The organism is Pseudooceanicola sp. HF7 (assembly GCF_011806405.1).
Lineage (GTDB): Bacteria > Pseudomonadota > Alphaproteobacteria > Rhodobacterales > Rhodobacteraceae > Pseudooceanicola.
On sequence record NZ_JAATOW010000018.1, the window covers coordinates 1 to 53,189 of the forward strand.

The 53,189-nt window shown below is 66.7% G+C and carries 57 protein-coding genes, 1 tRNA gene and 1 pseudogene (1 of these 59 running past the window's edge); 22 read left to right on the forward strand and 37 right to left on the reverse strand.

The window, feature by feature from the left end:
* Positions 1 to 87: 87 nt before the first annotated feature.
* The 18 genes from argE to phnF form a co-directional block, all read right to left on the reverse strand.
* The gene (argE, locus tag HCZ97_RS11330) at positions 88 to 1,230 is read right to left on the reverse strand and encodes an acetylornithine deacetylase (RefSeq protein ID WP_167688830.1); all 1,143 of its coding nucleotides are present in this window, start codon (positions 1,228 to 1,230) and stop codon (positions 88 to 90) included.
* 92 nt (positions 1,231 to 1,322) lie between these two features.
* Complete coding sequence (locus tag HCZ97_RS11335; RefSeq protein ID WP_167688831.1) at positions 1,323 to 2,315, reverse strand: LysR family transcriptional regulator; 993 nt, start codon at positions 2,313 to 2,315, stop codon at positions 1,323 to 1,325.
* A 118-nt stretch (positions 2,316 to 2,433) separates the two neighbouring features.
* A complete protein-coding gene (locus HCZ97_RS11340) occupies positions 2,434 to 3,108 on the reverse strand; it encodes a DUF1028 domain-containing protein (RefSeq protein WP_167688832.1) in 675 nt (224 codons plus the stop codon).
* Positions 3,109 to 3,112: 4 nt separating this feature from the next.
* Positions 3,113 to 3,550 carry a RidA family protein gene (locus HCZ97_RS11345; RefSeq protein WP_167688833.1) on the reverse strand — a complete coding sequence of 146 codons (438 nt, stop codon included), beginning with the start codon at positions 3,548 to 3,550 and terminating at the stop codon, positions 3,113 to 3,115.
* A gap of 221 nt (positions 3,551 to 3,771) precedes the next feature.
* Positions 3,772 to 5,046, reverse strand: coding sequence for an NAD(P)/FAD-dependent oxidoreductase (locus HCZ97_RS11350; protein ID WP_167688834.1), 1,275 nt, complete (start codon positions 5,044 to 5,046; stop codon positions 3,772 to 3,774).
* 330 nt (positions 5,047 to 5,376) lie between these two features.
* Positions 5,377 to 6,003, reverse strand: coding sequence for a DapH/DapD/GlmU-related protein (locus tag HCZ97_RS11355; RefSeq protein WP_167688835.1), 627 nt, complete (start codon positions 6,001 to 6,003; stop codon positions 5,377 to 5,379).
* Positions 6,004 to 6,052: 49 nt separating this feature from the next.
* Positions 6,053 to 6,964 carry a phosphonate ABC transporter, permease protein PhnE gene (gene phnE / locus HCZ97_RS11360; RefSeq protein ID WP_303048712.1) on the reverse strand — a complete coding sequence of 304 codons (912 nt, stop codon included), beginning with the start codon at positions 6,962 to 6,964 and terminating at the stop codon, positions 6,053 to 6,055.
* Positions 6,965 to 7,026: 62 nt separating this feature from the next.
* Positions 7,027 to 7,995, reverse strand: coding sequence for a phosphonate ABC transporter, permease protein PhnE (gene phnE, locus HCZ97_RS11365; protein ID WP_167688836.1), 969 nt, complete (start codon positions 7,993 to 7,995; stop codon positions 7,027 to 7,029).
* Positions 7,996 to 8,076: 81 nt separating this feature from the next.
* On the reverse strand, positions 8,077 to 8,997 hold the full coding sequence (phnD, locus tag HCZ97_RS11370; RefSeq protein ID WP_167688837.1) for a phosphate/phosphite/phosphonate ABC transporter substrate-binding protein: 921 nt from the start codon (positions 8,995 to 8,997) through the stop codon (positions 8,077 to 8,079).
* Positions 8,998 to 9,062: 65 nt separating this feature from the next.
* Entirely contained in the window at positions 9,063 to 9,878 is an 816-nt protein-coding gene (phnC, locus tag HCZ97_RS11375; protein ID WP_167688838.1) for a phosphonate ABC transporter ATP-binding protein, read from the reverse strand.
* Positions 9,879 to 10,112: 234 nt separating this feature from the next.
* Entirely contained in the window at positions 10,113 to 11,285 is a 1,173-nt protein-coding gene (locus HCZ97_RS11380) for an alpha-D-ribose 1-methylphosphonate 5-triphosphate diphosphatase (RefSeq protein ID WP_167688839.1), read from the reverse strand.
* Complete coding sequence (locus tag HCZ97_RS11385) at positions 11,272 to 11,991, reverse strand: phosphonate C-P lyase system protein PhnL (RefSeq protein WP_167688840.1); 720 nt, start codon at positions 11,989 to 11,991, stop codon at positions 11,272 to 11,274. The genes HCZ97_RS11380 and HCZ97_RS11385 overlap by 14 nt, the downstream gene beginning before the upstream one ends.
* Positions 11,988 to 12,785, reverse strand: coding sequence for an ATP-binding cassette domain-containing protein (locus HCZ97_RS11390; RefSeq protein WP_167688841.1), 798 nt, complete (start codon positions 12,783 to 12,785; stop codon positions 11,988 to 11,990). The genes HCZ97_RS11385 and HCZ97_RS11390 overlap by 4 nt, the downstream gene beginning before the upstream one ends.
* Positions 12,782 to 13,693, reverse strand: coding sequence for an alpha-D-ribose 1-methylphosphonate 5-phosphate C-P-lyase PhnJ (locus HCZ97_RS11395; protein ID WP_167688842.1), 912 nt, complete (start codon positions 13,691 to 13,693; stop codon positions 12,782 to 12,784). Before HCZ97_RS11395 ends, HCZ97_RS11390 begins: the two co-directional genes overlap by 4 nt.
* Complete coding sequence (locus tag HCZ97_RS11400) at positions 13,690 to 14,760, reverse strand: carbon-phosphorus lyase complex subunit PhnI (RefSeq protein ID WP_167688843.1); 1,071 nt, start codon at positions 14,758 to 14,760, stop codon at positions 13,690 to 13,692. Before HCZ97_RS11400 ends, HCZ97_RS11395 begins: the two co-directional genes overlap by 4 nt.
* Positions 14,760 to 15,332 carry a phosphonate C-P lyase system protein PhnH gene (gene phnH / locus HCZ97_RS11405; RefSeq protein ID WP_167688844.1) on the reverse strand — a complete coding sequence of 191 codons (573 nt, stop codon included), beginning with the start codon at positions 15,330 to 15,332 and terminating at the stop codon, positions 14,760 to 14,762. Before phnH ends, HCZ97_RS11400 begins: the two co-directional genes overlap by 1 nt.
* A complete protein-coding gene (locus HCZ97_RS11410; RefSeq protein ID WP_167688845.1) occupies positions 15,332 to 15,775 on the reverse strand; it encodes a phosphonate C-P lyase system protein PhnG in 444 nt (147 codons plus the stop codon). The genes phnH and HCZ97_RS11410 overlap by 1 nt, the downstream gene beginning before the upstream one ends.
* The gene (phnF, locus tag HCZ97_RS11415) at positions 15,772 to 16,494 is read right to left on the reverse strand and encodes a phosphonate metabolism transcriptional regulator PhnF (RefSeq protein ID WP_167688846.1); all 723 of its coding nucleotides are present in this window, start codon (positions 16,492 to 16,494) and stop codon (positions 15,772 to 15,774) included. Before phnF ends, HCZ97_RS11410 begins: the two co-directional genes overlap by 4 nt.
* Positions 16,495 to 16,726: 232 nt before the next feature.
* On the opposite strand from phnF, the gene HCZ97_RS11420 reads away from it, so the two are divergent.
* Genes HCZ97_RS11420 through HCZ97_RS11445 form a run of 6 tightly spaced genes read left to right on the forward strand, consistent with a single transcriptional unit; the run spans position 16,727 to position 21,969 of the window.
* On the forward strand, positions 16,727 to 17,596 hold the full coding sequence (locus HCZ97_RS11420; protein WP_167688847.1) for a PhnD/SsuA/transferrin family substrate-binding protein: 870 nt from the start codon (positions 16,727 to 16,729) through the stop codon (positions 17,594 to 17,596).
* On the forward strand, positions 17,589 to 18,461 hold the full coding sequence (locus HCZ97_RS11425) for a phosphonate ABC transporter ATP-binding protein (protein ID WP_368484361.1): 873 nt from the start codon (positions 17,589 to 17,591) through the stop codon (positions 18,459 to 18,461). Before HCZ97_RS11420 ends, HCZ97_RS11425 begins: the two co-directional genes overlap by 8 nt.
* On the forward strand, positions 18,454 to 19,260 hold the full coding sequence (gene phnE / locus HCZ97_RS11430; protein ID WP_167688849.1) for a phosphonate ABC transporter, permease protein PhnE: 807 nt from the start codon (positions 18,454 to 18,456) through the stop codon (positions 19,258 to 19,260). Before HCZ97_RS11425 ends, phnE (HCZ97_RS11430) begins: the two co-directional genes overlap by 8 nt.
* Positions 19,257 to 19,904, forward strand: a complete 648-nt coding sequence (locus HCZ97_RS11435) for a class I SAM-dependent methyltransferase (protein WP_167688850.1) — start codon at positions 19,257 to 19,259, stop codon at positions 19,902 to 19,904. The genes phnE (HCZ97_RS11430) and HCZ97_RS11435 overlap by 4 nt, the downstream gene beginning before the upstream one ends.
* On the forward strand, positions 19,904 to 21,157 hold the full coding sequence (locus HCZ97_RS11440) for an alpha-D-ribose 1-methylphosphonate 5-triphosphate diphosphatase (protein WP_167688851.1): 1,254 nt from the start codon (positions 19,904 to 19,906) through the stop codon (positions 21,155 to 21,157). The genes HCZ97_RS11435 and HCZ97_RS11440 overlap by 1 nt, the downstream gene beginning before the upstream one ends.
* Complete coding sequence (locus HCZ97_RS11445) at positions 21,154 to 21,969, forward strand: sugar phosphate isomerase/epimerase (protein ID WP_167688852.1); 816 nt, start codon at positions 21,154 to 21,156, stop codon at positions 21,967 to 21,969. Before HCZ97_RS11440 ends, HCZ97_RS11445 begins: the two co-directional genes overlap by 4 nt.
* A gap of 68 nt (positions 21,970 to 22,037) precedes the next feature.
* Here the strand turns inward: HCZ97_RS11445 and HCZ97_RS11450 are convergent, their stop codons facing one another.
* Positions 22,038 to 22,811, reverse strand: coding sequence for a hypothetical protein (locus HCZ97_RS11450; protein ID WP_167688853.1), 774 nt, complete (start codon positions 22,809 to 22,811; stop codon positions 22,038 to 22,040).
* 318 nt (positions 22,812 to 23,129) lie between these two features.
* Here HCZ97_RS11450 and HCZ97_RS11455 point away from each other — a divergent pair, with 318 nt between their 5' ends.
* Positions 23,130 to 24,944, forward strand: coding sequence for an amidohydrolase (locus tag HCZ97_RS11455; RefSeq protein WP_167688854.1), 1,815 nt, complete (start codon positions 23,130 to 23,132; stop codon positions 24,942 to 24,944).
* Positions 24,945 to 25,052: 108 nt separating this feature from the next.
* Here the strand turns inward: HCZ97_RS11455 and HCZ97_RS11460 are convergent, their stop codons facing one another.
* From HCZ97_RS11460 to HCZ97_RS11475, 4 genes are all read right to left on the reverse strand, one after another.
* Complete coding sequence (locus HCZ97_RS11460; protein ID WP_167688855.1) at positions 25,053 to 26,102, reverse strand: glycine betaine/L-proline ABC transporter ATP-binding protein; 1,050 nt, start codon at positions 26,100 to 26,102, stop codon at positions 25,053 to 25,055.
* Positions 26,103 to 26,112: 10 nt separating this feature from the next.
* The gene (locus HCZ97_RS11465; protein WP_167688856.1) at positions 26,113 to 27,144 is read right to left on the reverse strand and encodes a proline/glycine betaine ABC transporter permease; all 1,032 of its coding nucleotides are present in this window, start codon (positions 27,142 to 27,144) and stop codon (positions 26,113 to 26,115) included.
* A gap of 89 nt (positions 27,145 to 27,233) precedes the next feature.
* Positions 27,234 to 28,205 carry an ABC transporter substrate-binding protein gene (locus HCZ97_RS11470; protein WP_167688857.1) on the reverse strand — a complete coding sequence of 324 codons (972 nt, stop codon included), beginning with the start codon at positions 28,203 to 28,205 and terminating at the stop codon, positions 27,234 to 27,236.
* A 208-nt stretch (positions 28,206 to 28,413) separates the two neighbouring features.
* Entirely contained in the window at positions 28,414 to 28,725 is a 312-nt protein-coding gene (locus HCZ97_RS11475; protein ID WP_167688858.1) for a hypothetical protein, read from the reverse strand.
* Between the two features lie 14 nt (positions 28,726 to 28,739).
* Here HCZ97_RS11475 and HCZ97_RS11480 point away from each other — a divergent pair, with 14 nt between their 5' ends.
* The 3 genes from HCZ97_RS11480 to HCZ97_RS11490 all read left to right on the forward strand — a co-directional run bounded on the left by HCZ97_RS11480 (position 28,740) and on the right by HCZ97_RS11490 (position 31,882).
* Positions 28,740 to 29,510: an HpcH/HpaI aldolase/citrate lyase family protein gene (locus HCZ97_RS11480; RefSeq protein WP_167688859.1), complete on the forward strand. Its 771-nt coding sequence runs from the start codon at positions 28,740 to 28,742 to the stop codon at positions 29,508 to 29,510.
* A gap of 278 nt (positions 29,511 to 29,788) precedes the next feature.
* Positions 29,789 to 30,937 (forward strand): copper-containing nitrite reductase, encoded by a 1,149-nt coding sequence (gene nirK / locus HCZ97_RS11485; protein WP_167688860.1) that lies wholly within the window; start codon positions 29,789 to 29,791, stop codon positions 30,935 to 30,937.
* Between the two features lie 75 nt (positions 30,938 to 31,012).
* Positions 31,013 to 31,882: an SUMF1/EgtB/PvdO family nonheme iron enzyme gene (locus tag HCZ97_RS11490; protein ID WP_167688861.1), complete on the forward strand. Its 870-nt coding sequence runs from the start codon at positions 31,013 to 31,015 to the stop codon at positions 31,880 to 31,882.
* 123 nt (positions 31,883 to 32,005) lie between these two features.
* Here HCZ97_RS11490 and hemN read toward each other — a convergent pair.
* From hemN to HCZ97_RS11530, 8 genes and pseudogenes are all read right to left on the reverse strand, one after another.
* A pseudogene (gene hemN, locus HCZ97_RS11495) lies at positions 32,006 to 33,320 on the reverse strand (oxygen-independent coproporphyrinogen III oxidase).
* A 50-nt stretch (positions 33,321 to 33,370) separates the two neighbouring features.
* The gene (locus HCZ97_RS11500) at positions 33,371 to 34,063 is read right to left on the reverse strand and encodes an NnrU family protein (RefSeq protein ID WP_167688862.1); all 693 of its coding nucleotides are present in this window, start codon (positions 34,061 to 34,063) and stop codon (positions 33,371 to 33,373) included.
* Positions 34,060 to 34,278 (reverse strand): NnrT protein, encoded by a 219-nt coding sequence (locus tag HCZ97_RS11505; protein ID WP_167688863.1) that lies wholly within the window; start codon positions 34,276 to 34,278, stop codon positions 34,060 to 34,062. Before HCZ97_RS11505 ends, HCZ97_RS11500 begins: the two co-directional genes overlap by 4 nt.
* Positions 34,275 to 34,448: a hypothetical protein gene (locus HCZ97_RS11510; RefSeq protein WP_167688864.1), complete on the reverse strand. Its 174-nt coding sequence runs from the start codon at positions 34,446 to 34,448 to the stop codon at positions 34,275 to 34,277. The genes HCZ97_RS11505 and HCZ97_RS11510 overlap by 4 nt, the downstream gene beginning before the upstream one ends.
* Before the next feature lies 1 nt (position 34,449).
* A complete protein-coding gene (locus HCZ97_RS11515) occupies positions 34,450 to 36,327 on the reverse strand; it encodes a nitric oxide reductase activation protein NorD (protein WP_167688865.1) in 1,878 nt (625 codons plus the stop codon).
* A 4-nt stretch (positions 36,328 to 36,331) separates the two neighbouring features.
* Positions 36,332 to 37,126 carry a CbbQ/NirQ/NorQ/GpvN family protein gene (locus HCZ97_RS11520; RefSeq protein ID WP_167688866.1) on the reverse strand — a complete coding sequence of 265 codons (795 nt, stop codon included), beginning with the start codon at positions 37,124 to 37,126 and terminating at the stop codon, positions 36,332 to 36,334.
* 4 nt (positions 37,127 to 37,130) lie between these two features.
* Positions 37,131 to 38,486 carry a cbb3-type cytochrome c oxidase subunit I gene (locus HCZ97_RS11525; RefSeq protein WP_167688867.1) on the reverse strand — a complete coding sequence of 452 codons (1,356 nt, stop codon included), beginning with the start codon at positions 38,484 to 38,486 and terminating at the stop codon, positions 37,131 to 37,133.
* Positions 38,487 to 38,508: 22 nt separating this feature from the next.
* On the reverse strand, positions 38,509 to 38,961 hold the full coding sequence (locus HCZ97_RS11530; RefSeq protein ID WP_167688868.1) for a cytochrome c: 453 nt from the start codon (positions 38,959 to 38,961) through the stop codon (positions 38,509 to 38,511).
* A 125-nt stretch (positions 38,962 to 39,086) separates the two neighbouring features.
* Here HCZ97_RS11530 and HCZ97_RS11535 point away from each other — a divergent pair, with 125 nt between their 5' ends.
* Entirely contained in the window at positions 39,087 to 39,350 is a 264-nt protein-coding gene (locus tag HCZ97_RS11535; protein WP_167688869.1) for a DUF1858 domain-containing protein, read from the forward strand.
* Here HCZ97_RS11535 and HCZ97_RS11540 read toward each other — a convergent pair.
* On the reverse strand, positions 39,304 to 39,999 hold the full coding sequence (locus tag HCZ97_RS11540) for a Crp/Fnr family transcriptional regulator (protein ID WP_167688870.1): 696 nt from the start codon (positions 39,997 to 39,999) through the stop codon (positions 39,304 to 39,306). The genes HCZ97_RS11535 and HCZ97_RS11540 overlap by 47 nt on opposite strands.
* A gap of 98 nt (positions 40,000 to 40,097) precedes the next feature.
* Between HCZ97_RS11540 and HCZ97_RS11545 the strand changes: the two genes are divergently transcribed.
* Both HCZ97_RS11545 and HCZ97_RS11550 read left to right on the forward strand, forming a co-directional pair.
* Positions 40,098 to 40,526, forward strand: a complete 429-nt coding sequence (locus HCZ97_RS11545) for a pseudoazurin (RefSeq protein WP_167688871.1) — start codon at positions 40,098 to 40,100, stop codon at positions 40,524 to 40,526.
* Positions 40,527 to 40,605: 79 nt separating this feature from the next.
* Positions 40,606 to 41,823 (forward strand): NnrS family protein, encoded by a 1,218-nt coding sequence (locus HCZ97_RS11550; protein ID WP_167688872.1) that lies wholly within the window; start codon positions 40,606 to 40,608, stop codon positions 41,821 to 41,823.
* 81 nt (positions 41,824 to 41,904) lie between these two features.
* Here the strand turns inward: HCZ97_RS11550 and HCZ97_RS11555 are convergent, their stop codons facing one another.
* Positions 41,905 to 42,462 carry an AAA family ATPase gene (locus HCZ97_RS11555; RefSeq protein WP_167688873.1) on the reverse strand — a complete coding sequence of 186 codons (558 nt, stop codon included), beginning with the start codon at positions 42,460 to 42,462 and terminating at the stop codon, positions 41,905 to 41,907.
* Between the two features lie 371 nt (positions 42,463 to 42,833).
* Here HCZ97_RS11555 and HCZ97_RS20460 point away from each other — a divergent pair, with 371 nt between their 5' ends.
* The gene (locus HCZ97_RS20460) at positions 42,834 to 43,043 is read left to right on the forward strand and encodes a hypothetical protein (RefSeq protein ID WP_217701768.1); all 210 of its coding nucleotides are present in this window, start codon (positions 42,834 to 42,836) and stop codon (positions 43,041 to 43,043) included.
* Between the two features lie 120 nt (positions 43,044 to 43,163).
* Here the strand turns inward: HCZ97_RS20460 and HCZ97_RS11560 are convergent, their stop codons facing one another.
* Entirely contained in the window at positions 43,164 to 43,814 is a 651-nt protein-coding gene (locus HCZ97_RS11560; protein ID WP_175581712.1) for an IclR family transcriptional regulator, read from the reverse strand.
* A gap of 114 nt (positions 43,815 to 43,928) precedes the next feature.
* Between HCZ97_RS11560 and HCZ97_RS11565 the strand changes: the two genes are divergently transcribed.
* Genes HCZ97_RS11565 through HCZ97_RS11595 form a run of 7 tightly spaced genes read left to right on the forward strand, consistent with a single transcriptional unit; the run spans position 43,929 to position 51,454 of the window.
* Positions 43,929 to 44,891: a tripartite tricarboxylate transporter substrate binding protein gene (locus HCZ97_RS11565; protein WP_217701769.1), complete on the forward strand. Its 963-nt coding sequence runs from the start codon at positions 43,929 to 43,931 to the stop codon at positions 44,889 to 44,891.
* Position 44,892: 1 nt separating this feature from the next.
* Complete coding sequence (locus HCZ97_RS11570; RefSeq protein ID WP_167688874.1) at positions 44,893 to 45,378, forward strand: tripartite tricarboxylate transporter TctB family protein; 486 nt, start codon at positions 44,893 to 44,895, stop codon at positions 45,376 to 45,378.
* 10 nt (positions 45,379 to 45,388) lie between these two features.
* A complete protein-coding gene (locus HCZ97_RS11575) occupies positions 45,389 to 46,900 on the forward strand; it encodes a tripartite tricarboxylate transporter permease (RefSeq protein ID WP_254871492.1) in 1,512 nt (503 codons plus the stop codon).
* On the forward strand, positions 46,897 to 48,375 hold the full coding sequence (locus HCZ97_RS11580; RefSeq protein WP_167688875.1) for an aldehyde dehydrogenase: 1,479 nt from the start codon (positions 46,897 to 46,899) through the stop codon (positions 48,373 to 48,375). Before HCZ97_RS11575 ends, HCZ97_RS11580 begins: the two co-directional genes overlap by 4 nt.
* Before the next feature lie 4 nt (positions 48,376 to 48,379).
* Positions 48,380 to 49,498, forward strand: a complete 1,119-nt coding sequence (locus HCZ97_RS11585) for a zinc-binding dehydrogenase (RefSeq protein ID WP_167688876.1) — start codon at positions 48,380 to 48,382, stop codon at positions 49,496 to 49,498.
* Positions 49,495 to 50,682 (forward strand): CaiB/BaiF CoA-transferase family protein, encoded by a 1,188-nt coding sequence (locus HCZ97_RS11590; protein WP_167688877.1) that lies wholly within the window; start codon positions 49,495 to 49,497, stop codon positions 50,680 to 50,682. The genes HCZ97_RS11585 and HCZ97_RS11590 overlap by 4 nt, the downstream gene beginning before the upstream one ends.
* On the forward strand, positions 50,675 to 51,454 hold the full coding sequence (locus tag HCZ97_RS11595; RefSeq protein ID WP_167688878.1) for a citryl-CoA lyase: 780 nt from the start codon (positions 50,675 to 50,677) through the stop codon (positions 51,452 to 51,454). Before HCZ97_RS11590 ends, HCZ97_RS11595 begins: the two co-directional genes overlap by 8 nt.
* A gap of 37 nt (positions 51,455 to 51,491) precedes the next feature.
* Here HCZ97_RS11595 and HCZ97_RS11600 read toward each other — a convergent pair whose 3' ends face one another.
* The 3 genes from HCZ97_RS11600 to HCZ97_RS11610 all read right to left on the reverse strand — a co-directional run bounded on the left by HCZ97_RS11600 (position 51,492) and on the right by HCZ97_RS11610 (position 52,804).
* Positions 51,492 to 52,100: an AAA family ATPase gene (locus HCZ97_RS11600; RefSeq protein ID WP_167688879.1), complete on the reverse strand. Its 609-nt coding sequence runs from the start codon at positions 52,098 to 52,100 to the stop codon at positions 51,492 to 51,494.
* Between the two features lie 169 nt (positions 52,101 to 52,269).
* Positions 52,270 to 52,345, reverse strand: a tRNA-Ala gene (locus tag HCZ97_RS11605).
* Between the two features lie 135 nt (positions 52,346 to 52,480).
* Positions 52,481 to 52,804, reverse strand: a complete 324-nt coding sequence (locus HCZ97_RS11610; RefSeq protein ID WP_167688880.1) for a TIGR02300 family protein — start codon at positions 52,802 to 52,804, stop codon at positions 52,481 to 52,483.
* A 134-nt stretch (positions 52,805 to 52,938) separates the two neighbouring features.
* On the opposite strand from HCZ97_RS11610, the gene HCZ97_RS11615 reads away from it, so the two are divergent.
* On the forward strand, positions 52,939 to 53,189 hold the 5' end (the start) of the coding sequence (locus HCZ97_RS11615) for a M48 family metallopeptidase (RefSeq protein WP_167688914.1). It continues 442 nt past the right edge of the window; 251 of the gene's 693 nt are visible here — the first part of the coding sequence; the start codon lies at positions 52,939 to 52,941; its stop codon lies beyond the right edge, outside the window.

A 53,189-nucleotide genomic window follows, 5' to 3' on the forward strand; every position in this document is an offset into this window, starting at 1 on the left:
GATAAGCACCAGCAGGGCGGGCAAAGCCCGACCAACGGCCGATGGGGGCTCAATGCCCCCAAAGGCCGTCGCCCCCTCCCCTGCCGGTCACCCCCGCAGATCAGAGAGCAGGCGGGCCAGCATCGCATCGCAGGCGGCAAGGGCGCTCTCTTCCAGGTATTCGTCCGGCTGGTGCCCCTGCCCTGCCATGTCACCGGGTCCGCAGACCACGGTGGGAATGCCGAGACCCGCGAAAAAGCCGGCCTCTGTTCCGAAGGCCACCTTGGTCGTGCCCGTCCCGGCCAGGTCGCAGGCCCAGCGGGCAAGCGTTCCGTCCGGCTCGACATCCAGCCCGGGGTAGGCCGAGAGGCGCTCGCGCTGCACCAGCCCGGCCTCTCCTTCGCTGTATTGCGCCTGCACCTGCGCAAGCAGCGTGTCGATCCGGGCCTCTATCCGGTCCGGGGCATCGGCGGCCAGGTGACGGTATTCGAAATCGAGCGTCGCCAGGTCCGGCACGATGTTCAGCGCCTGCCCGCCCTGCATCCGCCCCACGTGGAAAGTGGTATGGGGCACGGCATAGGCCGCGTCGCGCGCGCCATTGGCCCGATAGTCCTGTTGCAGGCCGCGCAGCCCGGTGACCAGATCGGCGGCCATGTCCAGCGCATTGATGAACTGCGGGGCCAGGGCGGAATGGCCCGCCCGCCCCCGGCAGGTCACGCGATAGGCGGCCTTGCCCTTGTGCCCCAGGGCCACCTGCATCGATGTCGGCTCTCCCACGATGGCGGCGCGGGGCAGGCCGATGGCGGGCTTCAGATGGTCGATCATATGGGCGATGCCCAGGCAGCCGATTTCCTCGTCATAGGAGATGGAGAGTGTCAGCGGTGTGCGCAGGGTCATGGCCGAAGCCAGATCCGCGGCGCGCAGCATGGCCGCAAGGAAGCCCTTCATGTCCGTGGTGCCGCGCCCGTAAAGACGCCCCGCTTCCCGCGTCAGGGCAAAGGCGGGCCTGGTCCAGGTCTGGCCGGTCACCGGCACCGTATCCACATGGGCAGAGAGCAGCACCCCCGGCCCCTCCGGCCCGATACTGGCAAAGAGCCCGGCCCGCTTGCCTTCGGGGGCGGGAATGCGGGTCAGGCGGGCCCCGCGCCGGGTCAGGAAATCCGTCACCCAGTCGATCAGCGCCAGGTTGGAGCGGCCCGCCGTGGTGTCAAAGCCGATCAGCCGGTCCAGGATCTCAAGCGTGGATGTCATGGGGGTCCTTTCAGTGCCTGTCCTTCGGCGCTTTCTTATAGAGCGTGGCTATCAACGCGGGGCCAGGCCCGCAGTCGCCGGATGGCGGGGGGTCATGCTTTCGGCGCCTGGGGCGGCGCGTCCCGATCCAATGCAGGGGCGGCCTGGGGGCCGGCGGTGGCGCGGGCCACGCGGCCGTTGCGGAAATCCTCTTGTATCCAGTCACGGGCGAAGTCGACGAAGCTGCGCACGACGCTGGTGGTTTCCGCCTGCGGGGTGGTCATCAGCCCCATGCGCATCGGGCGCAGGTCCCCTTCCAGCGGCAGGATGCGCAGCGGGCGGCCATCCGGGGCGGCGCCGGTGACCGGGCGCATGTTGGCCAGCGAATAGCCAAAGCCGTTGGCCACCAGACTGCGCACCACCGCCAGGTCGCGGGAGCGCTCGGCGATCTGCGGGCGCAGGCCGGCCTCCTGGAAGAAGGACAGGAAGTAGTCATTGCTGTGCGGCAGATCGAGCAGGATCATCGGTTCTTCCGCCAGGTCCCGGACCGAGACGGCCTCTCGCGTGGCCAGCCGGTGATCGGGTGGCAGCATGACGAAGGGCGGCAGGTCGATCAGCGGCACGAAGCGCAGGTCCGGCGGCATCAGCAGGTCATAGGTCAGCGCCACGTCGATCTCTGCCCGGCGCAGGGCGGCGACGATCCCGGTGGCATCCAGTTCCGCCTGGGTCAGGCGCACCTCTGGAAAGGCCGTCACGAAATCGCGGCGCAGGGCGGGCAGGACCACCTGGGCAAAGGTGACCATGCAGCCGATATCCAGCGGCCCGCGCACCTGGCCAGAGATATCGCCAGCCAGGTCCACCAGCCGGTCGGCTTCGCGCAGCACGGTGCGGGCCTGCGCAATCAGTCGCCGCCCGGCCTGGGTCAGGGACAGCCCCTGTGCATGCTGGCGCACGAAAAGCGGCAGGCCGAATTCCGTCTCAAGCTGGGAGATCGCGGCAGAGATCGAGGGCGAAGAGACATTCACCCGGGCCGCCGCAAGGGTGATGCTGCCCGCCTCGCCCACGGCCACGAAGTATTCCAGCTGGCGAAGAGTGTAGCGGACCATGGCAGTCTTTCCGGTTGCGGCTTCGGGCGGCGGTGCCCCTGCACGGGGGCGCTTCCTGCAGGCTCTTCCATATGGGCCGTTTAGACAAGCTGGCGCCTGCGCCCGAAGGCGGGTTCGCTCACTCGTCTCCGGGCACGCCGTAGGAGGGGGCCTCTCGCGGGTCGAGCGCGCGGGTGACATAGGCCTCCAGCTGGGGTTTGTAGACCTGCCAGGCGGTGGCGATAGCCTCGATCGGGCAGTCCTCGGTCCAGTCGCAGCGCAGGTCCGCCACCGGCCAGGAGACCTTGTCCACGATCATCATGCCGGCGGAATGCACCGGCCCGGCTTCGCCCCCGGCGGCAAGGCCGGCGCGCAGGGCGGCGATCAGGCGATCCCCGATATGGCCGGAGGAGGCCAGCCAGCCATCGACGATGGCCTGGGGCACGCCGGGATTGGCCAGCAGGTTGCCCCCCGAGGCGACGTTCTGCGCCTGCGCCTCTGACCAGGTGCCAAGGGCGTTGGGGCCGGAGTGGATGGCGGTGCCGCCCCGGGCATCCACCGCCAGCACCTGGCGGTATTCGGGAAAGCTGCCCTCCTTGCGGACCCTTTCGACGGCGGAGGCGGCATCGCCCCCCGCCGCCATCGTGTCCAGGACCAGCGGCCCGAGGGTGGGATCGGTCACGTTCTGGCTGGCCACGGCCCCCACCCCGGCGCGGGCATAGGCGCAGCGCGCCGCCACCGCCGGAGAGGAGGAGGAGATGGCGATCCCGAACATGCCGGTTTCGGGGCAGCGGGCGACTAGGGAAAAGGTCATGGGATCACGCCTGTTCTTGGGTAAAGGAATCCGGGATCACGGCGGTGCCGTCGATCTCAACCAGCCATTCGGGGCGGGCCAGGGCCTGGACGACCAGCCCGGTGGAGACCGGGTGCACGCCGCGGATATATTCGCCCATGGTGCGGTAGACGGCTTCGCGGTGGCGCACGTCGGTGATGTAGACCACGACCTTGACCAGGTGCTCCATGCTGCCGCCGGCCTCTTCGATGAGCTGGCGGATGTTCTGCATCACCTTGTGGGTCTGTTCGACCGGGTCGTGGCTGTCGATGTTGCGCGCGTCCTCCAGGTTCTGCGGGCATTGGCCGCGCAGCCAGACGGTGCGTCCCCCGCGCGTCACGACGGCCTGGGCCAGGTCGTTGTCGAGGTTCTGTTCCGGGTAGGTGTCCTTCGTGTTGAAGGGACGGATGCGGGTATGGGCCATGGTATCCTCGGGCAGGTGAGTGCCCCCGCCCGGGCAGGGCAGGAACGGGGTGTCGGGGCGCAGCGCCCTGCGGACAGGCTTGCCACCGGGAGGGGCGGCTTGGCAGTCGAAAGTTTCAAGCCGGGGCTTAGGTTTTTCCGAATATCCGAAATCACGCGGGGTTTCACGCCCCGGGGGCGGCTGCGGGCGGTGGCTGCCCAATCTTTGCGCAAGGCGCGCGGTCAGGCCTGGGCCGGGGCGGCGCGGCTGGCCTGGGCGTGGTAGGCGGCATAGCTGCGCCGGGTCAGCATGTGATCGGCCAGCAGCTTGGCATCATGCCAGACCCCCCAGATGAAGGCAGAACCCCGGCGGCTTTGCCAGGGCAGCCCCAGGAAGTAGATCCCCGGCGCGCGGGAAATCCCGCGCTGGTGCTGCGGGCGACCCCGGTCATCGAAGGCGTCCACCTCGAGCCAGCTGTAGTCGCTGGCATAGCCGGTGGCCCAGATCACGGTGGAGATCCCTTCGCGCGCTAGGTCCAGCGCGCGCAGCGGATGGGTCAGGCACTCCGGGTCGGGCAGTGTTTCACGCGCGCCGGGGTCGGGCGGCAGGTCAAGCCCGTTGCTGCGCACATGGGCATCGGCCTCGTCCAGAAGGGCATGGAGGCTGGCATCGCCGCGCGCCACATTTTCTGCCAGGTCGGGCGCGAAGCGGAGCTTGCCGTCCTGGAAGCCGTCCGTGCGCCCCACCAGGGTCATGCCCCGGGCGGCCAGCGCGCGGAAATCGACGGTCTTGCCGCCCCGCGCCCCGGAGACGGCGATGGTCACATGTTCGCGCCCCGGCTCCATCTGCGCGGCATCCCATTTGCCCAGCACCCCCAGCCACCAGCAGAAATCCCGGCCCCGGTAGCTGCGCGGCGGGCGCTCATGCGGGCCGACGGAAAGATGCACGCGGCGCCCGGCCTCCATCAGCTCTTCGGCGATCTGCACGCCGGAAGAGCCCGCCCCCACTACCAGCACGCCGCCCTTCGGCAAGGCGGCAGGATTGCGGTAGTCGGCGGAGTGCATCTGGGTGATCCCGGCCTGTTCGGGCAGGATCGGCGGGATCACGGGTGTCTGGAAGGGGCCGGTGGCCGCAACGATGTTCTGCACCGCGTAGCTGCCCTGCGTGGTCTGCACCAGGTAGCCCGGCGCGCCGTCGCGCTTGCTGGCGCGCAGCACCTCGACCCCGCAGTGCACGGGGGCGTCGATCTGGCGGGCGTAATCCTCGAAATAGGCGGCCACGTCATCCTTGGCGACAAAGCCGTCGGGATCGCCGGGAAAGGTGCGGTTGGGAAAGCGATCATGCCAGGCCGGGCCATTGGCCACCAGGGAATCCCAGCGCCCGCTGCGCCAGCGCTCCGCGATGCGGTTCTTTTCGATCACCAGGTGGGGAATGCCGCTGCGGGTCAGGTGTTCGCTCATCGCGATCCCGGCCTGCCCGCCCCCGACGACAAGCGTCTCGATCTCTGTCACCGCCATGCAAGGTCCCTTTGCTGTCCTGCGCCCCGGCACGGGGGCCATTCCTGCCCGAAGCATAGGAAGCAGGGCGGCGCGGCGACAAAGATGAATTGCCGAAGCACGGCTTGCGCTTTGCCTAAGAGGCCCCGGCGCGGCGGGGCTGAGCACGCGCAAACGCCTGCCCCTGTTGGGCAGGCGCAGGCATTTGCGGGAAAGCGGCCGGCCCGGGGCAAGGCGGCGAGGCATCGGCCGTTGCCCGGGAATTGGGCAATCCGGGCGAAGGGGGCGGCTGCGGGTCGGGCAGAGGCCCGCCCCCTGCCCCGCCGGAACGCTCAGCGCCAGCGGGGGCGGTCAGCGGTAGCTGGCGATGAAATCCTCTATGCTCATGGCGCGGATGTCCGGCAGGGCGGCCTGGTAGTCCTCTCTTGGCCAGTCCCAGACGGCGATCTGCATCAGCTCTTCCGCCTGGGCTTCGCTGAAGCGGCGCCGGATCAGACGGGCCGGAACGCCGCCGACCACCGTGTAGGGGGCGACATCGCGGGTCACGACGGCCCCCGCGCCCACCACCGCGCCGGTGCCGATCCGCACCCCCGCCGTTACCGTCACCCCGTGGCCGATCCAGACATCATGGCCAATGGTGACGTGATCCGCCTTGCGCCAGTCGAAGAAGTCATGGTCATCCGGCCCCAGCCCGTAGGCCTGCGAGCGATAGACCGAATGGTGCTGGACCGCGCGCCAGGTGGGGTGATTGCCGGGATTGATCCGGGTGGCATTGGCGATGGAGCACATCTTGCCGATGCTGGTCCAGACCACGTGGCAATCCTGGGTGATATAGGACCAGTCGCCCATGGTGCTTTCGCGCATGACCGTGCCGCGCCCCACCTCTGTCCAGGCGCCAAGGGTGCAATCCTTGACCCGGGCCTCTGGGTGGATGGTGGGGGACGGGGACAGGGCCGCCTTGTCGCCCGCGCCGCTCATGCGGGCACCTGTGTCACGGCCTGGCCGGGGATGAGGGGGAAAAGGGCGTTCATTTCGCAAGCTCCGATGTGCCGATCAGCCGGGCCCGGATCAGGCCGGACAGCCAATCGATGATGTAGACCATGGCGATGATCAGGAAGATGATCGACCAGGCCTCGTCCCACTTGTAGGCGCTGATGCGATCCGACAGCAGGAAGCCGATGCCCCCCGCCCCGACAATGCCCAGGATGGTGCCCGAGCGGACGTTGGATTCGAAATTGTAGAGCAGGATGGACAGGATCACCGGGTTCACCTGCGGCGCGATGGCGAAGCGGATCTGCTGAAGGCGCGATCCACCAGAGGCCTTGACCCCGTCGATGGGGCGTTCCGAGGTGTTCTCAAGCGCCTCGGAGAAGAGCTTTGCGAAGGTGCCCACCTCTGACACGGCGATGGCCAGGATGCCGGGCAGCGGCCCCAGCCCGAAGGCGCGAATGAAGATCAGCGCGAGGATCAGCGTTTCAAAGGCCCGGATCAGGTCGAAGCCGCGCCGGACCCCCAGCCGCAGAAAGCTGAGCCGGTTGATGTTGCGCGCGCCGAGGAAGGACAGCGGATAGGCCACGATCGCCCCCAGCAGCGTGCCCAGGAAGGCAATGGCAAGGGTTTCGCCCAGGCCCTTAAGGATCTCGGAGAACTCCGCCCAGCTGGTCCAGACATGGGGCGGGAACATGAAGCTGAGCACCCGGCCCAGCCGTCCCATCCCCTCTGCGATGCGGGCCGGGGTGATGTTGAAATCGTAGATGCACCAGGCCAGCAGCGCCAGGAAAAGCCCCCAGAGCACCCCGCGGCGCAGGCGTTGGGACAGGGGCGCGCCGAAGCCCCCCGGCAGGCGGGCGCGGGCGGCGGCGATCCGTTCGGCGGTCATGGGTGGGGCGGCGTGGCCCCGGGGGGCGGGCTTGGCGGAGGTGGTGGATGTGGCGGGCATGGGGGCGGGATCCTTCGGAAGGCCGGGTCTGTCGGGGCCTGATCGGGGACGTGAATGCGCGGTCAGATCACCTGGGCGCGCGCATCGCGGCGGCTCTGGTCCAGGTCCATCCCGATGATGCGGTGGCGCAGCTTTTCAGAGCCGTAGTCGATCAGGGCGACGGTGGCGAAGATGATCAGGAAGAGCGCCGAGAGGTCGGTGTATTCCTGGAAGGACATGGCGGTGCGGAACTCCTGCCCCAGCCCGCCGGCGCCGACGTAGCCGATGATCGAGGAAGAGCGCACGTTGATCTCGAAGCGCAGCAGCGTGTAGCTGACGATATTGGGCAGCACCTGGGGCACGGCGCCGTAGCGGATCTGGTCGAACCAGGTGCCCCCGGCGGCCCGGACCCCTTCCAGGGGGCGCATGTCGATATTCTCGTTCACCTCGGAATAGAGCTTGCCGAGCGCGCCGCAGGCATGCAGCCCGATGGCCAGCACCCCGGCCATGGGGCCGACGCCGAAGCAGAAGACGAAGATCAGCGCCCAGACCAGTTCCGGCACGGTGCGCGCGACCTCAAGGTAGCGGCGGGTGAGCCAGAGCCCCCAGCGGTTGGGCGCCAGGTTGCGGGCGGCCGGGAAAGACAGAAGGAAGCCGCCCGCCACGCCCAGGGTGGTGGCCAGGAAGGCGATCAGGATGGTTTGAAAGAGCAGCTTCAGCCAGATCTTCCAGCGCCAGAACCAGTTGGCCAGGTCCGCGCCCAGGCTGTCCCAGTGCAGCGCCGGCAGCGTCTTTTCGATGTATTCGCCGAGGCGGGGCAGACCCGCCGGCAGGATCCAGCGCCAGTCGCGCGAGCCATCCGGCAGGGTGACCTGGGTCACCTTGAAGAAATCCCCCGCCCAGGAGGTCAGCGCGAAGAGCACCAGGAAGATCGCCGTGCCGACCACCCAGCCGATGCGGGCGCGACGGCGGCGGGCGGCATAGGCGTGCTCGAAGGCGCGCATGGGATCGCCCGGGCCGGCAGGCAGCGCGGGATCGGCGGTGGCGGTCATGGGCGGGCCCCTGGATGATGCGAGAGGAAGGGAAAGCGGCGGCCGGAAGGATCCCCCGGCCGCCGGATCTTTGCCGGGCGATCAGGAGCCGGAGCGGCGCTGATCCTTGATCCACTGGCGCATGTCGACGATCCACTGGTAGCGATCGCTGTCCACGCGGGTGAAGCCGACCTCGGGATTGGCATCTTCGGGATTGAAGGAGGAATAGAGCTTGTAGCCCTCCGGATCGTCCTGCGGGAAGGCCTCGATCGCGGCGGTGACGGCTTCGATCATCTCGGGGGGCAGGTTCTTGCGGAAGGTCCAGGGGCCGGAGGTGATCTCGGGGCTTTCCCAGATCTTGCAGATCACGCCGGGCTCGATCATGCCCTTGTCTTCCATGCGCTGGTAGATGCCGCTGACATCGTTGTCCTGGTAGGTGGAGGCCGTGTCGAAGGTGCCGTTGACCACGCCAGTCACATCCGCCTCGTGAGAGCCGCCGAATGTCACCGTGCCGAAGTACTCCTCGGGCTTGAAGCCCATGACCTTGACCATGTTGAAATAGGGCACGGCATAGCCGGAGGTGCTGTCGGGATCGGCGAAGGCATGGACCTTGCCCTTTGCGTCCTCAAGCGAGGTGATGCCGCTGTCGCAGCGGGTCACGACGATGGAGCGGTAACCGGTGTTGCCGTCCTTCTTCATGGCCGTCAGCGTCGGGACGACCCCGCCATCGGTCGCGGTATAGGCCGCTGCATAGGAGGAAGAGCCAAGGCGGGCCACTTCGATCTGGTTGGCGGCCACGGCCTGGATCACGCCGTCGTAGTTGCCGGCGGTGAAGATCTCCACCTCGACGCCAAGGGCCTCTTCCAGGTAGAGGCGCAGCGGTTCGTTGCGCATCAGGCGGTCTTTCTCGTTCTCACCCGACAGGATGCCGAACTTGATGACCTGGTAATCGTCCTTCCAGCCTTCGGCCAGGGCGGGTGCGGCGACAAGCGCGAGCAGCGCGGTGGCAGTGACGAAACGCATGATTGGATCTCCCTTTAGCGTTGTCTTGTGGGGTGGTTGGTTTTGTGGGGGTCCGGGATGCGGGGTCAGGCCTGTTCGGTGACCCGGCCCGTGGCCCGGGCGGTGGTGGAAGTGACGGCCTCGTTGAACTCTGCCAGCCCGTCCAGGCCGTAGATGTCGCGCACCACGTCATCGGTCAGCTGGAACGGCGTGCCGTCGAACATCACCCGGCCCGCGCGCATGGCGATGATGCGGTCGCAATAGGCGCGCGCCGTGTCCAGCGTGTGCAGGTTGACCAGCACGGTCAGCCCGTCTTCGCGGTTGATCTGCCGCAGCCCGTCCATCACCCGAGAGGCATTGGCAGGATCGAGGCTGGCGATGGGTTCATCGGCCAGCATGATCCGGGGGCGCTGCACCAGCGCCTTGGCGATGGCCACGCGCTGCTGCTGCCCGCCAGAGAGCGTGCCGGCCCGTTGCAGGGCCTGGGGCAGCAGGTCCAGCCGGTCCAGCGCCTCGATCGCCATGGCGCGTTCGGCATCGCTGAAGCGCATCGCCATGGAGGACAGGAACCCGTGGTCCGCCAGCCGCCCGATCAGCACGTTGGTCAGCACGTCAAGCCGGTCCACCAGGTTGAACTGCTGGAAGATCATCGCGCAGTCGCGCCGCCAGTTGCGCAGCGCGCGCCCCCGGAAGGCGCTGACCTCTGCCCCGTCGAAGAAGATCGCTCCGGAGGTCGGTTCGACCAGCCGGTTGATCAGCCGCAGCATGGTGGATTTGCCCGCGCCGGAGCGCCCGATGACGCCGACGAATTCGCCGGGCTGGATATCCAGCGTGGCCTTGTCGACGGCGGTCGTGGCACCGAATTGTCGGGTCACGCTCCGAAGGCTGAGGGTCGCGGTCATGGCGCTGTCTCTCCTTGCGATCAAACGGGCGATCAACCGGGTGATTCATCCGAATGAATTGCCTGAGAGCGGTTTAGGCGGTGCGGGTAACAGCGTGACAACCTGCGCGTGACGCTTTGTTGACATGGGGGGATCGGGGCGGAATTGGCGCCAGATTGGCCCCGTTTCCAGGCACAAAGAAGGCGGCCCCGTCCCGGGCCGCCGATTGTCGTGTGGCTGAAAAGCAGGTGGCGGTCAGGCCACGGTGCGCAGCGCGGCGCCTGCGCCCTGAAGCGTGCCGTTGGCATAGGCGGTTTCGCCCTGAACCAGCGTCAGCGCCACCCGGTCGGCGGCATCGACCACCACCAGGTCGGCGCGTTTGCCCGCCACCAGCGCGCCGCGATCTTCCAGGCCCAGGGCGCGGGCCGGGTTCACCGTGGCCAGCCGCGCGGCCCCGGCCAGCCCGTCCGGATCGTTTTGGGCCAGCGCGCGGATCGCGGGCAGGAGCGCGGCCGGGTGGTAATCCGCCGCCAGGATCGACAGCCGCCCCGCCGCATGGGCCTCTCGCGCCGAAAGGTTGCCCGAGTAGCTTTGCCCACGCATGGCATTGGGCGCGCCCATGGCGGTCATCATGCCGGCGGCCACCGCGGCCTCTGCCGCCTCCATCGTGACGGGGAATTCCGCGATCACCGCGCCCAGGTCGGCCATCAGGCGCGCCTTGTCCGCGGTATCGTCGTCGTGGCTGGCGATGGCCACGCCATGGGCCCGGCACAGGCGCGCCACTTCCTGGATATTGGCCAGCAGCTGTTCCTGCGGGCGGGCGCGTTCGGCCATGGTATCGGCCACAAGCTTGCGCGCGTCGCTTTCGGTGATGCCGTTCTGCGCCGCCTTGTTGCGGATGTGGACCTCCAGGTTGCGATATTGCCCCTGCCCCGGCGTGTGATCCATCAGCGACACCAGGTCCACCTGCGCATCCGCGAGAAGCTGCGCCAGCACGCCCACCGCATTGTCGAAGGTGATGTCGAAGCGGGCATGGATGCGGTGATCGACCCGGCAGGCGGCGCGCGCGTCATGCAGGGCGCGGATCACTTCGGAGGTATGTTCGTAAGAGCGCCTTTCGCCCTGCGCCACCCCGCGCGAGAAGGAGACCGAGGCATAGGCCGTGGTCACGCCGCTGGCCGCCAGCCGGGCATCCAGCGCGTTCAGCGCCACCGGCATGGGGAAATGCACGTTCGCGCGCGGCTCAAGCTCCTGTTCGATCATGTCGCCATGCATGTCGATGAAGCCGGCAAAGATGGTATGGCCCGCGCCCTTGAGCCCGCCGGGCACCGGGTGATCGGTGATCTCCGCGATGCGGCCCTCTTCGATGCGCAAGGAGCCGCGCGTGACGGCATCGGGCAGGACTAGGGTGAAGTCAGACAACCACATCGGTGCGGGTCTCCTCTTGGGGGGCGTCGGGGGTCAGGTCGATCTCGCGGTCGATCAGGGTGGCCACGTCGCCGGGGTGGTGAAAGACGCCGATCATGGCGGTGCCGCTGGCCTTGAGCTCTGCCAGCCGGTCGATCAGCGCGGCCCGGGCAGAGGCATCCAGGGAGGCCGTGGGTTCATCCAGCAGCAGCAGCCGTTGCGGCAGGATCAGCGCGCGGGCCAGGTTCACCTTTTGCTGCTCACCGCCGGAGAAGGTCGTGGGATAAGCGGGCCAGAGCGTGCGCTTGACCCCGAAGGCCGCCAGCCAGTGGCGCGCCTGCTCCAGCGCCTCGGCCGGGTCCCGGCCGGCCTGACGCAGGGGTTCGGCCACCAGCTCCTCTGCGCTGACGCGGGGGCGCGCGCTGAGGAACTGAGTGACAAAGCCGATCTCCGTACGGCGCAGCAGTGTCACGTCCACGTCCGCGGCGCGGGCCAGGTCGATCACCCCGTGCGAGGAATGGAACAGGATCTGCCCCGATTGCGCCAGGTAGCTGCGGTAGAGCGTGCGCAGCAGGGTGGATTTGCCCGCGCCGTTGCGCCCCTTGAGCAGCAGGAATTCCCCCGCCGAGAGGGTCAGGGAGATCTCGGAGAAGGCCGCCATATGGGTGGCCAGGTGGTGCATCTGGAAGCCCTTGGACAGGCCGCGCACGTCAAGGATACATGTCATAGCTTCGCGTGAACCAATTGTTGCGTATAGGCGTGTTGCGGATCCTGGAAGACCTGGTCGGCCAGACCGGCCTCGACCACCTCTCCGCGGCGCATGACCATGACGCGATCCGCCAGGGTGCGGATGACGCCAAGGTCGTGGCTGACGATGACCATGGTGATCCGGCGATCCTGCTGCAGGCGCTTGAGCGTGTCCAGCACCAGCGCCTGGACAGAGACATCAAGCCCCGTCGTCGGCTCATCCAGCAGCAGAAGCGCGGGTTCCAGCGCGATGGCCTTGGCCAGTTGCACGCGCTGCTGCATGCCGCCCGAAAGCTCCTCGGGCGGGGCATCCATGCGGGCCAGCGGAAACTCCGAGGCATCCAGCGCGCCGCGGGCCTTGTGGCGCAGCACGCCGAAGCGGCGTTCGCCGGCGATCAGCAGGCGTTCGGCCACGTTGCCCGAAGAGGAATGGCGCATCAGCAGGCCCAGGTGTGGGTTCTGGTAGACGATGCCGATCCGCGTGGCGCAGAGCATCCGGCGGGCAAAGCGATCCAGATCGAAAAGGTTGCCCTGCACGTCGGGCAGATCCAGCGTGTAGCTGCCCCGGTCCGGCGTTTCCTCAAGGTTGAGGCAGCGCAGGAAGGTCGATTTGCCCGACCCGCTTTCGCCCACGATGCCCAGCACCTCGCCCGGGTAGACCGTGGCAGAGACATCGCGCAGCGCCGGCACGTCGCCATAATTCAGCGACAGGCCCTGCGCCGTCAGCAGCGGGCGGGCGGTGACCAGGCGGGGGGCGTCCATCACGGCTGTCATGACATCTCTCCATCTACGTACCAGGTGGCGCCGATCCGGGTATCTTCGCCCTCGGCGGCACGGATGGTTTTCACGCCCAGGTCGCTGTCGGAGACCTCGTGCAGAGAGGTGCCATCGGCCTGCGGGATCTCGTTCATGAAAAAGCCGCGCGCGCCGGAACGGTGGCAGGTCAGGCCCGCGTGGTCCTCTACCCGGTAGGGCACGTCGTCAAAGACCAGCGGTTCGACGCGGGTGAAGGGCGGCACCGCGTGCAGGCGCTTTTCGCGCCCCGCCGACAGCAGGGTCAGGTGGCGGGCCATGTGCAGCTTGGGCACGTCCCAGCGCGGGATCGGCGAGGGCGTCATCACGTGGCGCCCGTTCACCAGGCTGGGATAGGAGGCCCCCTGCATCACCCGGCCCGAGCGCACGATCTGCTCGTAAAGCTGCAACCACATGCGCCCGTAATCGGCATCCGCATGCATCTGGCGCGCGATGGACATGTTGGGCTGGACGGAGCGCAGCGGCTCCGGGTTGGGGACCTGGAGCACAAGCACCTGGTCCTCGCGCAGGCGCTCTTCGGGGATGCGGTGGCGGGACTGGATCAGGTCGGCCTGCAGCGTATCGGTGGTCACCGGCGCCCCCGACACGCTTGCCAGGAACTTGCGGATCGAGGCGGCGTTGACGCTGTCGTCCGCGCCCTGGTCGATCACCTTGATCCGGGTCCGCGGCGTCACCAGCGTGCAAGAGACCTGCAGCCCCCCGGTGCCCCAGCCGCGCGCCATGGGCACTTCGCGGCTGGCATAGGGCATCTGGCAGCCGGGCACGGAAATCGCCTTGAGCATCTTGCGCCGGATCTCGCGCTTGGCCGATCCGTCAAGGAAGCCATAGGCCATGGGCTCCCAATCCTTGGTCAGGGATTGCAGGGTCATTCGGCAGGCTCCGCTTGCTTTGAGGGGGCCGCCCCGGCGGCGCCCGCGCGGGCATCGCGCATGGCATCCAGGGAGGACTGGAAGGTCACGTAATGGGGCAGCTTGAAGTGGATGCAGAAGCCCGAGCTTTCCACGCCCTCCGTATGATAGAGGAAGAATTCCTCTTCCGTGGCCGATCCCTTGGGCGCGCCCTTGGCGTTCAGGTCCAGGGTCGCGGCGGCGATCACCTTGACCTCGTTCCAGCCCAGGGTGGCGGCAAAGCCAAGCCCCAGCGCGCTGCCCTTCTTAGAGACGACCTCGGCCTGGGAGACCTTGACCCGGCCGGCGCTGAAGACCGTGCCGCGCGGGTGGGTGACGCGCAGATCCGCCTCTGCCAGGCGCAATTCGTTGACCGTCGGGTGGGCCTGTCCGTAGCCGCGCTGCGCGGCATAGCCCAGGGCCAGCACGCCGCCGGTTTCGGCCCGGGCCAGCGATTGCAGGCTATGGGCGCGCGGGGCAGGAAAGAGCAGCGGTTCGCGGGTGACATCGGGGATGTCGTTGCCGGTGGTGCTGTCGGCGCGGGGCGCGCTGAGCAAGCCGTTCGCCGCCTGCCAGGCCGCCACCGAGGGCTGCTGCGCCGGGGCGGGCCGGTCCGCCGGTTCGACCGGCTCGGGCCGGCTGGTCGCGCCCTCAAGCACCTCTGTCGCCAGGATGCGGTGGGCGTAATCCAGCGTCGGGCCCAGCACCTGACCTCCGGGAATATCCTTGAAGGCGGCAGAAATGCGGCGATGGGTGAACAGGCTTTCCTGGGTCACCGGCGCGGCCACCGCAAGCCGGGGCTGGGTGGTGCGCCAGGCGCGCAGCAGCAGGATCGCCTCGTAAAGTTCTCCGCCTGTCTGGGCCAGGGCGAGCGCCGCCAGATCCTCGTCATAAAGAGAGGCCTCGCCCATCACCCGGTCGATCAGATACGGCAGGGCGCGGCGCAGTTCGGCCACGCGTTCGGGCGTGATCGCGCCCATCTCTGCGCGGAACAGGCGCTGCGACTGTTCGATCGCGCGTTCCCCGCCACGGGTTGCCACATAGGCCATCAGAGCACCTCCACGCGGGTTGAACGGGGCAGGCCCAGGACGCGTGCGCCATCGGTTAGGAAGACCTCGAACCCCATGGGGTAGCGCATGATCCGGGCGCGGGTCTGCCAGAAGCCCTCCGGCAGGCCGGCGAGCCGCACATCGAGCGTGCCATCGACGCCCGGACCGCTGAGCCGCAGGGGCGCGCCCTGCCCCAGCCGGGCCGGCAGCACCAGGGTTGCGCCGTCTTCGGGGTGCAGGTCCGATCCCTGGCGCAGGTCCCCCAGCAGGTCGGGCGTGGCAAGGCCGTCAAGGAAGAGGTGATCGGCGGTGCGGGGCGTCCCCGGCGCGGCCCCGCTGCGCGCCGCGTGGCGGGCGAGCTCAGGGTTTTCGCAATGGACCGTGCATTCCCGGTCGATCAGCGCATCGATCAGCGCCGCATGGGCGGGATGCGCCAGGCCGGCAGGCAGATCGTCCGGGTCAAAGGGGGGCAGATCGCGCGGCAGGCCGGGACGCGACAGGGCCCACATCAGCGCGTCATAGGTCGCGTTGCAGCGGCTTTCAAAGGCAGAGGGCTGGGGGACGGCGGGCATCAGAAGGTCTCCATCTCGACGCGGGTGGCTTCGACCCGGCGCAGCGTCTCGTGATCCTCTGCGGCCTGGATTGCGGCCTCAGAGGTGATGAAATCGTTGCAGGCCGGGACATTGCGGCCAAGCGCGACGCTCAGGTCGACCAGCGCCATGGCCATCGCCGCCTCAAGATCGCGGCCCCGGCGCATCCCGTAGCCCTCAAGACCGTCGCAGGCGATCAGCGCCTCGCTCACCAGCACCTCGCCGAGGTGGAAATGCGTGCCCTCTGCCGTGTCGCGCATGGGCAGCATCACCAGGCCGGTGCGGTTCTCACGCACCTCGATCCCCTCCAGCGCGGCGATCAGCGGCTCTGCAAAGGCCTTGAGCCGCGCGGCATCGGCGCGCGCCAGGACCCCCAGCATCTGGTCATGGCCATGATCGGGCAAGGTGCCGATGGTCGGTGTCATGAGTCATCCTCGTCGAAGTTGATACTGAATTTCACCCGCGCCGCGGACCAGATCACCTCGCTATGGGCGATCGGGGTGCCGTCGGGCAGCGCATCCACCGCGCGCACCACCATGACCGGCATGTCCGGGTGCTGTTGCAGCAGGCGCGGTTCCTCGCCGCGCGCCGGGCGGGCGTGGATGCGGGTCTCTGCGCGCAGGTAATCCTGCACGCCGTAGGACTGGTAGACCGCCGTGGTCGAGCCCATGGCAAGGCGCCGCTGCGGGTAGTCGGGAAAGCGCGCCGGATCGTGGTAGATCTGGCCGATGTTGACCGGCACCCCATCCGCCATGGAGCGGCGGCTGGTCGCGAGGACCTCTGCACCCGGGGCAAGCTGCAAGGCCCGGGCGACACGCGGCGGGGCCGGGATGCGGGCATAGTCCAGCGTTTCGCCGGAGACGGCGATGCCCTTGGGATCGAGGTTGCCACGCAGGCGGGTGCGGCGCTTGATGGCGTAGTCGATCATGGGGCGGGCCTGCACGAAGGTGCCGCGCCCCTGCTCGACGCTGAGGTATCCGGCCTTGCCCAGCTCCGTCACCGCGCGGCGCACGCTGTGGCGGCCGGCCTGGTAGATCCGGGCCAGCTCTGGCTCTGTCGGCAGCTTGGTGCCGGGCTCCATCACGCCGTCCATGATGTCCTGCTCAATCAGGGCGCTTATCTCGCGCCAGCGGTCTCTGGTCATGTCATAATCATCCGAATGAATTTCTGGCTAGTTCGGCGGTATGACAGCGCCGTGACGTTTGCAATGCAGCCGGGTGACAATCGCGGGAGGCGGAGAAATGGCCCCTGCCCCGCCCTGCCTGCACTGGCCCCGGCACTGGCCCGAAGGCAGGTTTCACAAAGCCTTCACGCCGGCGTCTTGGTCCGTTTACAGCCCGCGATATTCATTCGGATGAATTTCACTGGAGGCTGTCATGAAGATCAATTCTGTGCTGCTGGGCCTGGGCCTGGCGACATTCACCGCATTCGGCGCCAGCGCCGAAACCTGGAAACTGGCCGTGACCGACGTCGAGGGCATGGAACGGCTGCAAACCGAATGGGGGCCCTTCAAGGCCGCCCTGGAAGAAGCCACGGGCGATACCTTCGACTTCTTCCCGGTCAACTCCCGCACCGCCGCCGCAGAGGCGCTGCGCGGGGAAACCGTGGACCTGGTCGTCTCCGGCCCGGCGGAATACGTGGTCATCAACACGCTGACCGAAGCCCGCCCGCTGATCGGCCTGGGCCGCCCGGATTATCACTGCGCGATCATCGTGCGCGCGGACAGCGGCATCAATGTGCCCGCCGACCTCAAGGGCAAGAAGGTCGCCTTCGGCGACATCGGCTCCACCTCCAACATGCTCTGCCCGATGCAGGTGCTGGCCGATCACGGCATCGACCCGGTCAACGACATCGAGCGCACCCATACCTCGCGCAATATCGCGCATGAGGCGCTCAAGCATGGCGACGTGGATGCCATCGGCTCCAACGCCGGATCCTGGCTGAACGTGCGCAACGCCGAAGAGGACCTGCCCTACGGGTTCTTCAAGATGATCGCGCGCTCGGGTGATCTGCCCAACGACATGATCATGGTCGGCGCGCATGTCGACACGGCCGCCGCCGAGGGCCTGCGCGACGCGATCCTTGAGCACAAGGTGGAGATCATCGCCGGCATCACCGCCCATGAAGAGAACGACAAATACGTCGGCATGGACCTGGTCGCGATCGAGGACGACGCCTACGATTACGTGCGCTCCATGTATGCCAACGCGGGCTACCCGCAATTCGACAAGTTCATCGGTGAGTGACGCGTCGCTGAAACGGCCCGGCCCGCAACAGCGGGCCGCAGGCCCCGGTCAGGCCGCCCATGCGCCTGACCGGGCGCAGCCTGCGCGGGCGGGCCATGGGACCGGGGCGCAGGCCGTGCCGGTTCCCGCCATCGATATTGAGGCCCGGCAGGTCGCCAAGCGCTTTGGCGACACGCAGATCTTCAGCGATGTCAGCTTCCGGCTGGAACGGGGGCGGGCCACCGCCCTTGTGGGCGCCAACGGTGCTGGCAAATCCACCCTGCTGCGCTGCCTGATGGGGCTGATCCCCGTCAGTGGCGGAGAGGTGCGGCTGTTGCAGCAGACCGCGACCCAGGCCCGGCCCGCCGCGCTGCGCGCCCTGCGGGCCCGGGTCGGGCTGGTGTCGCAGAAGCATAATATCGTGCCCCGCATGTCGGTGCTGTCCAACGTGCTGCACGGGCTGCTGGGCCAGCAGGGTGGCCCGCGTCACTGGAGCCACGTCCTGGCCCCGGCGCAATCGCGCGCACAGGCCATGCAGGCGCTGGAAAAGGTCGGGCTGGCCCACCTGGCCCTGCGTCGGGCGGACCGGCTTTCAGGCGGGCAATCCCAGCGCGTGGCCATCGCCCGCGCCATCGTTTCCCGCCCCGAGGTGCTTTTCGCCGATGAGCCCTGTGCCTCGCTTGATCCGCAAGCCGGAGAGGACGTGATGGACCTGTTCTTCGACCTGGCGCGCCGGGACGGGGTAACGGTGGTCTTCACCTCTCACAACATCGATCACGCGCTGCGCTACGGCGACCGGGTGCTGGGGCTGGCCGATGGCCGGATGCGCCTGGATGCCACGGCGTCATCGCTGCACGAAAGCGACCTGAGGGGGCTTTATGACTGACCTGACTGCACCGGCGCGTTTCGAGCGCCCCTCGGCGGTGACCTTCCTGGGCTACCTGGCCGGGCTGGTCCTGGTGTTCTGGTGCCTTTCCGGCGCGGGCTTTTCCATGGACAAGGTCATGACCTCTCCGCCGCGCTTTGCCGATTTCCTGTCGCGGGCCTTTCCGCCCAACCTGTCGGGCGATGTGCTGGGCCGGCTGGGCTGGAAGATGGTGGAGACACTGCAGATCGCCGTGGCCGGGGCCGTGCTGGGGGTGATCCTGTCGCTGCCCGTGGCCCTGCTGGCCGCGCGCGGGCTGATCGCGGGACCTTGGGTGAACCAGACCACCCGCATCGTGCTGGGCTTCATCCGGGCGGTGCCCGATATCGCCTGGGCGCTGGTCTTCGTGGTCGCCGTGGGGCTGGGCCCCTTCGCGGGCATGCTGGCGATCCTGATCGATACCGTGGGCTTCTGCGGCCGCTTCTTTGCCGATGACATGGAAGCCACGGAAAAGGGCCCCGCCGAAAGCCTGACCGCCACCGGCGCGCGCCGCCTCGACGTGGTGGCCTGCGCCACCATTCCCGCAGCCATGCCCGCCTTCGTCTCTACCGCGCTTTACGCACTGGAAAAGGCGGTGCGCTCCTCGACCATCCTGGGCCTGGTGGGCGCGGGCGGCATCGGGATCGAGCTGAAGGTGGGCTTCGACCTGTTCGATTACCCCACCGCGCTGACCGTGATCCTGATGATCGCCGTGGTGGTGATCGGGATCGAGCAACTTTCGGGCCATGCCCGCACCAAGATCATCGGAGAACAGCGATGAAGACCGATACCGCAGATACCCACTGGAACAGCACCTGGGCCGGGATCGCCCCGGACAGCAAGTGGCTGAACCCGGAAGAGGACGTGATCGCCTGGGCCCGGGGGCTGGCCCCCGGCGCGCGGATACTGGACCTGGGCGCCGGGGTCGGGCGCCATGCGCTCTGGCTGGCGGAGCAGGGTTTCAACATGGTCGCGCTGGATGCTGCGCCGGAGGGGCTGGCAGAGATCGCCCGGCGATCTGACCGGGTCGAGACGGTGCAGGCGCGCATGGACAGCCTGCCCCTGGCCGATGGGGATTTCGATCACGTGCTGTCCTGGAACGTGATCTACCATGGCGACGAAGACGTGTTGCTGCGCACCATCGGGGAGATCCGCCGCGTGCTGAAACCGGGGGGCAGCTACCTGGGCACCATGCTGTCGCGCCGCCGCCTGCCCCATGAGCAGGCGCGCTATCCGGGCCGCGAGATCAGCCGCAACGCCTGGACATTCGAGGCGCCGGGCACGGACAAGATCCACCCGCATTACTTCTGCAGCGCCGCGGAGCTGCTGGCGCTATTCAGCGGATTTGAATGCCTGGCGCTGGCGGATCGCGAACACGACAGCCCCGGCTCCTGGCACTGGCACCTGACGATGGAGCGGCTGTGATGTTCACCTTTGAAGGCGCTTGCGTCTACCTGCCCGGCGAGATCGCCGAAACCAATGTCACCGTGGAGGCAGGCCGCATCGTTGAGATCGGCGGCCCCGTGCAGGGCGCGCGGATCGATGCGCGCGGCCGGATCCTGGCCCCGGCCCTGATCGACGTGCACGGCGATGCCTTCGAGCGCCAGCTGATGCCGCGCCCGGGGGTCTATTTCCCGCTGGAAGCGGCGGTGATCGACACCGATCGCCAGCTGGCCTCCAACGGGATCGCCACGGCCTACCACGCCATCACGCTGGGCTGGGAACCCGGCCTGCGCGACGTGTCGCGGGGCCAGGAGCTGATCCGCGCGCTGACGCAGATTGCCCCGCGCCTGATGGTGGAGAACCGCGTGCAGCTTCGCTGGGAAACCTTCGCCTTCGAGGCGCTGGAGGTGATCCGGGAGGCCCTTGAGGGGCCGCTCCTGCCGGCCCTCGCCTTCAACGATCATACCTCCATGACGATGCGGGCCTATGACGTGGCGATCCAGGATCGCGGCTTCGAGCTGAGCCCGGATTTCTCCATCGCCGCGCTGGACGATGCGCGGATGAAGAAGCGCACGGCTTCCAAGGCCCATCGCGCGGGCCTGTCAGAGGAAGCCTACATCAAGCTGCTGGGCCAGGTCTGGGAGCGGCGCGCCGAGGTGCCCGGCAAGATCGCCGAGGTCGCCGGCATGGGCCATGCGGCGGGCGCGCCGATGCTGTCCCATGACGACACCACCGCCCAGACGCGGGCCTGGTTCCGCGACCGGGGCGCGCGGGTTGCGGAATTCCCCATGGTGCTTGAGGCCGCCCAGGCCGCGCGCGATGCCGGGGATGCGCTGATCTTCGGCGCACCCAACGCGGCGCGCGGGGGAAGTCACATCGGCTCTCTTGGCGCCGGGGACATGGTTGAGGCCGGGCTGTGCGATGCGCTGGCCTCTGATTACTTCTACCCGGCGATGCTGGCGGCGGTGGCGCGGCTGGACGCGGAGCGGCGCGCCGAACGGCTGGCGCTCTGGCGGCTGGTCTCGGCCGGACCGGCACGCGCCATGAACCTGCACGACCGTGGAGAGATCGCCACCGGCGCGCGCGCCGACCTGGTGCTGGTGGACTGGCCCGATGGCCATGCCCCCGCGATCACCGGCACCTGGGTCGCCGGGCGGATGGCCTATGGCGGCACGCCCGCCGGCCATTCCGCATCTGCCTTCCCTGCCCCACATGCCGAAAGGACCCCTGCATGACCCCTCTCAAGATCGGCGCGGCGCTGAGCATTGCCCAGATCGCCCGACACCGCGACTGGCTGTTTGACCACGGGCGCGACATCGAGCTTCAGGATTTCATGAGCCATGAGTCCCTGACCTCCCAGCGGGCGGAGCGCGTGGCGGCGGCGCGCGCGGCGCTTGACGGGTTCACCGGGCGGCTGGGCCTTCATGGCCCCTTCGAGGGGCTGGACATCGACAACAAGGACCCGGAGCTGCGCCCGCTGATCACCGCCCGCTTCCTGGCCGCACTCGAGGTTGCAGAGAGCCTTGGCGCGCGCCAGGTGGTGCTGCATTCGCCCTATACGCCGTGGTACCGCAACAACCTGCTGGCCAGCCCGGGCTATGCAGAGACCAAGCTGGCCCGTATCCACGAGGTGCTGGACCCGGTGGTGCGCTCTGCCGCCGACAAGGGCATCACCCTGGTGATCGAGAACATCCAGGACGTGGATCCCGCCACCCGCCGCGCGATGGTGGACAGTTTCGACAGCGCGGCCATGGCCCTGTCCGTGGACACCGGCCATGCCCAACTGGCCCGACGGATGTCCGGCGCCCCGCCGGTGGATTACTTCCTGCGCGATGCCGGGGCGCAGCTGGCCCATGTGCATCTGCAGGACGTGGACGGCCATGCCGATCGCCACTGGCCCCCCGGCGAGGGAGAGATCCAGTGGCCGGCGGTCTTCAGCGCCCTGTCAGAGGCCCCCTCGGCCCCGCACCTGGTGCTGGAACTGCGCCATCATGACCGCATCCCGCAGGCCTTTGGCTACCTGAAAGGTCTTGGGCTGGTTTGTTGACAGCCGTCACCTGAAGAAACGATCTGCCGGGGGCCCCGGCAGATCCACCCACAAAGCGCGCGCCCCGGTCAGGGAACCAGGATCTTCATGGTGAAGCCGATGGTATCCTTCGGGCCATTGCCGGCGTCGTAGAAATTGTATTCGTAGCTCAGCCCGAACTGCACCGGGGTGGCGCCCAGGGTGACCAGCTTGTTGACCTGCAGGCCCAGTGGCAGGCTGACCCAGTCGTTCCGCTCCCAGTCATAGGTCACCGACATGTCGGAGGTGCCCATTGACCAGCCATCCTGCATCGCGACGTTCACGATCGGCTGGATCACCGACAGGTTCACCGGGTTGCGCCCAGAGGTGCCGCCCATGTCGATCAGGTTCTGGTTGAAAAGGCCCCAGATCCCCCAATCCGCCGTTGCGATGAAGCCCGCCGCCGGTCCAAGCGCCCAGCGATCCGCAGAGACTCCGGAGGCACCCGTGGGCAGCAGCGCCACGGCCCCAAGGCCGAACCGCCCCCAGGGTTGATCGAAGGTGGTCAGGTTGAACACCGTCATATCGGAGAACCCGCTGGTGCCGGTGGGACTGTCCGTCAGGTAGCCCAAGGTGAGGCGGAAGATGTTGCTGGTCCCGCCCAGCTCATAGGGCAAGGCCATGCGGAACTGCAGTGTGTTGCCTTCCGCGTCGTCGCGCCCGTGATAGCCGTAGGTGTAGAAATCCTGGAACAGGTAGGCGGTCAGCGAGGCGGTGGGATCGCTGGCGGCCGTGGACAGATCCTGCGCGTCGCTCTGCGCGAGGGCCGGGCCGGCAAGCAGCAATGAGGTCGAGAAGGCGAAGGCGGCGATGCGTCCAGTCATGGCAGGGCCCTATGCGTTGAAAGTGCGTGTTCCAAATGCGCTCAATCGACAGCCGCAGCACTGGAACCCGCACCGGACTGCCCCCTTGGATGCCTGTCATGCTCTCACCAAGTGGCGGGAATTGAAACAGGATTCTGCAACCATGGCGCGTTCTGTCGCCGGGCTGCACCATGTCGCTGGGCCCCGAGCAACAGCCTTGCGCACGCCCCGAAAAGCCACGGCCTTTATTGCTTTTTTCCAGCACTGGCGGCACCTTGCTGTGACGAGGTCAGGAACGCGCCCGTCCCCGCGCCTGACGCCTTTGAGAGAGGAACATTCATGAAACCACTTGCACGTCCGGCCGCAGTCGCGCTGTGCCTTTGCGTGACGGCAACCTCCGCCCTGGCCCAGGAGGTGGCGGATACGATCTATTCCGGCGGGCCGATCCTGACGATCGACGACGCCCAGCCAAGGGCCGAGGCCGTGGCGGTCAAGGATGGCCGCATCCTTGCCGTCGGCGCGCTGTCGGATGTGAGTGCCCACCGGGGCGAGGGCACGCAGGCCTTCGACCTTGCCGGGCGCACCATGCTGCCCGGCTTCGTAGACAGCCACGGGCATGTGGTCATGGGCGGATTGCAAGCGCTGTCGGCCAACCTGCTGTCCCCCCCGGATGGCAAGGTCACCGATATCGCCGCACTTCAGGCCGCCCTGAAAGACTGGGCCGAAAAGAACGCCGCGGCGGTCGAGAAGGTGCAGATGATCGTCGGCTTCGGCTACGACAATGCCCAGTTGGCAGAGCTGCGCCACCCGACCCGCGAAGACCTTGATGCCGTCTCGACCGAGCTTCCGGTGATGATCGTGCACCAGTCAGGGCACCTTGGCGTGGCCAATTCCAAGGCGCTTGAGCTTGCCGGCATCACGGCAGAGACAGAGGACCCCGCAGGCGGCGTCATCCAGCGCGCCCCGGATGGCACACCAAACGGCGTGCTTGAGGAATATGCCTTCTTTACCGCGATCCTGCCGATGCTGTCCCAGCTCGGCTCCGACGGGCTGAGCGAATTCGCCCGGGCCGGCGCAGAGATGTGGGCCCGCTTCGGCTACACCACGGCGCAGGAGGGCAGATCCTCTGGCGGGATCGTCGCGGCGCTGAAGGCGGTGGATGCGTCGGGCAATCTGCCGGTGGATGTCATCGCCTATCCCGATGTGCTGGAATCGCGCGACTTCATCGCCGACAACGTCTCTCTCGACTATGACGGGCATGTGCGCGTGGGCGGCTGCAAGCTGACGATCGACGGCTCCCCTCAGGGGTTCACCGCGCTGCGGGACCGTCCCTACCATGATCCGGTGGGGGATTACCCTCCGGGCTATGCAGGCTATGCCGCCGTCACCATGGAACAGGTCCAGGATGCGGTGGACTGGTGCTATTCCGAGGGCATCCAGGTCATCACCCATGCCAATGGCGAGGGGGCCTCGGACATGCTGATCGCGGCGCTTGAGTCAGCCCAGGCAAAGCATGGCGATCCGGGAAACCGGCCCGTGCTGATCCACGGCCAGTTCCTGCGCGAAGACCAGGTGGACAGCTACAAGCGCCTTGGCGTCTTCCCCTCGCTCTTCCCGATGCACACATTCTACTGGGGTGACTGGCACCGCGAACACACGGTGGGCCCGGTGAATGCAGACAACATCTCTCCCACGGGATGGGTGCGCGAGCGCGGCATGATGTTCGGCACGCACCACGATGCGCCGGTCGCCTTCCCGGATTCCATGCGCATCCTGTCGGCCACCGTCACCCGGCGTACCCGGTCAGGGGATATCCTGGGCCCGGCACAGCGCGTGGACGTGATGACGGCGCTCAAGGCCATGACGATCTGGCCCGCCTGGCAGCAATTCGAGGAAGACGACAAGGGCAGCATAGAGACCGGCAAGATGGCCGATTTCGTGATCCTGTCCGATGATCCCACCGCCGTCGATCCCGAGGCCCTGGCGCAGCTGCGCGTGATGACGACGATCAAGGAGGATCAGGTGATCCACGAGGCGCAGGGGGCAGAGCAGAAGGGAGAGCTTGATCCGCTGCCGACCCGCTTTGCCTTCAGCCCGGAGGCGGGAGAGCAGTTCCTGCACGTGATGTATGACGGGCTGACCGCTCACGACTAGGCCGCAGGCCGCGCAAGGGCGGCCGCTGTCCTGACCCCTTGGCAACCCGCGTTGCCCCAGGGGGTGCAGGGTCCGAAAGAGCGACTCTTCCGGGCCCTGCGTATCGGCTTACTTGCGGTCGCTGGGGCCGCTCGCATCCACGGTGGCGGCAAGTGCGGTCAGCACGTTGCGCATCGACAGGATGCCCACCTGCCGGTCCCCGTCCATCACGCGGAAGGTCAGGTCTGCATTGCCCTTGCCCTGTGCAATCACCTCTTCCAGGGTGGCGGTTGTCCGGACCTCCCCATTCGTTTCGCGCGGCTCTTTCGTCCGCTCCATCACCGTGCGGGCGCGCAGCACGCGGGCGCGGTTGATGTCCGCGATGAAGTCCACGATGTAGGGATCGCCCGGGTTCATCAGGATGTGCTGCGGCTCACCCTGCTGGATGACCTCGCCATCCTTCAGGATCACCAGGTGATCGGCCAGCTTCAGCGCCTCGTCGAGGTCGTGGGTGATGAAGATGATGGTCTTCTGAAGCTCGCGCTGCAGCTCCAGCAGCAGGTCCTGCATGTCGGTCCGGATCAGCGGATCGAGCGCGGAAAACGCTTCGTCCATCAGCATGATGTCGGAGTTCGACGTCAGCGCGCGGGCGATGCCGACACGCTGCTGCATCCCCCCCGACAGCTGGTGGGGATACTGCGCGCCCTGCCCTTCCAGCCCGACACGGTCGAGCCACTTGGTCGCCTCCGCCTCGTAGCTGCGCCGGGTGGAGCCGCGCACGATCATCGGCGTGGCGACATTGTCCAGCACGGTGCGGTGCGGCAGCAGGGCGAACTTCTGGAACACCATCGACATGTTGGTCCGGCGCAGCTCACGCAGGCGGGCCTCGCCGTAGGTCATGATGTTCTCGCCGTTGACGATCACCTCGCCGTCGGTCGGGTCGATCAGCCGGTTGAGGTGCCGGATCAGCGTCGACTTGCCAGAGCCCGAAAGCCCCATGATCACGGTGATCTCACCGTCCTGCATGTCGACGTTGATGTCGCGCAGGCCCAGGACGTGGTTGTGCTTTTCCAGCAGCTCGTCCTTGTGCATGCCCGCCTTGGCCTGTTTCAGCGCCTCTTCCGGGTGGGCGCCGAAGATCTTGTAGAGGTTCCGGATGGAAATCTTTGGGTCAGTCATCTTGGACCTCTCACTGCTTCTGGGCGGCATTGACGCGGGCAAGGGCCGCCTTGGTGGAGCGGTCGAGCACGACCGCCAGCAGCACGATCCCGAGGCCGGCAACAAGGCCGACGCCCAGTTCCAGATTCCGGATGCCGCGCAGCACCAGCACGCCAAGGCCCGGGGCCGACACCATGGAGGCGATCACCACCATGGCGAGGCTCATCATGATCGTCTGGTTCACGCCGGCCATGATGTTGGGCAGCGCCAGCGGGATCTGCACCCCGAACAGCTTCTGCCGCTTGGTCATGCCGAAGGCATCGGCCGCCTCGATCACCTCTGGATCCACCATGCGGATGCCAAGGTTGGTCAGGCGCACCACCGGCACGATGGCGTAAAGGATCACCGCGATGCCGTAGAGCTTGGGTTCGGTGACGGAGAAGAGGAAGATCAGCGGGATCAGGTAGACGAAGGGCGGCAGGGTCTGCAGCATGTCCAGCACCGGGATCATGATCCGCTCCAGCCGGTCGCTGCGCGACATGGCGATGCCTATGGGCACCCCGAAGAGCACCGCTATGAAGGCACAGACCGCGATGATGGCCAGCGTCTGCATGGCGTAATCGTAGTAGTTGATGAAGGCCAGCAGGCCGAAGACCAGCAGGATGAAGCCGGTCAGCTTCACCGAGCGGCTGATCAGCGCCACGATCAGCGCCAGGATCGGGATCATCACGAACCAGGGGGTTTCCTGGAACAGCCAGAGCGCCCCGTTCAGCGCCCAGGACAACGGCTGCGTCAGCGGATCGAGCACCACGGACAGGGAGTCCTTGATGTCGAGGAACCCGCGTTCCAGCCCGCGTGTCAGCTCGCGGGCCTGCGGGAAGCTGGCGCAGGCGTCGTTCAGGGCGTTCATCGAGGGGAAGGGCGTGTCCCAGACGGTCGTGTCGGGCGTTGCGCCCGCCTGCCCCATCAGGTCCGCCATCGACATGGGCGCGCTGCTCGCCCCGCTGCCGTCACACCAATCGCGCAAACCGAGGCTGTCAAAAACCCAGTCGTAGGTAGCCATCTAACTATCCTTCTTGTCATGGAAAACGGCCGCCCCTTTCCCCGGGGCGACCGTCAATCACCGGGACCGCGCGCGCGGTCCGGATCGTCTTACTGCTCGAGCAGCTGGGACAGGTTCGCGGTGGCCTTGTCGTCCAGCCAGCCGGACCAGATGTCCTTGTGGTTGGTCAGGAAGTAGACCGCGCCCTCTTCACCGGAGGCGGAGTTGTCATCCATCCAGCTCAGCGTTTCGTTCATCACGTCGTTGGGGAAGGTCATCTTGGACAGGAAGTCCACGAGTTCCGGGTGCTCGCCCTCGAAGTCGGTGGTGACGGCGGTCGAAACCGGCGCCGGCGGGAAGGAGGTGCGACCGACGTTTTCGGCGTCCGGGTTCTGGGAAGCCTTGTGCGCTTCCTCGTCGTAGGCGCCCATGTCGACCTGCACCATGTCATAGCGGCCGATCACGGCCGTCGGCGCCCAGTAGTAGCCGAACCAGGGTTCTTCGTTCTCGAAGGCAGAGGCGATGGAGGTCGCCAGCGTTTCGCCGGAGCCGTGGTTGAAGACCTCGATCCCTGCGTCCTGAACACCGAAGGCGGGCAGCAAGTTGTCGTTGAAGACGCGGCAGCCCCAGCCCTCGGGGCAGTTGTGGAAGCGGTTGCCGACCAGCTCGGGGTTGGCAAGGATGCCGTCGATGGTCTTCAGCTCGGGGTGTTCCTCGGCCAGGTAGGCCGGGATCCACCAGGCATCGATCCCGCCCGGATCCAGCACGGCGCCCAGTTCGACCACGCGGCCTTCTTCCTTCAGCCGCTCGTAGACCTGGCCGGTGGCGTTGGTCCAGAGCTCCGTCACGATGTCCGGCTCGCCGTTTTCAGCCACGGAGGTGATCGCGGGCACGGTATCGGAGGGCACGATATCGACGTCGCAGCCATAGCCCTGCTGCATGATGAAGCTTGCGACATTGGTCACGACCGAGGCGGAGGCCCAGTTCATCTGGGTGATCGACACCTCACCGCAGCTGTCGTCCTGCGCGAAAGCGGGAGCGGCCAGCAGCGTCAGGGCTGCGCCGGCAAGAAACTTGTTCATTCTGTTCTCCTTTAGGGGGAATTGGCCTTGGAAGGGAAAGCGGGCGGTAGGTAGCGGCCCTGGGCCGCCCTCCGAAACACCTTTGAATTCCGTCACTTGGGCCATCAGCGCGGTGGCTATCACTAAAAACGACATTATTGAACCGTGAAACGTCGTTTTTGTACCATCAATCGCGTTCAGGGCTTAATTTCCCAGCCCTGGTTGGCGTTTAACGGGTGTCGCTCTGCGATCCGGGCGGCGAAATCGGGCGCGCGGGATAGCGCGGGGGCGTCAGGGACGCGAAGATCGTCGCATTGAAAAAGCGGCCCGATCGCGGCAATGTCCGCGTGATGCTGTCGCTTGGCGAAAAGGTCTCGGTCGCCGGGCCACCATACGATGACGCTGTGCCCGGTCCAATGACTGGCCGCACCCCGTCCCGAAAGAGCAGCCGCCGAAGGATGCGGCCCTGCCGGAGCCTTTCTTCCACAACGCCAAGCGCAAGCAGATCCTTGTCCACACTCCCGCCGAGCTTCTCGGCCATGATCCGGTATCCCCATGACACAACGCCTATCCGACGTCATCGCAACCGCCAGGGCAGAGGGGCGCCCCCTGCTGAATGGCTGGATGATGACCCCCGAACCCGCCGTGCTGGAGGCAATGGCCCCCCATGGCTGGGACTGCGTCACGCTTGACCTGCAACACGGGCAGATCGACCAGACCCAGGCCCGGACGCTGGCGCGCACGGCCACCGGGCTGGGGCTGCCGCTTCTGGCGCGCCCGGCCTGGAATGACGTGGCGATGATCTCCCGCCTGCTGGACGACGGTTTCGAAGGGATCATCTGCCCGATGATCAACTCGGCCGAGGACGCCCGCAGGCTGGCCGCCGCCGCCCATTACGCACCGCGCGGCGCACGCAGCTACGGGCCGGTCCGTGCAAGGGTCGCCTTTGGTCCGGATTACTTCGCCGGCGCGTCCGACAACCTGCTGGTCCTCGCCATGATCGAAACGAAAGAGGCCCTTGCCGCCCTGCCCGAGATCATCGCGGTCGAGGGGATCTCCGGCGTCTACGTGGGCCCGGCGGACCTGAGCCTGTCCATGATCGGGCACCCCACCGGAGAGCCCAGCGATCCCACCGTGACGGCGGCTGTCGACCAGATCCGCAAGACGGTGCAGCAGGCCGGCGGATTGGCAGCCGTGCACAACCTGAGCGTGGATCACACCATGAAGATGGCCGACAAGGGCTGGGACATGGTCACCGGCCCCTCGGATGTCGGCCTGATCGCCGCCGCCTCTGCCGAGGCCGTGCGCCGCATCAAGGGCCGGTAAGGCGCACCAAAGCCGGCGGATGCCCCCCGGATTGGATGCGAATCGCGTCCCTCTATTCTGAAAAACTGCCGCGCCGGCTCCCCCCGCGCGTCAGATCCCCTTTCCAGCCCGTGCCGCCTGGCGCCCGCCACGGCGCGAAAAAAGGCCCTGTAAAGGCGCGACGCAACCCCCCGGAAAATTTCGCAAAAAGTCACTTGTTTGCCCTAGCGCAAAGAAGGCCCTTCGGGTCGTCGATAGACTCGTTCTCAGACAGCATTCAGACCGGAAAGGAAGTGAACATGCTGACGAGAAGAGCCGCGCTGCTTGGGGGCGCATGCATCGCCGCCTCCCCCCTGCTGATCAAGGCCGCGCAGGCAGAAGAGATCATGGATACCTCCATGGCGCCCGCGCCCGACCTGTCCAACCTCAAGCGTGTGAAACGCCGGCTCGTGCGCCCGCCGATGGTGCATGACCACGAACAGCAGGCCCCCGCCGAACCGCGAATCATCGAGTTCGAAATGCGCATCGTCGAGAAGGAAGTGGAGGTCGACACTGGCGCCTACCTTCAGGCGATGACCTTCAACGGCTCCATTCCCGGACCGCTGATGGTGGTGCACGAAGGGGATTACGTGGAATTGACGCTCTACAATTCCCCGGAAAACCTGATGCAGCACAACATCGACTTCCACGCGGCCACCGGCGCCCTGGGCGGCGGGTCCCTGACCCTGGTGAACCCGGGCGAAAAGACGGTGCTGCGGTTCAAGGCCACGCGGCCGGGCACCTTCGTCTATCACTGCGCCCCCGGCGGTCCGATGATCCCCTGGCACGTCGTCAGCGGCATGTCCGGTGCGATCATGGTCCTGCCCCGCGACGGGCTGAAGGACGACAAGGGCAACCCGGTCAGCTACGACCGCGTCTTTTATATCGGAGAGAACGATTTCTACATCCCGCGCGACGAGAACGGCGAATTCAAGCGGTTCGCGGATGTCGGCGAAAGCTATCCCGACACGCTTGAGGTGATGAACGGGCTGATCCCCAGCCACGTCGTGTTCAACGGCAGCGTGGGCGCGCTGACGGGCGACAATGCGCTGCACGCGGCGCAGGGTGAAAAGGTGCTCTTCGTGCACAGCCAGGCCAACCGCGATTCCCGCCCGCACCTGATCGGCGGCCACGGCGACCTGGTCTGGGAGACCGGCAAGTTCAACAACCCGCCGGAACGCGATCTTGAGACCTGGTTCATCCGCGGCGGCTCTGCCGGGGCGGCGCTTTACGAGTTCCTGCAACCGGGGGTCTATGCCTATGTGAACCACAACCTGATCGAGGCGGTGAACCTTGGCGCGACGGCCCACGTGGTGGTCGAGGGCAATTGGAACAACGACCTGATGGAGCAGGTCCAGGCCCCGATCGAGTACAACTCCGCATACGAGGGCAGGACGGCGCTGCCGTAACCGGCGCGACCGTCGAAAGAAGACCCGGGCGGCTGGCACAGGTCAGCCGCCCTTCCCCGGTTCGGGAGATCGGACATGACACCCTCGGACAGCAAGCCCTTCAAAATCACTTCCAAGGCAGCGATAGCTTGCGTCGCCGGCCTGCTGGCGTCGACGGCCCTCGCGCTGCTGGCCTGGCCGCAGGCCGACAGGGCCCCTGCCCCCTTCCCCGCGCCAGAGGTCATCGCGATCCCGGCGGGCACGATCAGCTACCGCCCCTTCGGCAGCTTCGAAAAGGCTGGCAAGGCGCAGACCCCGGCGACGGTCCCGACGCAGGTCAACGGCATCGCGATCATGAAATACCAGGTCAGCCGCGCCCAATATGGCGCCTGTGTCGCGGCGGGGGCCTGCGATCCCGGCCCCTCTTCAGGCGCGGACCTGCCCCAGACCCAGGTCAACTGGACCGACGCCCACGCCTTTGCCGATTGGTATTCCGCTCTGACCGGAGAGGCCTGGCGCCTGCCGACGGACCGGGAATGGCAGCTGGCGGCAGCCGAGCGTTACGGCGACGCGGTGGCCGATCCCGGGGACCTGGATCCGGGCGAAAGGATGCTTGCCAACTACAAGGCCGGCGTCCTGCTGCGCGGCACCGCCAGCCCGACGCTGCGGCCCGCAGGCGGCTTCGGGGTCAATTCGCGCGGCGTCGCGGACATGGCGGGCAATGTCTGGGAATGGACGGATGGCTGCATGGAAAGCGGCACGCTGAACCCGGATGGCACCATCGCGCGCAGTGAGCCCTATTGCTGGGTGCGCATCGCCGGCGGGCGGCACCGCGCGGCGATCGTGGATTTCATCCGCGATGCCAGCGTGGGCGGTTGCGCCGTCGGGATGCCGCCCGATCACCTTGGCTTCCGCCTTGTGCGCGATACCGCAGGCACGCGCCGCCGCTGGCTTGCCTTCCTCTGACGCGCGGGCGGTCGAGATGCTGATTGACGCTTCGCCCAGGCGAAACAAGCGCGGCCCTGACATGCATCAGGGCCGCGTCTTTCTCAGGAGTCATCCCAATATATTCCGGTTTCTGAATAAATATCAGGAAGCCTGGCTGTAGCGCGCGCCATCGGCCACATGAGCATCGAAGCGGCTTGCCACGATCCGGGTCAGGGCGCGGCCCTCCGGGCGGACCGAAAGACTATCCGCCGTGACCTCGACAAGATCGCCAAAGCTTTCTGCCACAAGGGCCATCTCGCGCCTCAGCCGATCCGCACCAGCCCCATGGACGGCGCGCAGCGCGGCAAGGTCGAGCCGGAAATCGCACATGATCATCTCGATCGCGCGGGCGCGCAGAAGGTCGTCCGGGCTCATCACGTGGCCCCGTCCGCCTGCCAGCTCTCCGGCTTCGATACGCTGCACGTAAGCAGGCGTCGCGGCGGCGTTCTGGACATAGCCCGCCGGCAGCTTGGAAATCGAAGAGGCCCCAAGCCCGATCAGCGTCGGGCAGGTGTCATCGGTATAGCCCTGGAAGTTCCGGCGCAGGTGTCCGGTCTGCGCCGCCTGGGCCAGCCCGTCACCGGGCCCGGAAGCGACGCGCCGCGTGCTCTGCCAGCTCGAAACGCGCGACCTCCTTGGGCAGGACCTCTGCGTCGATCAGCTGCTGGCGCTTAGAGACCCAGGGCACATGGGCATAGCCGAACAGCGCCAGCCGGTCCGGCACAAGGTCCAGCACCTTGGAGACCGTATCATCAAGCCGCGCGATATCCTGGTGCGGCAGGCCATAGATCAGGTCCGCGTTCAGCGACCGGATGCCGGCGGCGCGCAGATCCTCGACGCAGGCGCGCGTGATGTCGAAGGGCTGAAGGCGGCCGATGGCCTCCTGCACGAGGGGGTCGAAATCCTGGATGCCGATGCTGGCGCGGTTCATGCCTTCTTCCGCCAGCGCCTGGATCTTGGCGCGGTCCACCATAGTCGGGTCGATCTCGACAGAGAACTCGTGATCCTCGGTGGGCGGAATCACCGCGCGCACCGCCTGTGCCAGCCGGTGGATCAGCGCGGGCGGCAGGATAGTGGGCGTCCCCCCGCCCCAATGCATCCGCCCCATGCGAAGCCCCTTGGGCAGGATGTCCTTCAGCAGGGCCAGTTCCTGTTCCAGCGTGCCGATGTAGCTTTCCACCGGCGTCAGCGTCTTCGTGCCCTGCGTCCGGCAGGCGCAGAACCAGCACAGCCGTTCACAGAACGGGATATGCAGATAGACCGAGACCGGCACGGCCGGGTCCAGCGCGGCAAGGGCCTGCGCCTGCTCGGCCGCGCCAACGGCGGGCGAGAAGACGGGGGCCGTGGGATAAGAGGTGTAGCGGGGCACCCGGGCATCGAAAAGGCCCAGGGATCCAAGGCGGTCAATCTGTTTCATGCGCCCGGTATCGCGCCCCTGCCCGCCCCGCGCTTTGCGCAGGATCAAACTCAGACCGGAAAAGGCGAAACCCCGATCACGAGGCCGTGTAGGTGCAAGGCCCCCATCCAGAGGGCCAGGCCAAGCAGGGCCCGCAGCGCCATGCGCCGGCCATTGGAAGCCCGCCAGCTGGGGCGGAAAAGCGGCGCGACAGAGAAGATCGCGGTATTTGCGAAGAAGACATCGGACTGCGGGCCCATCACCCGCCGTGCCCGCGCGTCAAAGGCCGGGATGGCCGCGATGGCCATGACGACGAAGCTGGCGAACAGGATGACGTGGGCCAGATCCCCGTTCACCACCAGGTGCGACCCGGACCAGAGCGCGAGCGCCAGGAAAAGCGGGTGGCGCGACAGGGCGGCAAAGCCCGGCGCCTGCGGATCGAAAGGCGCCTTGCGCGCGCCGCCCAGCGTGGCGGGGCTGGCCACCCCGGCCCCGCAGGTTACCAGCATGGCCGCAAGTGGCATGGCAAGGTTGGGCAGCCAGCGCATCCAGGGCATTTGCGGCCAGAGCGCGACGTAGGGCGCCCGACCGGCCGCCGCGATGACCCAGACCAGCAGGGCAAGCGACAGACCCCCGTAGACAGCGAAGTAGGCGCGCCGTCCGACCACCCCGATCAGCCGCTCCCGCAGCCCGCCGATCCGGGGCAGGAAGTGACTGGCGACGAACAGCGCCAGCGCCAGAATGTATGCGCTCCAGCCGGTCATTTGCCCTCCGTCTGCTGCTTGAGCCGTTCGATATGAAGGGCAAAGGCCCAGGTCGCCGGACATCCGATCACCAGCCCGCCGGCGGCGGCCTGCCAGGGCGACAGCACCGGCCAGCCCAGCCAGGAGGTGATGAGCGAGGCAAAGAACAGGTTTACCCCCATGGCCCCTGCCCCGAACGGGTATAGGGCCGCGAAAAGGCCAGCCTGGGGTCTCATCTGCGGCTCACCAGCATCTGTACGGCCACCAGCGCGCCCAGCAGGGCAAGGGAGGCCAGGAGGTACCAAAGCTCGGCGCTGTCGGTCTGCGGCTGCGGGATCGGGCGCTGGAACCCCTCGGCCAGGGCCGGTGCGGGCAGGATGAGGGCGAAGGTGAAGATGCGTTTCATGTCAGCTCTCCATGGTCAGGGTTTGATAGATCTCCGGCAGCGCGCGGGGCAAGCGTTCCGGATGCGGCAATAGGGTGAAGCCGGCGCGCCCGAAGATGCGGGCGAACCAGTCCTGCCCGTCCTGGTCAACGATGACCCCATGCACCGCCTGGCCCAGCGCGCGGGCCTCGCGGACGGCCATGCGGCTGTCCTCGATCCCGTGTTGGCCTTCGTAGTGGTCGAGGTCATTGGGCTTGCCGTCGGTCAGCACAAGCAGCAGGCGGCGCGTCGCGCCCTCTTCGGCCAGCTGGGCAGAGACATGGCGGATCGCCGCGCCAAGGCGGGTGTAATGCCCCGGTGTCAGCCCGCCGATGCGGGCCGTGACCGCGCCCGACATCGGCTCGGCAAAGGTCTTGGCCCGGTGCAGGAAGACCCGGTCCCGGCGCAATGAGGAGAACCCCCAGATGCCCAGCCGGTCGCCCGCGGTGTCGATGCCGCAGGCCAGGGCCGCGACGGCCTCGCGCGCGACCTCGATCACCGATGTGTCGCCGATGGCGGCCTCGGTCGAGCGAGAACAATCCATCAGGATCGCCACGCTCAGATCCCGCGCCACCGCGCGCCCGGCCTGCCAGACCCGGTCCGAGCCCTCCTGCCCGCAGGCGATATCGGTGCGCGAAGTCACCACCGCGTCCAGGTCCACGTCCTCACCGTCGATCTGCCGGGGCAGGATCACGCGGCGCGGATGCAGCGGGGCAAACTGGCGTTTCACCCGCGCGACAAGGCGCGGATCAGGGGCATATTCGGCGCGCGGCTTCGCCGGGGCCTCCAGCACGCGGGTATGTGCAGGCATGTAATCGCCCGTGCGCCGGTTCCACTCGGGGTAGGTGAACTTGCCCGCCAGCCGCTCGTGCTCGGCGTCCTGCGGCGAGAGGTCCAGCGACAGGCGCAGCCGGGTCGCGGCGCGTTTCATGTTTTCAGAGAAGGTCAGGTGGTCCTGATCCTCGGCGGCCTTGGCGGCATTGTCTTGGTCGTCGTCATCCACCAGCCGGTTGATGTTCAGGCTCTCGGCCCAGGACATGATCGTCTCGAAGCGGTGGATGATGAAACCGTCGTTGCGGTTGGCCTGGTCGCGCGCCTCGCGCCTGGCCTCCTTGCGGCTGGGCACCGCGAAGGCGGGCGCGGGACCCGGTTCCTCGGCATTGTCAGCGGCCCCCTTCCCTGCGCCGCGCGTCAGGAAGCGCAGCCAGATCGGCACGGGCGCATAGCTGCGGTAGCCGCGTGGCGCGGGACTGGCCATTTCTTCGACCCCGCCGCGCTGGCAGCCGATCTGATCCAGGATCTGACGCTCGATGGCGGCCTCGTGTCGGGGCAGGCCCGTGCGCCCGCGCAGGGCGCAGGTCTCGCGGCAGAGCGCGCGGTAGGCGTCGCGCAGGCCGGGACAGGCGGCAAAGGCACGGTCCATCGCCGCCGCGTTGGCCGCGATCTGGGCCAGGTCGTTGCGATAGGGATCGTCAAGCGCCGCGGGGCGCTCGGCGAAGGCCGCGATGGCCGCCAGCCAGAGGTAGGCCGCCCGGTTCAGCGCCCGGGTCGAAAACACGTCCATCACCGGTGGCAGTCGCAGGCGGTCGCCGTCGAAATCGGCCGTGTGCCCCCTCTCGCGCGGGGTGCCGACCCGGCGCAGAAGGCCGGGGCGGTGATCGCAAGAGGCCAGCGGCGCCACCACGATCTCGACAGAGGCGCCGCCGCCAAGCGCGCGGAACAGCGCGGCAAGGCTGGGGCGGATCTGCTCGAACGTGACCGCGCGGTCGCTGGCATCCGCAGCCCTGCGCCGCGTGGCCATGTCATGCCAGAGGTTGCCGACGGTTTCCTCCGGCTCCATCAGGTCGAGAACATGGATCATGGCCTTACCCGTAGACGGCGCTGGCGAGGTCGCGCAGGGCCTGCTGGACATCCGCTTCGTCGGACAGGGGTTCGATGATGGCGGCCTCCAGCGCCCGCGCGATGGGCATGCCAGAGGCCATCAGCGTGGCGGCATAGATCAGCAGGCGGGTGGACACCCCCTCTTCCAGATCCATGCCTGTCAGCTTGCGGATCCCCCCGGCCAGGCGCACCAGCGCCCGGGCCGGATCCTCTGCCAGTCCGCTTTCGCGCATCACCACCGGCACCTCGACCTCGGGCGCGGGAAAGTCGAACCCGACGGAGACAAAGCGCTGGCGGGTCGAGGGCTTCATCTTCTTCAGGATGTTCTGGTAGCCGGGGTTGTAGCTGGCGACCAGCATGAAGCTCTCCGGCGCCACCAGCTCCTCTCTGGTCTTGTCGATGACCAGCCGGCGCCGGTCATCGGTCAGCGGGTGCAGCACCACGGTGACGTCCTTGCGGGCCTCCACCACCTCATCAAGGTAGCAGATCCCGCCCATCCGCACCGCCCGCGTGAGAGGCCCGTCGACCCAGACGGTCTCTCCGCCCTTCAGCAGGTAGCGCCCGATGAGGTCGGCGGCGGACAGGTCGTCATGGCAGGCCACGGTGTAAAGCGGCAGGTCCAGCCGGGCCGCCATATGTTCGACAAAGCGGGTCTTGCCGCAGCCCGTGGGCCCCTTCAGAAGAAGGGGCAGCGCCTTTGCCTGAGCCATCTCGAAGACGGCGCATTCATCGGCGACGGGTTGGTAGAACGGCAGGTCGGGGTGGGTCAGGTCGTTCATCACATCACTCTCCCGCAAGTTTTGCGTCTTTGACCACGGGGCCGGGTTTCACCACCTCGCGGCGCACCACGAGCATCGAGTAGATGAAGAGGATGGCCCCAAGGACCACGGCCACACCGGAGCCGAAGCGCATCAGGTAGAAGAGGCCCAGCTGATCCTGCACATCCATGTAGTAATCCCCCACGATGCGCTGCATGTGCGTCTGGATCGTCCCGGCGAAGGTCAGGGTGAAGGTCATGAAGGCCATGCCCCCCGTCATCAGCCAGAAGCTGGCCATGTTGAGCACCTGGTTATAGGGCGCGCGGCCCCGCAGCAGCGGCATGGCATAGCTGAACATCGCCAGGTTCAGGGCCACGTAGGCGCCGTAGAAGGACAGGTGCCCGTGGGCGGCGGTGATCTGCGTGCCATGGGTGTAGTAGTTCACCCCGTGCAGCGTATGCAGGAACCCCCAGACGCCGGCGCCGAAGAAGGCCACGGTGGAGGACCCCAGCGACCACAGCAGCGCGGCCTTGTTGGGATGGTTTTTGCGCCCTTTCCAGACCATCAGGAAGGCAAAGGACATCATGGCGAAGAAGGGCACCACCTCGAAGGTGGAGAAGATCGAGCCGACCCACTGCCAGTAGCCCGGCGTGCCGATCCAGTAGAAATGGTGCCCCGTGCCAAGGATGCCGGAGAAGAGCGCGGTGGCGACGATGATGTAGAGCCATTTCTCGATCACCTCGCGGTCCACGCCGGTCAGCTTCAGCATCAGGAAGCCCAGGATCGCGGCCATGACCAGCTCCCAGGTCGCCTCCACCCACAGGTGGACGACGAACCACCAGTACATTTTGTCCAGGCTCAGGTTGTCCGGGTTGATGAAGGCGAAGACCCAGAGCAGGCAGAGCAGCCAGAGGCCCATCATCAGGATATTGGTGATGGCTGTCTTGCGCCCCGCCAGGAAGGTCAGCGAGACGTTCACGAGGAAGATGACGGCGGCCACGAGGATGCCGAACTTCACCCAGAGCGGTTGCTCAAGGAACTCGCGCCCGCCGTGGATGCCGACGAGGTAGGAGCCGACGGCGCCCAGCGTGCCCACGACCAGGATCGCCAGCTGGATATAAGCCAGCTTGACCGAGAAGATCTCGCGCTCGCTCTCCTCGGGCACCAGGTAGTAGGCGGCCCCGAAGAAGCCCAGCAGAAGCCAGACGATCAGCGCGTTGGTGTGGATCATGCGGATGACGTTGAAGGGCAGCAGCTCACTCAGCGTATTGGGCGCGACATAGATCCAGCCCGCCAGCAGCCCGCCAGCGACCTGGATCGCGAACAGGCCCATGGCCACGAGGAAATAGGCGTAGGCCACCTTTTGCGATTGGTATTTCATGGTTCTTTCTCCTGTCCCGCGCTCAGCCGGCGTCGTTGGGCGGCCAGTTCTGGGTGTCGGTCTGATCGGCCCAGCGAAGGAATTCGGCCAGGGCGCGCATCTCCTCCTCGGTGATCTCGAAATGCGGCATCTGGCGGCGCCCCTCGATTCCCGAGGGCTGCGCCTTCATCCATCCATCCAGGATCTCGTAGGCCAGCTCTGGCTCGTCCTGCGCACCCCAGCGGGTCATCACGTTGCCAAGCTCGGGGGCGAAATAGGCACCCTCTCCGTGCAGCGTGTGGCAGTTGATGCAGGAATGGCGTTCCCAGACGTGCTTGCCCAGGCGTACCTCCTCGGTCAGGGGCATGCCTGCCGTCGAGGTTTCGGCGATGTAGCGGTGGCTCTGCACCGTAAGGGCCACGAACACCACGACGAAGAATATGGATCCCCCGTAGAAGACATTCCTGGCCCGCGATTTGGTGAGTAGGTCTGACATGTCGCGGTCCCGATGGATTGTTTCGGATGCGAGATGTCTAGGCGGCACTGCCGTGGTGCTTTTTGCGCAAACGCAAAGACGGCGGCGAAAGATCGGCGCAGCATCGGCGCATAGGAGGGACCCCCATGCGCCACCCTGATTTCGATGCCCCTGACCTGCCCCTGTCGGAGCTTTTCACCCAATGGCCTGAGCTGGCCATCACCTTCCTTGACCGGCGGATGCTCTGCCCCGGCTGCCCGATCGCGCCCTTTCACGCGATCGCGGATGCCTGCCTGGAATACCGGCTGGACGAAGCGGCCTTCCGGGCAGAGCTTTACCGCTGCGGCCGCACCGCGGGGCTGTTCAGGGATCGAGTTCGCTCAGCAGGACAAGGGCATGGGGATCCGTGACCGTCACATGCTTGCGCGTTGATTCCACGATTCCCGCCTTCTGCCAGGCGGACAGAAGCCGGCTGACCGTGTGCAGCGTGGTCCCCGTCATGTCAGAGATGTTCTGCCGCGTGATGGGAAAGGCGATCTCGATCCCCGCCTCGGTCTTGCGTCCACTCTGGTTGACCATCCGCAGCAGGGCGCAGGCCACGCGCTTCTCGACCGCCTGGGTCGCCATCTCCGTCAGGGTTTCCTGGATCTGGCCCAGCCGCTGGCCGACGGTCTTGTAGCTTTCCGTGGCGAACCCGGGGTACTTCGCGGTGAACTCCGGCCAAAGCCGCACCGGCCAGGACAGCGCAAGGCTTTCCACCGCCGCGACAGAGGCCGCCGGGTAGGTCTCCCGTTGCAGGGCCGGCGCGATGCCGAACAGCTGCCCCGGAGAGATATGCAGCACGATGATCTGATCGCCCCCCGGCGTGGTGCGCACCACCCGCAGGTAGCCGTCCAGCAGCAGGAAGAACCGGTCGGCCTGCGCCCCCTCTTCGAAGATCGACGTGCCCGCCTCGTACCGACGCGACACGGCAGCTTCCAGGATCTCGCGGATCTGCGCGCGCTCCAGCAGGCAGAAGGGCGGCAGGTCGCAGAGCAGACTTTCGTCAAGTTTCGCCATTTTCCCACCGCCAGTTTGTTCGAGAGCAAAGTCGGACCCGCCGCCTTGTTGCAGAATTGGCCCAGACGAAACAAGCGGATAAGGAAAAGGAAATTCCGATGATCGCGAAACTCATGATGGCCGGTGCCCTTGTACTTGCAGCTGGCACAGGCTGGGCCGAAACCTTCGAAGTGCACATGCAGAACAAGGGGGCCGAAGGGGCCATGGTCTTTGAACCGGCCTATGTCAGGGCCGCGCCGGGCGACGTGGTAAAGTTCATTCCCACCGACAAGGGCCATAACGTCGAAAGCATCGACGGCATGCTTCCCGACGGGGTCGACAGCTTCAAGTCCCCGTTCAACAAGGAATTCGAGCTGACCGTGGAAGACGAAGGTCTTTATGGCATCAAGTGTACGCCGCATTACGCCATGGGGATGGTAGCCCTGATCCAGGTGGGCGAGGCCGTGAACCTGGATGAGGCACAGGCCGTCCCCCAAAGAGGCAAGGCCAAGCAGCGGATGGCGGATCTGTTCGCGCAGGTCGACTAGGGCGGCCCCGCCTCTGTCGATCCGGTCGGGCGGTGCCATCGGTGCCGCCCTAGGTCTTTTCAAGGACAGGAGTTCCCAGATGACCCCGCGCACCAACTACACCGGGCCAGCCCTGTTTTCCTACGGTTTCCGCCCCTTCTTCCTTGCCGCCACGCTGTTTGCCCTCCTCGTCATACCGGCCTGGTGGCTGATCTGGCGCGGGGCCATGGCGCTTTCGGGCCCGTTCATGCCGGTGGACTGGCACATCCATGAAATGGTCTTCGGTTACGGGGCGGCGGTGGTGGCGGGCTTCCTGTTCACTGCCGTGCCGAACTGGACCGGGCGGCTGCCGACCCGGGGCTGGCCGCTTGTCGCCCTGCTGGCGGTCTGGCTGGCGGGGCGCGCGGCCGTCGCCGGGCTTGCCGGCCTGGGCGCGCTGCCGGTCCTGCTGTTCGACCAGCTGTTTCTGCTCACCGTCGCCGCGATGATCACGCGCGAGATCCTGGCCGGTAAGAACTGGCGCAACCTCAAGGTGCTGGTCCCGGTCACCCTGCTCTGGCTGGCCAATGTGCTGTTTCACGTCGAATCGATGACGCAGGGCGCCGCCGACATGTCGCGCCGGTTCGGCATCGGGCTGCTGATCTTCCTGGTCATGCTGATCGGCGGGCGCATCCTGCCCAGCTTCACGCGGAACTGGCTGGTCCAGCGCGGCGCGCAGCGCCTGCCCGTGGCCTTCAACGGCCTGGACGCCGCAAGCCTTTTGGCCGCAGCCCTTGCCCTGCTGGCCTGGACCTTCGCGCCCTTCGGCTGGCCCTGCGCGGTGCTGGCTGCCCTCGCGGGGGCGCTGCAACTGGTCCGGCTGTCGCGCTGGTGCGGCGACCAGAGCTGGCCCTCGCCCCTCTTGCTGATGCTGCACCTCTCCTATGCCGCGATCCCCGTCGGTTTCCTGATGATCGCCCTCGGCGCCGCCGGACTTCTGGGCGTGGCCGTCGGCGTGCATGTCTTCGGCATTGCGGCCATCGGCGGGATGACCGTGGCCGTGATGATGCGGGCCACCATGGGCCACACGGGCCGCCCCCTGCAGGCGGGCCGGGCACTGACCACGGCCTTTGCCCTCGTGTTCACGGCCGCCATCTTCCGCGTCGCCGGTCCCGGGGTTGCGCTCGGTCGCTTCGACGGCGTGGACCTGTGCGTTGTGCTCTGGACGGCAGGCTTTGCCCTGCTCGCCTGGCGGATCGGCCCCTGGCTTGCAGGGCCGAAGCAATACCGGAAACGCCCGTCGAAACCTGCGGCAGGTCCGAGCCAAGTCTCGGCTTGAAGGCGGGTGCGGAAACGGGACCTGAAGCTGACGACTGCCGGGGGCTTGGCCCTCACCCGGTCTCGCACACCCCGGGCAGATTCATCGCTGTCCGGGACTCGCTGCCGCCAGCCGCTCAACCACGAAATCGGCCCGTTCCGTGATGCCGGCACATGGAAGCTCAATGAGCTCGTATCCAAGCGCGGCATATGTCCGGCGCATCATGGCACAAGTCGCCTTAGCCTCCGCCCTGCCCTGCTTGTGCTCGGCGTCCTGCGTGAAGATCTCCTCCCAGAAGGGCGCCAGAAAGACCTGGGCATAGTAGCGAACCGCCCTGGCCGCAGCGCTGACATGCGACGGCACGGGAAGCCCGCAAAGGCCCAGGTAGCCGACGATATCGGGAACGCCCCGATCAAAGATCACGGGGCCTGAGAGTGCTTGAGCGTCCTTGAAGGCACGCAGGTCCCGCTCCACCATCCGCTCGGCATAGGCCAGACGGTCGGCCCAAGGCAGGGCATCTCCGCCGCGCGCCACCTCCTCGCGGATGATCGCGCGGCCGGATTCGGGGATTGTGTGAAAGCCACGGCGGGCAAGCTCGGTGATCAGGCTGGTCTTGCCCGCACCGGGGCCGCCCGTCACGACGAAGAAATGGTCGCTCATGGGCCATCCTCGGATGTGACTGGGGGAGAACTGCGCAGCGATCGACACGCCCAAAGGCGCGGATCAAGGCAGCAAGAATTTTCGTAGGGAAAACAGCAACCGTCTGCGCGGCAGAGGCAAATCCTCTGACGAGAAAGGCAGACCTATCTGGTGCTTTTCAGGGGGTGGGACGGGGCACATAGTTTTGCCTCTCAGCGCCAGAATTTCCTTTTAAATTCAGAGCCTCGAAATCTCGATGCTGAACTGAAGCTGCCTTTTTCGTCAGATAGGGTTGCCTCTGGGCCGACACGAAAAAAGCCGACGCAGTGGTCGGCTTTCTCAAGGGTTATCGTGTCAGAAGGTCCTGGGGACTCTGTTGCACAAATCGGGTGATGGCCGAGCATAATGCTCCGATCAAGTATATTCTTGGCACGTCAGTCCCGCCGTTAGCATTCAAAACCATGAGGGCAATAGCTGTGCGCGTCATCATCTACAATGTCCGCTTCATCCGCTCTGCCGACCTTGCGACCCCGATAGGGATTCCGAGCGCGGTCAACGGCAGCATTGACGGGCTGCGCTACGGCATTCTGATCCAGGGCTGAAGGTCGGCTCTGGCCCGGAAGCAGCTACTATGACCGGGCGGCACACCGGAGGCTGGCTCTGGGCCGGGTGTAATCATTGCGCCGCCGTTCTCAGGCAACCGGCTGCTTCCTGTGGATATTCTACTCTTCCAAGGTTAGGCGCCTGCGCGCATTGAGCAGCAAGTTCGCTGCGGCTTGCCTAGCTGGCTCGTCGAACCGCGTGCAGATACCGGACACGCACAACGCGCCACGCAATTCCCCGTCGCGAGAACTGATCCGTACCGCCACGGCGGCAACTTCCGGGTTGCGCTCACCGACCGAGACGAAGACGTCGTCGGGGCTGGCGTTGGTTGCGCTGAGGGCATGGCCAGCAGCGCCTCGGTCGATGCTGAGTCGCGACCCTTCGTCGAGATGGTGGCGGACGGGATTCGGGGAATTCTGACGGTAGAGACAGATCCGTTCCTCCTGTTCGCGGACATAATAGGAGGCGGTCTCGCCTGTCAGCTCGACGAGCTTGCGTAGCTCAGGGCGGACCCTTTCACCCAGATCGAACCGCCGTCGGAACAGGGCGCCCAGACGCCAGACGTTCGAGCCAAGCGCGTAGCGTTTCGATGGGTCACGCACGATGAATCCAAACAAGATCAAAGAATTGAGAAGCCTTGGCAGCGAGCTCTTGGAGATGCCCGTCTCCTTGGAAAGCTCGCTGAGACTGAGCGATGTACGGTCCTCCGAGAAGGCATCCAGGATCGACAGAGCCTTTTCCACCGCTTCAACACGCTGTCCGCTTTCCATGATGATTGTTCCGCTCTGTAAAACTGGTGTCTCGCACTGTGGACTTTTGGCTGCTGCCTGTCCAGTCTCCGCCTCATCGACAGGGAGGCTGTCGAACGAGGAGGAGGAAAGCGAATGACGAAGACCATTTTTGCCGGTGCGCTTGCCGCGCTGGCCATGTCCACAGGGGCCGTGGCCGCCCAGGACTACCCGACCCGGACCATCAACATGGTGATCGCCTACAGTGCTGGTGGGGGGACAGACGTGGCAGCGCGCACGCTGGTGCCGTTCATCGAGAAATATCTGCCTGGCGATGAGACCATTGCCGTGATCAACAAGCCGGGCGCATCGGGCGAGCTGGGTTTTGCCGAGATCGCCAAGGCAACCCCCGATGGTTACACCATCGGCTTCATCAACACACCGACCAGCATCACGATCCCGATCCAGCGCGAGGCGTCCTTCGCCTTCGACCAGCTGAAGCCGATTGCCAACGTGGTGTTCGATGCGGGGTCCCTTGTAGCGCTGCCGAACAATGACTTCGGCGATCTGGCCGGTCTGGTCGAGGCCGCCAAGGCCGCGCCGGGCACCATTACCTATGGCACCACCGGTATCGGTTCAGATGACCACCTGTCGATGCTGGCACTGCAGCGCGCGGCAGGCATCGAATTGCGTCACGTGCCCTTCGGCGGCTCGTCCGAGATTCGCGCGGCCCTGCTGGGCGGCCATATTGCCCTAGGTTCGATGAATATTGGCGAGGTGATCGACAGCGTGAACGAGGGCGAGTTGGCCACCTTCGGCCAGATGGGTGCCGACCGCTGGGACGGCGCGCCCGAGGTGCCGACCTTCCAGGAGCAGGGTTTCGACGTGGTGTCCGGCGCTTATCGCGGCATCGGTGCCCCCGTGGGCCTCGATCCGGCGATCATCGAAACCCTGTCGACCGCCATCGGCGAAGCCGTCGCGGACGAGGAATTCCGCGCTGCTGCTGCCGAACAAGCGCTTCCGCTGGATTACCAGAACTCGGATGACTTCACCGCGACGCTGACCGATCTGCAGGGCCTCTATCAAGCGCTGTGGGATGAGAACCCTTGGGTCGAGTGACATGAGCACGCGCGACGACATCTCCTTGACGTCTTCCCGGGTGGTGGTGGCAGAACTTGCCGCCGCCCTCGGGATCGCCGCGATCTTCGCCCTTCTGGCGTGGGTCGGCACCGGCTACCGTGGCGCGGCGGCCTTCATGCCGATCGCCGTTTCGGGGCTGGGCTGCATGGCGGCCCTGACATGGGCCGCTGGCCTGCTGCGCAAGCTGCCCAAGGCCTCGGTCGAGGAGGACGTGACGCTGTCGAAGCCCTCGCTGCGCCGTCTGGCCACCTTGGCGGCCCTGATGGTGGCCTTCGTGGCGGCGATCCCGCATCTGGGCTTCTTCACCGGAATCTTGGTCTTCTTGACTGCCGCGCCTGTCCTGATGGGACTGCGCCCGGCATGGCAGGCCGCCCTGGCCGCCGCCGGTCTCGCCGTCCTGCTCTGGCTGATCTTCATTGTGCTGCTCGAAAGTCCCATGCCTGCGGACCTGATCTTCGGCGGCTGAGGAGTTTTCCTTGGATATTCTGACACATCTGGTGGACGGCTTCGCCGCCATCTTCACGCCTGTGGTCATCCTCGCCATGGTTGCCGGTACGGTGATGGGCGTCCTGGCCGGGGCCTTGCCAGGGCTTTCGGCGACCATGGGGATCGCTGTGCTCATCCCCTTCACCTTCGGGATGGAACCGCTGGTTGCGCTTGGCCTGGTGGCGGGCATCTACAACGGTGCCATGTACGGCGGCTCGATTCCCGCCATTCTGCTGCGCATCCCAGGCACGCCTGCGGGCATCGCGACCGTCTTTGACGGCTACCCGATGACACAGCAGGGCCGTGCCCGGCTGGCGCTGCGGGTTTCGCTCTATTCCTCGGCCTTCGGCTCTTTCGTCAGCGCTCTGTGCCTGATCCTGCTGTCGCCGCCCCTGGCTGCGCTGGCGCTGAAATTCGGGCCGTCGCAGTTCTTCTGGCTGGCGATCTTCGGGATGCTGTGCATCACTTCGGTGCTGGGCGGCTCGCTCTCCAAAGGGCTTATCTCGACCTGCGCGGGCCTGCTGATGGGCTTGGTGGGAATCGACCAGATTACTGGCGCCGAACGCTACACCTTCGGCTCGGTCCATCTGGTTTCGGGCTTTTCGATCATCGTCGTGCTGACCGGCCTGTATGCCATTCCCCCCGCGCTGGAACTGGCCGAGAAGGCGCTGCGCATCAACAGCAAGGACCTGAACACTGGCAACCGCGCCGACGACGGGTTCAGGATGCGATCCTTGCTACCGGTCTGGCTGCGCTCTTCGGTGATCGGCGTGATCGTCGGCATCATGCCCGGCGCGGGCGGCAACATCGCCGCTGTGATCTCCTGGAACGAGGCGCGGCGTCGCGCCAAGGAGGGCGATTGCTACGGCAAGGGCGACCCCAAGGGTGTGGCTGCCGCCGAATGTGCCAACAACGCCGACACTGCCGCGACGCTGATCCCCGCCCTGACCCTGGGCGTGCCGGGCTCCGCCGTGGCTGCCGTCATCATGGGGGTACTGCTGGTGCACGGCCTGCGCCCCGGGCCCGCGCTGTTCCGCGATACGGCCGAGATCACCTACGGGTTCATGATCGCAATGGGCGTGACCGCGCTGATGATGATCCCGATCGGGGCGCTGGGCTCGCGCCTTTTCATCAACGCGTTGCGCCTGCCGCCGCTGATCCTGGCCCCCGGCATCATCGTGCTGACCTCGATCGGCGTCTACACGGTGGGCAACAGCATCGTCGAGGTCTGGATCATGATGATCGTCGGCTTTGTCGGCTACGGCATGGAAAAGCTCGAGATCCCTACGGCGCCCGCCGTGCTGGCGATCATCCTCGGCCCGATGGCCGAATCCGAACTGCGCCGCTCGCTGCTGATCAGTGGCAATGACCCGACGATCTTCTTCACCGGGGTGGTGAACTGGATCTTCATCCTGCTGATCGCGCTGATGCTGGCGCTTCCCCTCATCCGCCGGCGCAAGGCGCGCCGCGCCGTGACCGAAAACCAGAAGGTGGACACATGATCAAGTATCTCAACTATATCGACGGCGCCTGGGCCGAACCTGCATCGGGCCAGTGGATGGATGCGGTCGAGCCGTTCTCGGGCAAGGTCTGGGCCGAGGTGCCGCGATCGGACGCGACCGATGCCGACCGCGCGGTGCGTGCCGCCCATGCGGCGATGGACAATCCCGACTGGGTGGGCCTGACCCCGACCGCGCGGGGGGCACTGCTGCGCCGCTTCGCGGATTACATCCAGGCGAACTCCGATCGCCTGGTCGAGGTGGAGCAGCGCGATAACGGCAAGCTGGTGGCCGAGGTGAAGGGCCAGGTGGCCAACATGGCGCAATGGCTGAACTACTACTCGGGCCTGTGCGACAAGGTCGGCGGCCACGTGGTGCCGATCAACAAGCCCGGCGTCTTCAACTACGTGAAATACGAACCCATCGGCGTGGTGGTGGCGATCACCGCCTGGAACTCTCCGTTGTCGCTGACAGCGTGGAAGCTTGCGCCGGCGCTGGCGGCGGGCAACACCATCGTCATCAAGCCGTCCGAGTTTGCATCGGCCTCAGTGCTCGAGCTGGCGCGGCTGGCGGATGAAGCCGGGATGCCGAAGGGCGTGATCAACGTTGTCACCGGCCTGGGCGCCGAGGTTGGCGAGGCGCTGGTGTCGCATCCGCTGACCGCCAAGATTGCCTTCACCGGTGGCGAGGAGGGCGGGCGCCATGTGGCCATGGCCGCCGCCCGGCATTTCAAGCCGGTCACGCTGGAGCTGGGGGGCAAGTCGCCGAATATCATCTTCGACGATTGCGACATGGACCAGGCGGTAAAGGGCGCCATCGCGGGCATCTTCGCCGCAGCCGGGCAGACCTGCATGGCAGGCAGTCGGGTGCTGGTTCAGAAAAGCGTGCTGGAGCCTTTCCTGAAGGCCTTCAAGGCTGCGACGGAGGCCGCGAAGATCGGTGATCCGGCTGATCCCGAGACCCAGATCGGCCCGATCTGCACGCGTCCGCAGTTCGAGAAGGTCCAGGCGATGATCACCATGGCCCAGAAAGACGGCGCGCGGCTGGTCACAGGGGGCGAGGTGGTCAGTGGCCCTGATCTTGGGCAGGGGCAGTTCATCCGCCCCACGGTCTTTGCCGATGTCACCAATGACATGCGCATCGCCCGTGAGGAGGTGTTCGGCCCGGTGGCCAGCGTCATCGCCTTCGAGACCGAGGAAGAGGCCTATGCCATTGCCAATGACACCGACTACGGCCTTGCGGCCGCCGTCTGGACCCGTGATCTGGCCCGCGCCATGCGGGCCGTCGACCGAATCCGCGCGGGCACCGTCTGGGTGAACAACTACCGCACCACCAGCTTTGCCACACCCTTCGGCGGCTACAAGCAGTCGGGCATCGGGCGCGAGGGCGGGGTGGACGCCTTCAAGGACTACCTTGAGACGAAAAGCGTCTGGATCACGCCCGAGCCGAACCGTTCCAATCCTTTCGTGCTGGGGTAAGCCGATGACACTTCCCGACCAATCCCGCGCCGCGGTCCTGCGCCAGTACGGAACGCCACTGAAAATCGAGAACGTGCCCGTTCCCCGGACAATCGAGCCCGGCGCGATTCTGGTGAAGACCGATTGCTGCACCATCTGCGGCACCGACGTACACCTTGCCAACGGCGCCTTGGCCCGGCCGGTCGAATTGCCGGTGATCGTCGGCCACGAGATGACCGGCACGGTCGTGGCCTTCGGACCGGGCGCTGACCGCGACAGCGTCGGTCAGGACCTGCGCGCCGGCGACCGCATCACCTGGACCCGCACCAATTGTGGTCATTGCTACATGTGCACCGTCGCGGCCAAGCCGACCCTGTGCCAGAACGCCCGCGCCTACATGTACGAGACGATGGAGCGCGCGCCCTACCTGCTCGGCGGCTTCTCGGAATACGTCTACGTTCTGCCGGAGTCCGGCCGCGTGAAGGTGCCCGAGAGCGTGCCAAGCCCGCTGGCCAGCATGGCCAGTTGCGCCTTCCGCTCGGTCATCCACGCGGTGGAGGAACTGGGCGAGATCCGGCACACCGACACGGTGGTGGTGCAGGGAACCGGGCCCCTGGGCCTGCTGGCCACGGGCGTCGCCCGCATGTCGGGCGCTCGGCGGGTGATTTCCATAGGGGCGCCCGAGGCACGGCTCGATCTGGCGCGCGCGTTCGGCGCCGATGATGTCCTGTCGGTCGAGACCATGTCGGCCGAGGAGCGCCAGGCCTTCGTGATGGACGCCACCGGAGGACGCGGCGCCGATGTGGTGATGGAATTCGCGGGCATCCCCCAGGCCTTCACCGAGGGCCTGCACCTGGCTCGACGCGGCGGCAGCTACCTGCTCGTCGGCCAGCTGGGGCAAGGCGAAGTGACGATCAAGCCTTCGACCTTCGTCAACCGCAACCTGCGGGTACTGGGCTCGCTGGCCGGAGGGGCCAAGGATTACTGGGCGGCAATGGAGTTCATCCGCCGCCACGGCAGCGACCTGCCGTTTGAGCGCCTGATCTCGAACCACTACCGGCTGGATCAGGTGAACGATGCGCTGGCGGCGATGAAACAGCAGACCGAAGTCAAGCCGGTCGTCACCTTCATGGAGGGAGCATGACCCAGGACAGCAAAGCCACCTCTCCGCTGTCCGGCGTCCGGGTGCTGGACATGACGAACGTGCTGGCGGGCCCCTTTGCCTGCCAGCAGCTGGCGCATCTCGGAGCCGAGGTCATCAAGATCGAAATCCCCGGCCGGGGCGATCTGGCGCGCCAGCTGGGTGCCTCGCGCGCACTGTCGGCGGATCTGATGGGCGTGTCCTTCCTGGCTCAGAATGCCGGCAAGGGCTCTGTTGAGCTGGATCTGAAAAGCGCCGAAGGTAAGGCGGATTTCCTGGCCCTGGTCGAGACCTCGGACGTGGTGGTCGAGAACTTCCGCCCTGGCGTGATGGACAGGCTGGGACTGGGCTGGGAGGTGCTGCGCGCCCGAAAGGCCGACCTGATCTATTGCGCCATCTCCGGTTTTGGCCAGACAGGCCCATGGGCCAAGCGCCCGGCCTATGACCAGATCATCCAGGGTGCGGCGGGGGTCATGGCCGTCACCGGCACGCCAGAGGTCAATCCGCTGCGCGTCGGCTTTCCTGTGGCCGACACGATCGGCGGTCTGACCGCCGCCATGTCGATCTGCGCCGCTCTGGCGGACCGTAGCGAGGCGCGGTTCATCGACGTTTCCATGCTCGAGGCAACGGTGGCGACCATGGGCTGGGCCGTGTCCAACTGGCTGGTGGCCGGGGTGCCGCCGGCGGTGATCGGCAACGAGAACATGACGGCGGCGCCCTCCGGAGCCTTCCAGACGGGCGACGGCCTGCTGAACATTGCCGCCAATGAAAGCCGCCAGTGGGAGGCGCTTTGCCGGTCCCTTGGCCGGGAGGATCTGCTGAGCCATCCAGACTACAGCCAGCGGGACGACCGAAAGGCCAACCGCGATGCGCTGCGGGTCGAGATCGAGGCGGCGCTGGCCAGCAAGTCCGCCCGCGCCTGGGAGGCCGAGCTGAACCCTCTGGGTGTGCCGGCGGGCGCGGTGCTGTCGGTAGAGGAGGTCCTCGCCTCCGACCACCTGTCCGAACGCGGGCTGGTGCGCGATTTCGGCGCCTTCGAAGGCGCGCGGGGTGGGCGGCTGTCGCTGGTCGCCTCGCCGGTGACAATCAACGGAGAACGGCCCTGCGTCGCCTCCCCGCCGCCCCGGCTGGGACAGGACGCGGACCGCTACCTCCATCAACGGACCACTGGAGCGGACGATGACTGACAAGGCGGTTGAAGACTGGTGGACCACCTCGATCATCCGGATGGAGCCTGGCGTGATCGAGTTCCGTGGCCACCCCATCCAGGAGCTGATCGGCGCGGTCAGCTTTCCCCAGATGATCTGGCTGATGCTGCGGAGCGATCAGCCCAGCGAGGGCCAGGCGAAGCTGCTGGAAGCGGCGCTGGTCGCCTCTGTCGATCACGGGCCGCAGGCCCCTTCGATCGCCACGGCGCGTATGGCGATCACCTGCGGGGTAGGGCTGAACAACGCGATGGGATCGGCAGTCAACGTGCTGGGCGATGTCCATGGCGGCGCCGGGGAACAGCTGGTCGAACTCTTCGAGCGGATCGACGCGGCGGGCGGCGTGCCGGCGGTGCCCGAGGTGCTGGCAGCTTTCCGCGCCGAGCAGGGCAAGTTTGTCCCCGGCTACGGGCACCGCTTCCACAAGGACGGCGACCCGCGCGCACCGCGTTTGCTGGCGCTGGTTGATGATCTGGTGGTCCAGGGTGAGATTTCGGGGCGTTTCGCCGCCATCGCCCGCGCCATAGAGGCCGAACTGGCCCGAGGCCGTTCGCGCGGCGTGCCGATGAATATCGACGGGGCCACGGCGGTGATCTTTGCCGAGCTGGGCTTTCCCGCGCCGCTGGCGCGCGGCATCTTCTGCCTGTCGCGCTCAGTCGGCATCCTAGCCCATGCCTGGGAACAGAAACAGCAAGGCGGGCGTAACAAGGGGCCAATGCCGCCAAGCTATCTGTGGACCTACAGGGACGACTGAGTTCGTGATCCGGTGCTGCGCGATGCCCCTCGTCCTGTCATGGCTGACCAAGCTCGGTCTTGTCGATAAATGGCGGAACCAAAGTGGGATCAACGTGATGTCGGCGAAGCCTAGCCAGTTGCCCACATACAAAGTCGGCGCGTGTTGCGATGTCGGTGCGCGGCAGCTCCATGATGTCGTATCCTAGGGCGGTGTAGGTCTCGCGCATAACGGCGCATGTCGCTTCGGCCGCAGCGCGGGTTTGCTTGCGTTCTGCGTCCTGCGCGAAGATCTCGTTCCAGTAGGGCGCCAGGAAGACGCGGGCGTTGTAGCGGGCTGCCTTGGCCGCTGCAGCGATGTGGGGCGGCACGGGGAGGCCGCAGTGGGTCAGGTAGCCCATGATGTCGGGAATGCCTCGGTCGAAGATCACGGAGCCTGAGAGCGCCTGTGCGGTGCTGTAGGCGCGCAGGTCGCGCTCCAGCATCTGTTGAGCATAGGCCATGCGATCCGCCCAGGGGAGGGCCTCTCCGCCGCTCTGCATCTCCTCGCGAATGATGGCGCGGCCGGATTCGGGGATTGTGTGAAGGCCGCGACGGGCGAGCTCGGCGATCAGGCTGGTCTTGCCCGCACCGGGGCCGCCCGTCACGACGAAGAAATGGTCGCTCATGGGCCATCCTCGGGTTTGACAGGGGAAGCGCTGCGAGGCGATCGACGCTCCGAAAGGCGCAGATCAAGGCAGCATGGATTTTCGTAGGGAAAACAGCACCCGTCTGCGCGGCAGAGGCAAATCCTCTGACGAGAAAGGCAGAACTATCTGATGCTTTTCAAGGGGGGAATGGTGGAGCCTAGGGGGATCGAACCCCTGACCTCCTGCATGCCATGCAGGCGCTCTCCCAGCTGAGCTAAGGCCCCGTTCCGCAAGGTCGTTTCGTTTCCGTTCGACCCTGTGCGGCGCTGTCTATGGGAAGCCCGGGGCGGGATCAAGCGAAAAATCGCGCCCCTGGCCATTCGTTGTCGCAAGGTCAGTTCAACCCTGCAAACGAGGGATCATTCCTCGTCGTCTGCGACGTCCGCGATCTCGTCCAGAGAGACGTTATCGTCATCATCGTCATCGTCCAGGACGTCATCGCCCAGGTCGACATCCACGTCGTCGTCATCCAGGACCACGTCCTCGGAATCGCTGCTGTTGGCAGCGGAGGCCTTCTTGGTGGCGGCGTCTTCGTTGTCGGCGGCGATCATGCGGCTCTTGCCCAGATCCAGCTCGACGACTTCACCCGTGTAGGGGCTGACCACCGGGTTCTGGTTCAGGTCGTAGAACCGTTTGCCTGTGGTCGGGCAGACGCGCTTGGTGCCCCATTCTTCCTTGGGCATTTCAGTTCCCTTCTTTGCTGAGACTCTTGTCCACAATCCGGGCCACCTGCCATAAGTGGGAAAGGGTGTCAAAACCTTTTCCCGCGCCATATCACATGGCCGGCAGTGTCAGCATGATCGAGACAGGAGAGCATATGGGCCAGCACGTCCTGCCCGGCAACCCCCCGGTGCCCGTGACCATACGGCGTTCGGCGCGGGCGCGGCGCATTTCCCTGCGCGTATCGGCGCTGGACGGGCGGGTCACCCTGACCCTGCCAAGGCATGTGCCGGAACGCCAGGGGCTGGATTTCGCGCATGAAAAGGCGGAGTGGCTGCGCTCCCACCTGTCTGCGCGCGGCGATGACGTGATCATCCGCCCCGGCGCGCTGATCCCCGTCGAAGGCCA

What these genes read in the sequence shown, in the direction of transcription:
- argE (WP_167688830.1), bottom strand. Translation starts at nt 1,230, where the DNA reads ATGACATCCACGCTTGAGATCCTGGACCGGCTGATCGGCTTTGACACC.
- HCZ97_RS11335 (WP_167688831.1), bottom strand. Translation starts at nt 2,315, where the DNA reads ATGGTCCGCTACACTCTTCGCCAGCTGGAATACTTCGTGGCCGTGGGC.
- HCZ97_RS11340 (WP_167688832.1), bottom strand. Translation starts at nt 3,108, where the DNA reads ATGACCTTTTCCCTAGTCGCCCGCTGCCCCGAAACCGGCATGTTCGGG.
- HCZ97_RS11345 (WP_167688833.1), bottom strand. Translation starts at nt 3,550, where the DNA reads ATGGCCCATACCCGCATCCGTCCCTTCAACACGAAGGACACCTACCCG.
- HCZ97_RS11350 (WP_167688834.1), bottom strand. Translation starts at nt 5,046, where the DNA reads ATGGCGGTGACAGAGATCGAGACGCTTGTCGTCGGGGGCGGGCAGGCC.
- HCZ97_RS11355 (WP_167688835.1), bottom strand. Translation starts at nt 6,003, where the DNA reads ATGAGCGGCGCGGGCGACAAGGCGGCCCTGTCCCCGTCCCCCACCATC.
- phnE (WP_303048712.1), bottom strand. Translation starts at nt 6,964, where the DNA reads ATGCCCGCCACATCCACCACCTCCGCCAAGCCCGCCCCCCGGGGCCAC.
- phnE (WP_167688836.1), bottom strand. Translation starts at nt 7,995, where the DNA reads ATGACCGCCACCGCCGATCCCGCGCTGCCTGCCGGCCCGGGCGATCCC.
- phnD (WP_167688837.1), bottom strand. Translation starts at nt 8,997, where the DNA reads ATGCGTTTCGTCACTGCCACCGCGCTGCTCGCGCTTGTCGCCGCACCC.
- phnC (WP_167688838.1), bottom strand. Translation starts at nt 9,878, where the DNA reads ATGACCGCGACCCTCAGCCTTCGGAGCGTGACCCGACAATTCGGTGCC.
- HCZ97_RS11380 (WP_167688839.1), bottom strand. Translation starts at nt 11,285, where the DNA reads ATGTGGTTGTCTGACTTCACCCTAGTCCTGCCCGATGCCGTCACGCGC.
- HCZ97_RS11385 (WP_167688840.1), bottom strand. Translation starts at nt 11,991, where the DNA reads ATGACATGTATCCTTGACGTGCGCGGCCTGTCCAAGGGCTTCCAGATG.
- HCZ97_RS11390 (WP_167688841.1), bottom strand. Translation starts at nt 12,785, where the DNA reads ATGACAGCCGTGATGGACGCCCCCCGCCTGGTCACCGCCCGCCCGCTG.
- HCZ97_RS11395 (WP_167688842.1), bottom strand. Translation starts at nt 13,693, where the DNA reads ATGACCCTGCAATCCCTGACCAAGGATTGGGAGCCCATGGCCTATGGC.
- HCZ97_RS11400 (WP_167688843.1), bottom strand. Translation starts at nt 14,760, where the DNA reads ATGGCCTATGTGGCAACCCGTGGCGGGGAACGCGCGATCGAACAGTCG.
- phnH (WP_167688844.1), bottom strand. Translation starts at nt 15,332, where the DNA reads ATGCCCGCCGTCCCCCAGCCCTCTGCCTTTGAAAGCCGCTGCAACGCG.
- HCZ97_RS11410 (WP_167688845.1), bottom strand. Translation starts at nt 15,775, where the DNA reads ATGACACCGACCATCGGCACCTTGCCCGATCATGGCCATGACCAGATG.
- phnF (WP_167688846.1), bottom strand. Translation starts at nt 16,494, where the DNA reads ATGACCAGAGACCGCTGGCGCGAGATAAGCGCCCTGATTGAGCAGGAC.
- HCZ97_RS11420 (WP_167688847.1), top strand. Translation starts at nt 16,727, where the DNA reads ATGAAGATCAATTCTGTGCTGCTGGGCCTGGGCCTGGCGACATTCACC.
- phnE (WP_167688849.1), top strand. Translation starts at nt 18,454, where the DNA reads ATGACTGACCTGACTGCACCGGCGCGTTTCGAGCGCCCCTCGGCGGTG.
- HCZ97_RS11435 (WP_167688850.1), top strand. Translation starts at nt 19,257, where the DNA reads ATGAAGACCGATACCGCAGATACCCACTGGAACAGCACCTGGGCCGGG.
- HCZ97_RS11440 (WP_167688851.1), top strand. Translation starts at nt 19,904, where the DNA reads ATGTTCACCTTTGAAGGCGCTTGCGTCTACCTGCCCGGCGAGATCGCC.
- HCZ97_RS11445 (WP_167688852.1), top strand. Translation starts at nt 21,154, where the DNA reads ATGACCCCTCTCAAGATCGGCGCGGCGCTGAGCATTGCCCAGATCGCC.
- HCZ97_RS11450 (WP_167688853.1), bottom strand. Translation starts at nt 22,811, where the DNA reads ATGACTGGACGCATCGCCGCCTTCGCCTTCTCGACCTCATTGCTGCTT.
- HCZ97_RS11455 (WP_167688854.1), top strand. Translation starts at nt 23,130, where the DNA reads ATGAAACCACTTGCACGTCCGGCCGCAGTCGCGCTGTGCCTTTGCGTG.
- HCZ97_RS11460 (WP_167688855.1), bottom strand. Translation starts at nt 26,102, where the DNA reads ATGACTGACCCAAAGATTTCCATCCGGAACCTCTACAAGATCTTCGGC.
- HCZ97_RS11465 (WP_167688856.1), bottom strand. Translation starts at nt 27,144, where the DNA reads ATGGCTACCTACGACTGGGTTTTTGACAGCCTCGGTTTGCGCGATTGG.
- HCZ97_RS11470 (WP_167688857.1), bottom strand. Translation starts at nt 28,205, where the DNA reads ATGAACAAGTTTCTTGCCGGCGCAGCCCTGACGCTGCTGGCCGCTCCC.
- HCZ97_RS11475 (WP_167688858.1), bottom strand. Translation starts at nt 28,725, where the DNA reads ATGGCCGAGAAGCTCGGCGGGAGTGTGGACAAGGATCTGCTTGCGCTT.
- HCZ97_RS11480 (WP_167688859.1), top strand. Translation starts at nt 28,740, where the DNA reads ATGACACAACGCCTATCCGACGTCATCGCAACCGCCAGGGCAGAGGGG.
- nirK (WP_167688860.1), top strand. Translation starts at nt 29,789, where the DNA reads ATGCTGACGAGAAGAGCCGCGCTGCTTGGGGGCGCATGCATCGCCGCC.
- HCZ97_RS11490 (WP_167688861.1), top strand. Translation starts at nt 31,013, where the DNA reads ATGACACCCTCGGACAGCAAGCCCTTCAAAATCACTTCCAAGGCAGCG.
- HCZ97_RS11500 (WP_167688862.1), bottom strand. Translation starts at nt 34,063, where the DNA reads ATGACCGGCTGGAGCGCATACATTCTGGCGCTGGCGCTGTTCGTCGCC.
- HCZ97_RS11505 (WP_167688863.1), bottom strand. Translation starts at nt 34,278, where the DNA reads ATGAGACCCCAGGCTGGCCTTTTCGCGGCCCTATACCCGTTCGGGGCA.
- HCZ97_RS11510 (WP_167688864.1), bottom strand. Translation starts at nt 34,448, where the DNA reads ATGAAACGCATCTTCACCTTCGCCCTCATCCTGCCCGCACCGGCCCTG.
- HCZ97_RS11515 (WP_167688865.1), bottom strand. Translation starts at nt 36,327, where the DNA reads ATGATCCATGTTCTCGACCTGATGGAGCCGGAGGAAACCGTCGGCAAC.
- HCZ97_RS11520 (WP_167688866.1), bottom strand. Translation starts at nt 37,126, where the DNA reads ATGAACGACCTGACCCACCCCGACCTGCCGTTCTACCAACCCGTCGCC.
- HCZ97_RS11525 (WP_167688867.1), bottom strand. Translation starts at nt 38,486, where the DNA reads ATGAAATACCAATCGCAAAAGGTGGCCTACGCCTATTTCCTCGTGGCC.
- HCZ97_RS11530 (WP_167688868.1), bottom strand. Translation starts at nt 38,961, where the DNA reads ATGTCAGACCTACTCACCAAATCGCGGGCCAGGAATGTCTTCTACGGG.
- HCZ97_RS11535 (WP_167688869.1), top strand. Translation starts at nt 39,087, where the DNA reads ATGCGCCACCCTGATTTCGATGCCCCTGACCTGCCCCTGTCGGAGCTT.
- HCZ97_RS11540 (WP_167688870.1), bottom strand. Translation starts at nt 39,999, where the DNA reads ATGGCGAAACTTGACGAAAGTCTGCTCTGCGACCTGCCGCCCTTCTGC.
- HCZ97_RS11545 (WP_167688871.1), top strand. Translation starts at nt 40,098, where the DNA reads ATGATCGCGAAACTCATGATGGCCGGTGCCCTTGTACTTGCAGCTGGC.
- HCZ97_RS11550 (WP_167688872.1), top strand. Translation starts at nt 40,606, where the DNA reads ATGACCCCGCGCACCAACTACACCGGGCCAGCCCTGTTTTCCTACGGT.
- HCZ97_RS11555 (WP_167688873.1), bottom strand. Translation starts at nt 42,462, where the DNA reads ATGAGCGACCATTTCTTCGTCGTGACGGGCGGCCCCGGTGCGGGCAAG.
- HCZ97_RS20460 (WP_217701768.1), top strand. Translation starts at nt 42,834, where the DNA reads ATGGCCGAGCATAATGCTCCGATCAAGTATATTCTTGGCACGTCAGTC.
- HCZ97_RS11560 (WP_175581712.1), bottom strand. Translation starts at nt 43,814, where the DNA reads ATGGAAAGCGGACAGCGTGTTGAAGCGGTGGAAAAGGCTCTGTCGATC.
- HCZ97_RS11565 (WP_217701769.1), top strand. Translation starts at nt 43,929, where the DNA reads ATGACGAAGACCATTTTTGCCGGTGCGCTTGCCGCGCTGGCCATGTCC.
- HCZ97_RS11570 (WP_167688874.1), top strand. Translation starts at nt 44,893, where the DNA reads ATGAGCACGCGCGACGACATCTCCTTGACGTCTTCCCGGGTGGTGGTG.
- HCZ97_RS11580 (WP_167688875.1), top strand. Translation starts at nt 46,897, where the DNA reads ATGATCAAGTATCTCAACTATATCGACGGCGCCTGGGCCGAACCTGCA.
- HCZ97_RS11585 (WP_167688876.1), top strand. Translation starts at nt 48,380, where the DNA reads ATGACACTTCCCGACCAATCCCGCGCCGCGGTCCTGCGCCAGTACGGA.
- HCZ97_RS11590 (WP_167688877.1), top strand. Translation starts at nt 49,495, where the DNA reads ATGACCCAGGACAGCAAAGCCACCTCTCCGCTGTCCGGCGTCCGGGTG.
- HCZ97_RS11595 (WP_167688878.1), top strand. Translation starts at nt 50,675, where the DNA reads ATGACTGACAAGGCGGTTGAAGACTGGTGGACCACCTCGATCATCCGG.
- HCZ97_RS11600 (WP_167688879.1), bottom strand. Translation starts at nt 52,100, where the DNA reads ATGAGCGACCATTTCTTCGTCGTGACGGGCGGCCCCGGTGCGGGCAAG.
- HCZ97_RS11610 (WP_167688880.1), bottom strand. Translation starts at nt 52,804, where the DNA reads ATGCCCAAGGAAGAATGGGGCACCAAGCGCGTCTGCCCGACCACAGGC.